Source organism: Streptomyces sp. NPDC004435, from assembly GCF_042873895.1.
Taxonomy (GTDB): domain Bacteria; phylum Actinomycetota; class Actinomycetes; order Streptomycetales; family Streptomycetaceae; genus Streptomyces.
The window spans coordinates 115,344-173,014 of the sequence record NZ_JBIAMB010000018.1 but is presented as its reverse complement, the minus strand read 5'-3'; the positions used below and the strand labels follow the sequence as shown (position 1 = coordinate 173,014).

The following is a 57,671-nucleotide window of genomic DNA, read 5'->3' as shown; positions in this document are numbered from 1 at the left end:
AGAGCGTGAGCGCCATCGGCAGCCCGTACCCGCTCAGGGACTTCGACAGGCAGACGATGTCGGGGGTGATCCCCGCGGCCTCGAAGCTGAAGAACGGGCCGGTGCGCCCGCAGCCCATCTGGATGTCGTCCACGATCAGCAGGATCCCCCGCCGGTCGCACAGCTCCGCCAGGTCCGCGAGCCACGCGTGACCGGCCGGCTTCACACCCCCCTCGCCCTGCACCGTCTCCACGATCACGGCCGCGGGGAGGTCGAGACCGCTGCTGCTGTCGTCCAGCATGGCGTCCAGCAGCCGCAGGCCCGAGACCTCGCCGTCGGCGAAGCCGTCGTACGGGAGCCGCCAGGTGTGCCCGAGGGGCACGCCCGCCCCGCCCCGCTTGGCGGCGTTCCCGGTCACCGCGAGGGAGCCGAGGGACATGCCGTGGAAACCGCCGGTGAAGGCGACGACCGTCTGGCGGCCGGTCACCTTCCGGGCCAGTTTCAGCGCGGCCTCCACGCTGTTGGTGCCCGTGGGGCCCGGGAACTGCACCTTGTAGTCCAGCCGCCGGGGGGCGAGGACCCGCGCCCCGAACTCGACGAGGAACTCCTCCTTCGCCGCCGTCAGCATGTCCAGGCTGTGCGTCACCCCGTCCCGCTCCAGGTAGTCGAGCAGCGCCCGCTTCAGCACCGGGTGGTTGTGGCCGTAGTTGAGGGCGCTCGCGCCCGCGAAGAAGTCCAGGTACGCGCGCCCGTCGCGGGCGGTCATCCGGCTGCCCCGGGCCCGGTCGAACACGACGGGCCAGTTGCGGCTGTAGCTGCGGACCTCGGATTCGAGGGAGAAGGCGTTCATGAGGGGTCTCCTCGGAGAGGGGGGTGGAAGGTGAGCCGTAGGAACGATGAGGAGGAGTCCGGCGGCGTCAGACGCCGGACAGGACCGGGACTGCCGGCACCGCCAGGCCCACGAGCACGGCCAGCAGCAGCGCCCCGGCACACCGCAGGAGCGGCCCGCCGTGCCGTACCGCCGCCGCGGCGGCCAGCGCGTACCCGACCAGCGCCGCCGCGGCGGGACCGAGCAGCAGCAGGGGTACGCCGCCGTCCCGCGCCCCCGCCCAGGCGAAGGCGCAGCAGGCCGCGCCGACCGCCGCGACGAGCGCCGGGGCCGGGCCCCGGGCGGTGGACCGCCGGCCGGCCGGGTGCAGCCGCGCGGCGATCCGGGCGGCGGTGCGTACGTTGGTGAGGACGTAGGACGTCAGGACGGCGGCCGTCGCCACCGCGAGCACCCAGCGCAGCGGTGCCCCGGCCGGGGCGCGGGCGCCCTGCCCCTGGACCGCCGCGAGACCCAGGTAGACGACGCCCACGAGGACCGCGCCCAGGACCACGCCGACGGCGGTGCGCCGGGGGCCGGCCCCGGCCGCCGGAGCGGCCCCGGAGACCACCTCCCAGCCGACCCCGGCGAAGAACAGCGCCGTGAGCGCCAGCCACAGCGCCCCCGCGCCCGGGAGCCCCGACGGGGCCAGCGCCGTGCCCGCGCCCGGATCGGCGGGCCAGAGCCACACGGCGCAGGCGAGCGCCAGCACGCCGGCGACCCACGGACGCCACCGGAGCACCGCCGGCGACAGCTTCAGCGGGGCGAGCGCGCCCACCACGCCTGCGGCCAGCACGCCCAGGGCGAGCGGCAGTCCGCCGGAACCCGCCCGGGGCGGCGTCCCGTCGGCGGCCGTCAGCAGCGCCGTCGCGGCGAACCAGGCGATCGCCGCCTGACCGGCCGTGAAGGCGACCGCGAAGACACCGTCCACCGTCCGCTCCGCCCGGTCGCCGAGCAGCGCCCCGACCGCCCCGGCCAGCGAGGACGGACCGATCCGGGCGCGGACCAGCAGGGCGAGCACCAGCGAGACCGAGCCGCCCAGGACCACGTGGGCCGCCCAGACGAGGAGCGCGTCCCCGCCCGCGAGGGCCGCGACGACGGGCGGCATGACCAGCAGCCCGGCGCCGAGCACCCCGCCCGCGATCCGCCCGGCGATCGCCCGCTCGGGCCGGAGCGCGACCGGGCCACCGGAACCCGAACCCGAATCTGGAACCGGACCTGGACCTGGAACCGGACCTGGACCCGGACCCGAGGTCGGACCCGGACCCGGACCCGACTCCGAGGTCGGGGTCGGGGTCGGGGTAGAGGTCGGGAGCGAACCCGACGCAGACGAGGGCGCCGCACCCGGGCGCGTGCCCGGCGTCGCGTCCTGGCCGTCCGGAGGCTCCGTCACGGGAGGCGCTTCCGGAGGCTCTCCGCGATCACCTTGGCGCGGAGGGACAGCAGGCTGAACGAACCGGCGTCGCCGATGCCGTGGCTGGACTCGCACAGCCCGTTGAGGAACAGCGCCGGTGTCTCGGGTGCCACCGGCCGCACCTCGTAGTCCGGTCCGACCGACAGATAGCCGTGCGCGTCGAACGCGAACTCCTCCGCCACCCCGCGCATCAGCGCCGGGACCCGCTCCTGGTGAGCGGCGGGGCCGAGGTCGCGGAAGCCGGTGGCCAGGACCACGAAGTCGGCCTCGTGCACCTCCGACTGCCCCGTGTTCAGCTCGTCCACGCTCATCCGGACGCCGTCCTCGACGACCTCCAGCGAGCGCACCTGCCGGCTGCCGCTGACGAAGACCCGCTGCTCGCCGTCGAGGCGCTGCTCGTAGATCACGCGGTACAGCTCGCGCAGCACGTCCCCGTCGGCGGAGGAGTAGTTCGTCAGCCGCATGAACTGGTCGATGGCGTCCTTCCGTTCGCGGGAGGCGCCGTAGTAGTAGTCGGTGAAGCCGGGGAAGTACCCCTCCTCGCTGAAGGGGCTGGTGTCCTTCTCACGGAGCGTCAGCGACCGTACGAGTGTGGTCACTTCGGCCCGAGGGTAGCGGCGGGACAGGTCGAGGGTGAGCTCGACCGCGCTCTGGCTGCCGCCGACCACCGTCACCCGGCGCGGCACCACACCCGACTCCTCCAGCTCCCGCAGGGCCGGCAGGTACCGCGTGAGGTGGAAGACGCGCGGCGAGTCCACCGTGTCGAACGGCTCCGGGACCAAGGGCGCCCGGCCGGTGCCGACGACGAGGGCCCGCGCCAGGAGCGTCTCGCCGGCCGAGGTGGTGACCGTGTAGCGCGGCAGGCCCTCCTCGTCCCGGCCCAGCGTGACGCCGGTGACGCGCACCCCGTAGTCGACCAGCCGCTCGAAGTGGCCGGCGGCCCAGGTGACGTACTGCGCGTACTCCTTGCGCAGCGGGAACTCCATCGGGAGGTTGAGGTGGTCGAGCAGACGCCCGTTCTCGAACAGGTAGTTGATGAAGCTGTAGCGGCTGCGCGGATTGCGCAGCGAGACCAGGTCACGTACCGGGTGGTTCTGGATGTCCGAGCCGTCGAGCATCATCGCGCTCTGCCAGGACGGGCCCGGGCGGGCTTCCAGGAAGCGGATGTCGAGATCGTGCCCCTCTTCTTCCAGGGCGATGGCGAGAGCCAGGTTGGCCGGACCGAAACCTATGCCGAGCACATCATGGCAGCGGGTCACTGTTCCCCCTTGACGAGAGCGAATGGGAGTGGTGCGGGCCGGGGCTGGGGCGCGTCGGGCGCCGCCCACGGAGGGTCGGCCGGGGCGTGCCGTCAGACGGCGCCGGGACAGGAGCCGCCGGCCGGTACGGCGTCGGCGAGGACCGCCTCGGCGATGCGGCGGCCGGCCTCCGGCGCCGTCTTCACGCCGCCGCCGTTCCAGCCGCACACCGCCCAGGAGCGCGGGACGCCGGTCTCCGAGAGCAGGCCGGACGCGGGGCCGTCGCCGGCCGGGGCGCCGTAGGCGTCGGCGGCGCGGATCGTGTCGAGACGCGGTGCCGTGGCGAGCCACGGGAAGTGCGTGGTGAGCGCGGTGACGGTCGCCCGCGCGTGGTCGGGGTCCGGCGGCGCGCCGACCGGCACGTCCCAGACCAGGTGCGGCATGCCGAGCAGCGTCCGGTCGGCGCCGACCGGCTTGGCGTACAGACCGGTCCGCAGGTCGACGAAGGTCGCGTGGGCCGGGGCGGACGGGCCGCGCCCCACGATGCTCACCTGGATCGACCGCGAGCGGACCGGCGCCGCCGGCCGCAGTCCGGGTACCGGCTCGGCCCCCCACGGGCCGACCGCGGCCACGACGGCCCCGGCGAGGACCGTGCCCGCGTCGGTGACGACCGCCGGGCGGCCGCCGCGCGACTCCACCGCCCGCACGCGGACCCCGCAGCGGACGACGGCGCCGTCGGCGCGCGCCTGCTCCAGCCAGTCGGCCGTGACCTCCGCCGGAGCCACCCAGCCGGCCTCCGGCTCGACCAGGGCGATCCCGCCGGCCAGCCGGACACCGGCCGCCTCCGGGGGCCCCGCCACCACGTGCGCCGAGGTGCCGAGGGCGTCGTTGACGCGCCGCGCCGCCGCCCGTAAGGCCGCCTCCTCGGCCGGGTCGGCGACGGTCACCGCGCCGACCGTACGCAGCGGGGCCCGGCCCGACGCCCAGCGCCCCGGATCCCGGTAGGCGGCCAGGCCGGCCACCGCCAGCGGGGCGACGGCCGGATCGGGGTCGTAGGCGCGGACCATCCCGCCGGAGAAGCCGGTCGCCCCGGCGGCTCCGGGACGGTCCGCCTGCTCCAGGACGACGACGGACGCGCCCCGGCGGGCCAGGTGGTGCGCGACGGCGGCGCCGGTGATCCCGGCGCCCACCACCACGACGTCCGCGACGGCGGGCAGTTCGCCGCCGGGGACGGGACCGGCAGGCCCGGGGTCGCTCACGAGCGCCCGCTCGCGGCGGGCAGGTCCGCCGCCGCGCGGGCGGGCGCGGGCGCCGCGCACCGGGTGCCGGAGGGCAGGAAGGACCAGTCGGCCTCGCGGACCGGCTCTCCCGGCAGGCCCAGCCAGGCCCAGACCCGCTCGGCGACACCGGGGGTGACCGGCCAGGCCAGTGCGGCGAACACCTTGGCCGCCAGGAATTCGAGCGCCAGGCTGGTACGGGCCTCCTCCGCCAGCGACCGCACCCGGCGGGCCACCTCCTCCGTCGCCCGGAACTCGGCGCAGCGCTTCACGAAGGAGTCGAGCAGATCGACGTAGCCGCGGGCGCTGAACGCCTCCGGCAGGATCAGACCGTCGAGTTGACGTGTCGTCAGGTTGAGGTAGCGGTAGAACTCGCGGTGCGCGTCCGTCCAGGCGCCGGTGCCCGGCACCACGCCGCCGTCCACGCCTTCCAGCGTCGCGAAGCCGTCGAGCCACGCGTGTGCGGCGAGGTACAGCGGGTCCTCGGTCAGCCGGCCGGCCCGCTCCTCGGTGATCCGGGTGACCCGGCCCTCCGGGGCGTCGCGCAGCAGCGCCAGGCGGACGGCGTCCGGTCCCGCCTCGGCGAGCGCGTCGTCGGCCCAGACGGCGTGGCCCCGGCTGGTGGAGAACTTCTCGTCGCCCAGGTGCAGGAACTGGTTGGTGACGAACGCGGAGGGCAGGTACGCGTGCAGACCGGCCGCGAAGGCCAGCACCGGCAGCAGCACCGCGTAGTAGAAGCTGTTGTCGTAGCCGAGGAAGAGCACGATCCGCGCCGGGCCGCCCTCCTCCGCCTCGGACCTGGCCGCGTCGAGGAAGGCCAGCGCGAGGTCGGCCCACGGGTCGAGGGCCCGGCCGTCGCCCAGGTCGACGCCCCAGTCGGTGGCCCGGTCGAGCCGGTACGGCGGCAGCCCCTCGTCCAGCAGGCGCTCCACCAGGATCTGCAGGTCGGGCGCGGTGGACGACACCCGCAGGTACTCGCGCAGCTCGTCCGCGTAGGCGTTCATGTCCAGCCAGAGCCCGCGCTCCGGGCGGGTGACGGCCGCCGTGCCGCAGATCCGGCACTTCAGACCGGTCAGCTCCCTGGCCTCGTTGGGCCGTCCGCACGCCTCGCAGATCTCACCGACGCTGGACGCGTCGCAGTGCGCGCAGTTCCCGCTGGCGAACGCCTGGTGCAGCGACAGGTCGCAGCTCGGGCAGTACGCCGTCTCCCGCTCCTCCTCACGCACCGCGGGCGACGCCTTCACCAGGTCGAGCAGGGCCCGCATCCGGTCGCCGTGGCCCGGGTCGGTCAGGGGGCGGGTGAGCCGGTCGACGCCGACGCCGACCGTACGCAGGGTCGCCACGATGCCGTCGCCCTCGGCCGCGGCCACCGCCGTCGGGGTGGTCCCGCGGAGCAGCGCGGCGGTGGCGAGGTACGACTGGTTGTCGTCGGTGCCGGTGGTGTGCCGGGCGTCGCGGCCGGAGCTGCGCAGGGCGCGCACCATCATGTCGGCGCGGACGTAGGGGCCGGCGAGGTGGCCCAGGTGGAGCCCGCCGTTGGGTGTGACCGGCGGGCAGCACACCAGGGTGCGGTCCGCGAGCCGGTCGCGCGGGGGCGACTTCTCCAGGACGGCGACGGCGCTCGGGATGTGTTCCCAGTACACCGAGACGATGTCGAAGGGCTCGTCGTGGTCGTTGCGGATCTCGTGGAAGCCGAACGGTGACAGGTAGCAGACGTGCCCCGGTCCGAGCTCGCGCTCCTCGTCGCCGAGGAGGACGACCGCCTTTCCGGCCAGGACGATGAACATCTCGCCGTCCTGGTGGGCGTGGCGCTTCGAGGTGGTGTGCGCGGGGACGCTGCCGAAGACGGAGCCGAACGGCAGCCCCTCGATGTCGGTCGCGGACAGCATGGGTTGCAGGTGCATCTCGTACGACCAGCTCATCGCGGAACGGTCGAAGGCGCGCGTGATCACGGTTTCCCCCTGGTGGAGTGGTCGGTAGGGCCGGGCGGTGTCAGGAGTCCGAGGCGGGGCGGGCCGCCGAGGCGCTCACCTTGGTCGGCGCGCCGTCGGCGTCGAAGGGCCGGCGGAAGGAGAAGGAGAACGGCGAGGAGCCGTGGTCGTGCAGGTGCTCCAGCCGGACGCAGGCGTCCGCCCAGGTGGGGACCTCGTCGTCGGCCACCCACCAGGCGGCGTACGTCGGCCATTCCGGCTTCAGGAACCACTCGTGGCGCCGGCTGAGCGTCGTGCGGTGCAGTCCGCCGTAGGCGAAGGCGAAGACGGACTCCAGGTCGGCCCAGAGCGACAGGGTGCAGGCCCGGCTGTCGGTCTCGTCGGTCCGGCCACCGGTGTAGAAGCGGGGCACCTCGAACTTCCCCCAGTCGCCCCAGTCCCGGTGGAAATTGCTGAGGTGGCTCTGATCGGGTTCCTCTTTCGCCCGTGCGACGAATCCCCGGCTCCGCTCCGCCTCCTCGAAGGTCGGCGGCGTCAGGTCGTCGAATTCCTGCACCTCGGGATGCCCGTACGGTTCCTTCAGGATCGCGAACGTCGTGAACGCGACACGCGCCATCGGTCTCGGTCCTTCCCTAGTGAAATGTCCGGTCGTGGAAGACGGTGTTCTGCGGGGCGCGGAGACTATTTCCGCGCCGCACCCGAACCGCGGGCCATCAATCCGCGCATGAATGCGCGCTGGAATTCGGCCGGCATGATCATGCGGCCGGTCAGGGCGAGGTATTTCCCGCTCAGTTCCTGATTTCCGCAGATGGTCTCGAACATGCGCTTGCGGGTCGTCTCGTCCTTCTCGACGAGGGAGTCCCCGCAGATTCCCTCCGCGTGCGGCAGCAGGGTCTTCTCGAACCGTTCCCGGTAGGCGTCGAGCCCTTCGCGGACGCCGTCGGCGTCCAGCGTCCGGCCGGCGAACGAGTGGGCCAGCAGCTGGGCGGTGAGGAGCGCGAACCCGCACCCGACGCCGCTCATGGCGTCCAGGGACAGGGCCGCGTCGCCGACGAACGGGACGGAGCCGGCCACCGGCCGCCGGATCAGGCTCGGGTAGTCGGCGTAACCGAGCAGCGGCCCCTCCGGGACCGCGTTCGTCACCGACGGCGCGTCCGCGAGCCCGTCGAAGTACTTCAGGAACTCCTGCATCCGGCCGTCCGCGCCCCGCCATCCCTCGACCCGGGACTTCTCCGCGAAGAGCACCAGTTCGGTCCTGCCGTCGACGAGCGGGTAACTGCACGCCAGATCCCGCTCGTTCATCACGAAGACCGAGCGGTTGTCGGCCGGTGCCTCGATGCCCGTGAAATAGCCGAAGACCGCGGCCCGTTCGTTCGGGCGGCTCTCGGCCTCGTTGCCGAGCAGCCCGGCGAGGCGCGAGCGCCGTCCGTCCGCCGCCACCACCAGCCGCGCCCGGTACCGCCGGGTCCCGGTCTCGGCCGAGGTGTGCACGGTCCAGCCGTCGGCGTCCCGCTCGATCCCCTCGACCCCGGTGGCCTCGACGAAGCGGACGCCGTGCCGCCGCGCGGACTCCCGGATCGCAGGGTCGAGCACCCGCCGCTCCAGGTTGAGCGCGTACGACTCCGGCACCTCGGGGTCGTATCCGGGGCCCGGCGTCTCGACCACGCCGCCGGGCGTCACGAAGACGGCCTTGGTCGCCACCGACCAGGCGGGCTCGCGGAGATGGGCGAGTCCGAGGGCGTTGAGCAGGGGAACGGTGTGCGGCTGCACGAAGTGGGTGCAGAGCTGCTTGTGGTACGCGTCGGGCGTCGCCTTCTTCTCGAAGACCGCCACCCGGTACCCCATCGTGGCGAAGTGGACGGCGGTGGCGCAGCCGGCCAGGCTGCCGCCCACCACCGCCACGTCCAGCGGTGCTTCGTCGTGCTCCTCGGTGCTGCTCACGGATCGGCTCTCCACATCTCCGGTTCGGGCGGGGTGTTCGCGTGCGGTGGCGGGTGCTAGCACCCGCAGGTGGCGTGGTGGGTGTGGTCGGCGGCGGCGTGGCCCTCGATCGGGTGGCCGTCCCGCTTCCACCAGTCGAGGCCGCCGATCAGCTCCTTGACCCGGAAGCCCGCCGTCGCCAGCTTGATCGCGGTCTTGGTGGAGGCGTTGCACCCGATGCCGTCGCAATAGGTCACGTACAGCGGCGCCCTGGACAGGCCGGCCAGCGAGTCCTGGGAGATCGAGCGGTGCGGGATGCTGACCGCGCCGGGGATGTGGCCGGCCGCGTACGACTCGCTGCTGCGGCCGTCGACCACGACGAGGTCCTGGCCGGCGTCGAGCGCGTCCTGGAGGTCCGCCGAGTCGATCTCGTACGCGAGCTTCGCCTGGTAGTAGGCGAGCTGGTCGTTGTGCTCGCGGGGCTCGGCGGCGCTCGGGGCGGCGGCCGGCGCCTGCTCCTCCGGCTCGGCCAGGAAGCGGCCGGCGAGGGCGTAGAGGTCGCCCAGCGTGCTGGGCGTGACGAGGGAGTCGGCGTGCTCGCCGAGGTCCACTCCGGCGTCCTCCAGGAGGGTCACCAGGACGCTGATGGTCAGGAGCGAGTCCAGGCCGAGCGTGTTGAGCGGGGTGGAGTCGGGGAGCGGGGCGAGGTCCACCGGCTTGCCCAGCGCCGTCTCCAGGTACTCCCCGACCTTCTCCTTGACCGTGTCGTTCACCACTGTGCTCATATCCCCACCTCGTCATCAAAGGGTTCGACGGTGCCGTCGGCCGACAGTTCGAAGTACGTCGCGTGCGAGGGCCCGGCGGCCGCCGCGCCGAGCCGTTCGGCCAGGAAGGACCCGCTGCGGTCGCCGGCCCAGGGGGCGGGTGCCGGGGGGTTCCAGGCGATCAGGGCCGGGCGCAGGGGCTCGGGCAGGTGCTCGCGCAGATGCGCGGTCAGGTCGGGCAGGCTCCGCCGCTCCTTCGCGGCGACCAGGAGCGCGACGGCGTCCCGCCCCGCCCGCGTGACCACCGCGGCGGCCGCCCGCTCGACGCCGGGGAGGCCGAGGGCGGCCCGCTCGATCTCGTGCAGATGGGTGCGGCGGCCCGCCAGCCACACGATCCGTTCGTCGGCGTGGCGGCGCAGGACGAGGGCGCCGTCGGCGTCGTACGCGCAGACGTCCCCGGTACGCAGCCAGCGGGTCCCGTCGGCGTCGACGAGCAGCCGTTCCGTCTCCTCGGGCTGGTCGAAGTAGCCGCGCATGACCTGCGGGCCGCCGATCCAGAGCTCGCCCTCCGCGCCGGGCCCGTGGACCTCGGCCCCGTCCCGGACGAGCCGGGCGAGGGTGCCCCGCAGAGGCCGGCCGACGGGGCAGGGGTCGGCGCTCGCGGTCTGGGCGGGGCCGACGGTCTGGGTGAACCCGAAGATCGTGGCCTCGGGCGGTCCGAAGGCCTGCACCAGCCGGATCCCGGGGAGCCGTTCCGCCCAGACGCGCAGGACGGCGGACGGGCAGACCTGGGCGCCCGTCATGACCACTTCCAGGGTGGGCATCTTCTCCCGGTCGATCTGCCGGGCGTCGCGGGTGAGCAGGTCGAGCAGCACGGTGACGGCGAGGAGGTGGGTGATCCGCTGCCGGGCGATCGCGGAGCGCAGCAGGGCGCCCACGGGGAGGCTGCGGTACTGGTGGACGAAGGCCCCGACGGAGAGGGGCAGCAGCGTGTCCAGGAGGGACACGTCGAAGTGGAACGGGGAGAGGCTCAGCACCCGGGAGTCGGGGGTGAGGCGCAGCACCTCGTTGTGGCCGGTGAAGTGGGCGAGCAGGCCGGCTGCGGTGATCTCGGCGCCCTGCGGCACCCCGGTGGCGCCGGAGGCGAAGACGATGTAGGCGGTGTCCCGCGGGCCGTGGGCCAGGGTGGGCTGCGGGGCGTCGGGTCCGGAGAGGACCGCGCCGAGCTCCTCCCCGTGGAGCAACGGGGTGCCGGGGAGCGCGTTCGGGCGGGTCGCCGGTGTGATCACGGCGGCCGGCCGGACCCGTCGGAGCAGGGAGACGGTCCGGTGCTCGGGCTCGTCGGAGTCGACGGGCACGTGGACGGCGCCGCGCTTCCAGATGCCCAGGATAATCATGGGCATGACAGGCCGGGTCTCGGTGAGGACCGCGACCCGGTCGCCCGGGCCCACCCCCTGTCCGGCCAGCCAGGCCGCGATCCCGAGGGCGCCCTGTTCGAGCTCGGCGAAGGTGTACCGGGTGGTGCCGTCGTCGATCGCGACGCGCTCCGGCCACTTGCGGGCCGGGGCCGCCAGGAGGTCGCCGAGGGCGGGCGGCGTGCCGTCCGCGGCGGCGGGATCGGTCGACCACGGCGGCAGCGTCACCGCACCGGTCCTGGCAGTCATGAGAGGCCCTGTTCTGTGAGGGGGAAGGCGGTCCCGGCGATCTCGGCGACGGCGCTCCCGGCCGAGGCGAGCCGTCCGGCGTACAGGCAGAAGTCGTGCGGGAGGTCCGGGAAGTGCCGGTGCCGCAGGCCGGGGGAGCGGGCGGCCATGAGCTCCGCCCAGGCGAGCCCCTCGTCCCGCAGGACGTCGTGTCCCGCGGTCACGATCGAGCAGTCCGGCAGCCGCGCCAGGTCCCGGTCCCCCAGCCGCATCGGGTCGAAGTCCCGCTCGGAGAAGAAGGGTTCGAGGAAGGAGGTGAAGAGCCGCATCGCGTCCCGGTCGAGGAAGTGCCCCTCGCCGAAGGCCCCGTAGGAGGCGCGCTCCGTCCGCAGGTCGAGGACGGGATAGAGGAGCACCACCCGGGCGAACGCCCCTGGCAGCACCCGCAGGCTCAGGTAGAGCGCGAGGAGTCCGCCGACGCTGTCGCCCGCCAGCACGATCGGACGGTCCGTCAGGGTCCGGCAGCGGGCGGCGATCCGGTCCGCGAGGAGCCCCACCGACTCCTCCACGGTGTGCTCCGGCGCCTTCGGGTAGTCGTAGGCGTCCACGGGCGCCCGGAGGGTGCCCGCGAGCGTGCGTAAGAAGGGCTGGAAGACGGCGGTCGAGTAGTAGACCATCCCGCCGCCGTGGATGTACACGACCCACGGGCTGTCCGGGTCCTCCCCGGCCGGCCGGACGGTCACCCCGTGGGGGCCGGCCTCGACCGCGGCACCGTCCGCCGGGTCGACGGCGCCGCCGAAGCGGGCGATCCACCGTTCGGCGTTGGCCCGGTCCTCGGTGAGGGAGCCGGTGGAGCCCCGTACCGCCATGATCCGGCGGGCGGCGGCCAGCCGGGCGAACTCGGGGTGGAGCGGGGCGGTGTCCGTGTGCGCGGGGCGGAGCGCCTTCGTTCCCGTGGGTTCCGGGTGCGGCGGCTTCGTGCCTGTGGGTCCGGGGTGGAGCGCCTCCGTGCCCGTGGGTTCGGAGCACGGCGCCTTCGTATCCATGGGCTCGGAGCGGAGCGCCTCCGTGTCGGCGCTCCCCGGCTGTGGCCGGATGGCCGCCGCTTCCGTGTTCGTCTCCGTGCCGGCGTCAGGCATGGGTGTCCTCGTCGACCGGCTCGACGTCTCCCGCGGGGGTGAACGCGAAGCGGGTCGCGCCCGAGTCCCGGGCCGCCTCGGCGAGCCGCCGCATCAGCAGCTTCTCGTCCGTCTTGCCGGTCGAGGAGACGGTGAGCTCCGGGGACCAGGCGACGACGGTCGGCAGCATGTACGCGGGCAGCAGCTCGGCGAGCCGCTTCTCCACGTCCGCGACCACCGCCCGGTCCGGCGCCATCACCACCAGGGCGATCACGTCGTGCCCCAGGCGCGGGACCAGTGCGACGGCCGCCCGCTCGACGCCGTGGAGGCTCAGCGCGGTCTGCCGGATCTCGCCCAGATGGATCCGCCGGCCGGCCAGCTTGACCTCGTCGTCGTTCCGGCCGCGGAAGACGATGTCGCCGTTCTCGTCGTAGCTGCACAGGTCGCCGGTGCGGTAGTAGCGGACGCCGTCCACCTCGACCACCCGCCGGGCGGTCTCCTCGGGCTGCCCGTAGTAGCCGCGCATCACCTGCTCGCCGCCGATCCACAACTCGCCGACGCGGTCCGTCTCGTGGACCTCGGAGCCCTCGTCCACGATCCGCGCCGCCACCCCGCGCAGGGGCCTGCCGATCGGGTACGAGCCGACGCGCTCCCGGTCGACCCGCTCGATCTCGTGGGCGACGCAGACGATCGTCGCCTCGGTCGGCCCGTACACGTTGATGACCCGGACCTCGGGGAGCCCGTCCTTCCAGACGTTGATGACGCCGGGGTCGCAGACCTCCGCGCCCGTCATCACCATCTCCAGGCCCGGGAAGTTCTCCCGGGTCACGTGCCGCCCGCCCTCGGTGATCATCGTCAGCAGGGTGGAGACCGCGATCAGGTGGGTGATCCGCTCACGGGCGATGACCGCCCGCATCACGGCGCCGGCGTGCATACCGCGGAACTGGTGGACGTACGCGCCCAGCGACAGCGGCAGCAGCGTGTCCTCGATCGACACGTCGAAGTGGAAGGGGGAGAGGCTGAAGACCCGGGACTCCGGCGTGAACCGCAGCACCTCGTTGTGGTTGCCGAAGTACGCCACCAGATTGGCGACAGTGATCTCGACCCCCTTGGGCTCACCCGTGGAGCCCGAGGTGAAGATGATGTACGCCGTGGACTCCGGCCCGTGCGGCACGGTCGGCCACTCCCGCGCCGGGCCCGCCAGGATCTCGTCCAGCTCCGTCCGGCCGGCCCAGCGGACCCCGTCGGCCACCGGCTCCCGGTCGTCGAGGGCGAGCACCACCCGGGGATCGAGCCGGCCGAGCAGTCCGCGCAGCCGCGGTTCCGGGGCCGTACCGTCGAGGGGGACGTAGACGGCGCCGCACTTCCAGATCGCCAGGGCCAGCACCGGCATGAGCGCGCTCTTCTCGGCGAGGATCGCCACCCGGTCGTCCGGGCGCACCCCCCGGTCGGCCAGCCAGGCCGCGAGCGTCGTGGCCCGCCGCTCCAGCTCCCCGAAGGTGAGGCCGAGCCGTCCGTCGTGGAGGGCCGGACGGTCCGGCCGGTGGAGCGCCGCCGCGCGGACCAGATCGCCGAGCGCGGGCGCCGGCCGGGCGTGGGCGGCAGGGTCGATCGACCAGGGGGGTAACGGGGCGGACGGCTCGGCGGTCCGCTCCTGCTCGGGGTTCGTCGTCACGAGGCGTCACGCACCCCGACGTCGTAGTGGAAGCGGACCTTGTCCCTGGTGCGGGCGCCCATCCGCTCGTAGAAGCCGATGCCCGTCTCGTTGTCCGGCGGCGTCTGCCACTCGGCCCAGCCGCAGCCCTCGGCGAGCGCGAACTCCCGCAGGCGTTCCAGGAAGACCCGGCCGAGACCCAGGCCCCGGTACGCCTCCTGGAGGTAGAGGCAGTCCATGTACGCGAACCGCTCCGCGCTCCAGGTGGCGAAGTCGGTCGTCACGGTCATGAAGCCGCAGGGCTCCGCGCCGTCCAGCGCGACCCAGCCGTGCAGTGCGGGCCGCTCCCCGAAGAAGGCCGAACGCCAGCGCTCCACCTGGCCGTTCTCGTGGAACTCCGCCTTCTCGTACTCCGCGTGCTCGACGCAGAGCCCGAGCAGCGCGTCCAAGTGGTCCGGCTCGATCGGCCGGACCGCGATGTCCTGCTTCACACCCACCCCGAGAAGGTCGTTTCCAGATACGCGTCGACCGCCGCCCGGTCGTCGCTGCCGCGCGCCAGCACGGTGTTGACCCAGGCGTCCCGCTCGAACTTCACCACTTCGAGCTCCCAGACGCAGGCGATGAGGTCCCGCTCGGCGAGGGGGGTGAAGGACGTGTTCCCCTCGGCGTCGACCACCGCGCCGCGCACCCAGTGCTTCAGCATGTCGGCGTCGTACCACTGGCTCACCAGAAGATACGTTCCTTCTGCACCGCGGTGCAGGATCAGGAAGCCGGCCGGGTGGTCACCCCGGGCCGGGGACTCGCTCAGCACCGTGGCCGCGTGCCGCTCCAGGAACTCCGGCTTCGGCAGGTCGCCGGCGAGCTCCGGGTCCGCGAACATCGCGTACGCCTTCAGCGCCCGGCCGTTCACGTGCACCGGGGGGAGCGCCTTCACGAGGCGCGGTGTGTAGGTCAGAGGGTTCATGCGGAGCTGTTCCCCGCCCTCGGTTCGCGTTCCATGTCTGACACGTGCTCTTCGCCTCCGGGCTGTCGTGGATCAGCGGTGCGGAAGTGCTCTGAAGAACGAGAGGAACTCTGGTGACGGATCCTCATATATAGCGGTACATCACTGCATGGGGTCGGTGCGCGAGTAAGATCATAGAGATCGGAAGGCCTGTGCGAAAGACCACGCTGACCTCGCCGTTTGTGTGAAACCTGTTCAACCTCGGCGCATCGGGGCCGGCATGGGCGCTCTGTCTCGTCCACCGTAGCCCTCGGGTGAAGAACACCGTCACTCTTCGGTCGAAAGCTTCCCCAACACCTCGGTGAACGACATTCAGGGGCGGTTCACGCATCTGCCCGAACTCGCTTTCGCAGTAGTCCCGTTCAGGAAGCGGAGTCCGGAAGTCGACGGCCGGGAAGCAATGTCCGGGAAACAACGTCCGGTCCTTCATGGCGCGTTACCGCCTTTCGCGGAACCGATCCGACCGGTATTCATTCGGTGTTCGGGCGGCCGGAACTCGGGTCTCGTACCATCCGTCACGTCCGGCGGTGTCACGACGAAGGGGAACGTATGGGAATCCGGCCACTGGCGAAGGCGCGCACGTCCTTCGCCGCGACCTTCGGCGGGCTTCCGTCCGGCTTCTGGTGGCTCTGGACCGCCCAACTCATCAACCGCGCGTGCGGGTTCGTGATGCCACTGCTGGCCTTCTACATCACCGAGGAGCTGGACCGCAGCGCCGCCTTCGCCGGCACCGTCGTCGCCGGCATCGGCGTCGGCTCGCTCGTGGCGGGACCGTTCGGCGGCGCGCTCGGCGACCGGTTCGGCCACAAACCGACGCTCGTCGCCGCCCTGGGCGCCACCGCGGCCAGCATGATCGCCCTCGCCTACGCCCGCTCCCCGTGGGCCCTGATCGTCGGCGCCTTCGTCGTCGGCGTGACGAACAACGCGACCCGGCCCGCGCACAACGCGCTCATCGCCGACGTGATCCCGGGCAAGGACCAGGTCCGCGCGTACTCGCTGAACTTCTGGGCCATCAACGTGGGTTACTCCATCGCGATGCTCTCCGTCGGTCTCGTCTCCTTCACCGGCTACACCGCCCTCTTCTGGCTCAACGGCGCCACCACCCTGATCGGCGCGGTGATGATCGCGACCCGCGTGCCCGGCCGGGCACGTCCCGCCGAGCCCACGGAGGCGGAGGAGGCCGCGGGGGGATTCGGTGCCGTGCTGCGCGACCGGAGCTTCGTCGCCTTCGTCGGCGCCCAGTTCCTCGTGCTCACCATCCTGCTCCAGTCCGAGAGCGGACTGCCCATCGCGATGAGCCTGGACGGCTTCTCACCGAGCACCTTCGGACAGGTGGCCGCGCTCAACGGCATCGTGATCGTCGCCGTCCAGCTGCCGCTCACCCGGCTCTACAAGCGCTTCCCCGAATCGTGGGTCCTCGCCGGCTCCTCGGCCACGGTCGGCATCGGCTACTCCGTCCTCCTCCTCGGGGACTCGGCCTGGATCTACGGCGTGTCGATCGTCGTGTGGACCCTGGGCGAGATCGGCAACACCCCCACCAGCTTCGCGCTCGTCGCCCGCATCTCCCCGGACCACCTGCGCGGCCGCTACCAGGGGCTCTACCAGGTCGCCTGGACCGGCTCCGCCGTCGTCGCGCCGCTCGTCGGCGGCTGGGTGATCCACACCTGGGGCGCCGGCCCGCTCTGGATCGGCTGCCTCGCCGTCGCCCTCGCCGCGGCCGTCGCCCAGCTCGGCATCGGCACCCGGCTCACCCGCCGAGTCGCCACCAAGGACCCGGAGGAGCAGCCGGAACCCGCCAAGTCGGCCCCGGCTTCCGACGCGGGCTGAACCGGTTGGCGGGGAGGACGCTCTCGGCCAGGCCGGGTGGCCGTGCCGGGGTGGGCCGTGCCGGTCCGTGGAGGGGCGGCGCGGGGCGGGCTCGGGCGGCCCGGAGCAAGGCGAGGCCGGGCAAGCCGGCCGGGGCAGCGTGAGCCGGTCCGCGCCGGGGCGGGCAGCGGCGCCCGCCTGCCCCTGCGCGCGGAGGGAACCCCTCCGCCGGCCCGTCCGTCGTACCCTCCGCAAGCCGTGATCTGATCCACCGTGCGCGAACCGAGCGAGGTGCCATGCCGACGAACGACCCGGACACGCTGGAGACGACCCTGCCCGACGGCCGGAGGATGACGCTCTCCCTCCCCGCCGACGGCGCGGGCTGGGCCGCCGACGGCATCGCCGCGCTGCGCCCCGTGCGCCCCACCCACACCGGCCGGGGCCAGGAGCCGCCCGCCCTCCCCGAGCGCCCCGCCCTCCCCCTGGAGGTGGCCCTCCTCGGGTTCGCCCTCTAGGACCTGTCTGAGTGGTACGGCCCCGGGCGCGCCCGGAGCCGGAGCCCGCGACCGGAGCCCGCGACCGGCGCCCGCCGGTTCCGCCTCGCGTGCGCCCAGCGGTGTGGCCGGTCCGCCGTGCTGCCGGGGAGTGGGGCGGCGGACGGGTTACGGTCGCCGGTATGGCCGGTGATCGACGCGGGTGGCTGCCCTGTCTGCTCGGCGGAGCGGTGTTCGTGGTGTGCATGGCAGGCACCACGCTCCCGACCCCGCTCTACCCCCTCTACCAGGAGAAGTTCGGCTTCTCCGAACTCACCGTCACGGTGGTGTACGCCGTGTACGCGTTCGGGGTCATCGGTGTGCTGCTGCTCGCCGGCAACGCCTCCGACACCATCGGCCGGCGCCCCACCCTGCGATGGGGACTCGCGTTCGCGGCCGCGAGCGCCGTCTGCTTCCTCTGCGCGGACGCGCTGGGCTGGCTGTACGCGGGACGGCTGCTGTCCGGGCTCTCGGCGGGCCTCTTCACCGGCGCCGCCACCGCGTACGTGATGGAGCTCGCCCCACCCGGCGGCACCGCCCGCGCCACCCTCGTGGCGACCGCCGCCAACATGGGCGGCCTCGGCTGCGGTCCCCTCCTGGCCGGCCTCCTCGCCGAGTACGCCCCCGATCCGCTGCTGCTGCCGTTCGCCGTCCACCTCGTCCTCGTCGCCGTCTCGGCCCTCGTCCTCCAGTGGCTGCCCGAGACGGTGGCCGACCGCAAACCCCTCAGCGCCGTACGACCCCGGAAACCCGCCCTCCCCGCGCGCGTGCGGGCGGTCTTCGTACCGGCGGCCGTCGCCTCCTTCGTGGGCTTCGCCCTGTTCGGCGTCTTCACCTCCGTCAGCCCCGCCTTCCTCGTCCGCTACCTGGACGTCGACAACCACGCCGTCAGCGGCCTCGTCGTCGCCCTCGCCTTCTTCGCCTCCACCGCGGGGCAGGTCGCCGCCGGACACGTCGGCCCCACCCGCTCGCTGCCGCTGGGCTGCGCCGTCCTCTTCGCCGGCCTCGTCCTGCTCGCCTGCGCCCTCTACACCGACCAGCTCGTCTTCGTGATCCTCGCCGCCCTCGTCGGCGGCACCGGCCAGGGCCTCGCCTTCCGGGCGGCGCTCGCCGCCGTCGCCGCCGCCTCGCCCCCGGACCGGCGGGCCGCCGTCATCTCGTCGCTGTTCGTTGTCGCGTACACCGGCATCTCCCTCCCGGTGATCGGGGTCGGTCTGCTGGCCGACCCGCTCGGCCTGGAGGGTGCCGGCCTGGTCTTCATCGCCTGCATGCTGGTCCTGGTCGCGTCCGCCGCCGCCTACCTCCTGCGGCGGATCAGGACGGGGGCCGACGCCCCCACACCGTGAGCATCCCGGCCGACAGCGCCGCGCACTCCTCCGAGTCCAGCCAGCGCACCGCGGCGTCGAGGGCGGCGTCGTCGACCAGACCCGTGCCGACCATCGCCGCCCGGCTGCGCTCCCAGGTGTCCGCCCAGAACCGGCTGATCGGGCTGCCCGGCACCAGCGGCGGCACGTGGATCTCGGCGGCCACCCCGGCCAGACCGGCCGCGCGCAGCAGCGCCGGATACGACGGGACCCAGGAGACGTCCGTGCCGATGGTCTCCCGCAGCCCCCGCCACATCGCCCGCATCGCGCGCGTGTACGGCGTCCCGGGCGCCACCTCGCTCGTCAGGTCCACCGCGTCGCTCAGCACCAGCACCCCGCCCGGCTCCAGCAGCTCCGCCAGCCGGCCCACCATCCGCTCCCGCTCCGGGACGTGCATCAGCACGAACCGCGCGTGGACGAGCCGGAACCGGCCAGGGGAGAAGTCCGGGGCGGTGACGTCGGCCTCCAGGAGGTCGAGCCCCGGCACGGGCCGCTCGGCCAGGAACCGTACGTCCCGGTCGACGGCGAGCACCCGCTCCACCCCTAGCTCCCGCAGGAGCCCGCGGGACACCGTGCCCGTCCCCGCGCCCACGTCGAGGCACCTCCACCCGGGACCGGCGCCGAGCGCGCTCAGCCGGGCCAGGGTGACGTCGTCGTAGGCGAGCGCCCCGAAGTCGATCCGCTCACCCTCGCCCGCCTGCTCCGGCCGGAACACGGCCTCGCCGTACCGCCCGCCGGCGTCGTCACCCGCGCCGGGGGTCACGGGGACGTCCGGTGGTGGCCGAGGCCGATCTCGTACGGGCACATGGGCGAACGGACCCCTTCACATGGGCGGGCGGGGACGGGAGAGGCGCGCGGGCGGGGCTCTCACCCCTCCGATCGTCCACCCCGGCCTCGCCGCCCGCATCCGCGGCGGCCGTTCGGCCCAGGGTTCCGGCTCCCGCCCGGACCCGGGGCCGTGGGCACCCGGGTCAGGTCCGGCGGGCCCGCGGGGCCGTACCCTGGCTTCCGTACGTGTGAGGGAGCGGAGGACCGGAATGGCCGGGACGGCGGTGGCGGACGAGGTGCCGGGCGAGGTCCCGGACGAGGTTCTGGCCGGGGTGAGGGCCGAGCTGGCCGCGCTGGAGGACCCCCGGATGCGCGAGGTCAACGAACGGCACGGCGACGACCACGGCGTCAACCTCTCCCGGCTCCGCGCGATCGCGAAGCGGCTCAAGACGCAGCAGGAGCTGGCCCGGCGCCTCTGGGCGACCGGTGACACCGCCGCCCGGCTGCTCGCCACCCTCGTCTGCCGCCCCAAGGAATTCGAGCGCGCCGAGCTCGACGCCATGCTCCGCGAGGCCCGCGCCCCCAAGGTCCACGACTGGCTCGTCAACTACGTGGTCAAGAAGAGCCCGCACGCCGAGGAGCTGCGCGGCGCGTGGCTCGGGGACCCGGACCCCGTCGTGGCGAGCGCCGGCTGGGCCCTCACCACGGAGCGGGTCGCGAAGCGTCCGGGAGGACTCGACCTCGACGCCCTCCTCGACACCGTCGAGGCGGAGATGAAGGACGCCCCGGACCGGCTCCAGTGGGCCATGAACCACTGCCTGGCCCAGATCGGCATCGAGCACCCCGCGCAGCGCGCCCGGGCCCTCGCCATCGGCGAGCGCCTGGAAGTCCTCAAGGACTACCCCACCTCGCCGGGCTGCACCTCCCCCTACGCCCCCACCTGGATCACCGAGATGGTCCGGCGCCGCGAGGCATAGCCGCGCGGCGCCGCCGCTGGGGAGGGGGAGGGGCCGTCCGGGATCGGTCCTGCACCGAGCGCCTGCTGAGGTGCCCCGGACCGGCCCGCACCTCGGTGCCGCCCCCCACCGGCACACCGCGGCGCGGTGACACCGGCCGCCCGCCACGCACGCCGAACCGGCGCCACCCCCCCTCGGGCGGTGACGCCGGCTCGACAGTCGCCGGCCCTCAGCGGGCCGTCGTCACTTGCCGGTCCACGCGTTGCGGATCGACAGTGTCGAGGTGTTGCCCTGCTTGTCCGTGACCTCGGCGGCGAGCGAGACGCCCGCGCCCTTCGCCGGGTTCTTGACGGCGATCCGTCCGCCGACGACCGGCACGGCCTGCCAGGTCGCGCCCCCGTCGTAACTGACCTTCACCGTGAGCGACTTGAGGTTGCCCCCGGCCGCCGAGCCCTGCACCGTGACCGGGACCGAGGCCCACGTGCGCTCCGGGGCCCGCGTCTGGAGGTCCACCGGGGCCGCGAAGCGGACCGTGGACACCGGCAGCGCCGTGGTCGCCGTGACCTGCTTCGACCGGAACGCGAACGAGGTCTCGATCCGGGTGGACACCCTGGCGACCTCCGCCGGCCGCTCCGCCGAGGTGACGAGGCGGTACGCGGCGTCGGCGCCGTCGACCGCGAAGGGCTCCGTACCGCTCAGCGGGTCCTCGTTCGACGCGACCTTCACGCCGTCGCGGTACAGCGTCGTCGTGGCCGAGGAGTACCGGGCGAAGCCCGTGTGGCCCCGGCCGTCGGCCAGCAGCGGCACCGCGCCGACGAGCTGCTGCTCGCCCGTCGCCGGATCGGGCGCCGTACGGAAGACGCCCATGCCCTCGCCCAGGAGCGGGCCGAAGACGCCGGCGTTGAACCGCTCGCCGTACGTCCGGCCGGCCTCGTACCGCTTCGGCGCGGCCATCTCGTAGCTGCCCTCGAAGGCCGGGTAGCCCCACTCGTCGGGTGCGCCCAGCTGGTTGAAGCGGGTCAGCCAGCGGACGCCGTCCCCGGTCGAGACGTGGAAGGTGCGGGTGCCCGGCGCCGGCTGCGGGGCGGAGAAGCCGTTGCCCTCCGGCGCCCCGGGCAGGTGCGCGTACGGGGAGGCGAGCGCGGACTTGCCGGGGGCGGAGGCGCCGAGGTCCACCTTCAGGGTGGCGAACTCCGCCGCCTTCACGTGCCGGGCGTAACCGGTCGCGACGGTCTGCGCCTTCCCGCCGAAGGCCACCGCGTACTGACTGGTGGCGTCCTTGACGAAGTGCGCGTCCCAGGTCTGGAGCAGCGAGCCGTCGGTGACGGCCGGGCCCTGGTGGGCGGTGCGGAAGCCGGTGAAGCCGCGCAGCACCCAGCCGTTGCCGACCCGGCCGATCTCCGTGTCACGCTCGTAGTACGTGCCCGCGTAGTCCGCGCGGTCGATCCCCGGCACGGTCAGGTCCACCGGCTTCGTCGTGCGCGCGTCGACCGTCACCGTGGTGTCCCCGGAGACGTCGAGCTTCGGCTGCGCGATCCAGTCGGTGCCCTTGGCGTAGTCCGAAGGGTCCTCGTAGACAGCGGTGTTGAGGGTGTACGACCCCTTGGGCACGCGGATCGTGTGGCTGCCCGGCTCGCTGTCGATCCGGGTCTGGAAGCCTGCCGCGGGACCGGCGATGCCGGTCAGGGTGTTGGCGAAGTCCTCGGCGTCCGTGCCGTCGCGGCCCAGGGTGCGGACGGTGAGGTCGTACGACTCCGCCTCCCGCACGGCCACCGCGGCCGTACGGACCGACAGGCCCGCGCCCTTGGCGGTGACGTACCCGGTGAAGGAGCCGTCGGTCCCGCCGGCGCGGGTGTCGGCGGTGAGCTCGACCTCCGCCGTCCCGCCGGCCGGCACGGTGACCCGGGAGGCGCCGAGCGTGAAGAAGCCCTCCGGGGCGGGCTCGCCCGCGGGGCCCAGGCCGGAGACCGACAGATCGAGGGTGACGTCGGCCGTCCCGAGGTTGCGGTAGCCGACCTTACGGGTGACCGGCTCGTCGTCGGCGTGCGGCCATCGGGCCGTGCCGAAGTCCAGCGACACCGGCGCGGGGATCACGGTCCCGGCCAGTGCCCGGTCGACCTGGATCCGGCCGGTGCCCTGCTGGAAGGCGCCGAGGCCGGCGCCGCCCTCGGCGGACCCGGTCAGCGCGCCCTTGAGCTCGGCGGCGGTCCAGCCGGGGTGCCGCTGCTTCAGGAGCGCGGCCGCCCCCGCCACGTGCGGGGTCGCCATCGAGGTGCCGTCGAGCTGGAGGTAGCCGGGCGCCGGGTGCGGGGTGCCGGGGCGGGTGTCGAAGGTGCTGCCGGAGGCGGCGGCCGCCGTGATGGCGACACCGGGCGCGGTCACGTCGGGCTTGACGGCGCCGTCGCCGACGCGCGGTCCGGTGCCGGAGAAGGGGGCGAGCCGGTCCTCGTGGTCGACGGCGCCGACGGTCAGCGCGGCGTCCGCGCTGCCGGGGGAGCCGACCGTCGAGGCGCCTGCCTCGCCGTCGTTGCCGGCGGCGACGGCGAAGAGGATGCCCTTCTCGGCGGAGAGCCGGTCGATCGCCGCCTCCAGCGGGTCGACACCGGGGCTGTCCGGGCCGCCGAGGCTGAGGTTCACCACGTCGGCGCCCTCGGCGGCGGCCCACTCCATGCCCGCGAGGACGGCCGAGTCGTCGCCGTACCCCTCGTCGTCGAGGACCTTCCCGCTGATCACCTCGGCGCCGGGCGCCACACCCTTGAAGCGGCCGCCCGACCGCGCGCCGGTGCCGGCGGCGATCGAGGCGACGTGGGTGCCGTGGCCGACGCGGTCCACCGCGTCGGGGGAGGCGGAGAAGTTCTTCTCGCCGACGACCCGGGTGCGCAGGTCCTCGTGGGTCCTGTCGACGCCGGTGTCGAGGACGGCGATCCGTACGCCGGTGCCGTCGAAGCCGGACTCCCAGGCCCGGTCGGCGCCGATCTGCCGGACGCTGCGGTCGAGGCTCGCGCCCCGCACCCCGTCCAGCCACACCGTGCCGATGCCGGCGGCGGTGGCCCGGGCGCCGCTCGCCCGCCGGTCGGTCAGCGCCTCCCAGACCCGGGCCAGGTCGTCCTGGGAGGCGAGCAGGGCGTCGGCGCCGAGCGTCGGGAAGGTGCGGCGCACCTCGGTGTCGCCGGCCGCGCGGAGCGACGCCCGCGCGGAGCCGGCGTTCCCGTCGTACCGGACGATCAGTTTCAGTCCGGAGCCGTGGCTCGCCCGCAGCCGGGGGTCGGTGAGCACGGAGAGGTCGAAGAGCCGCTGGTCGAGCCGGCCGTCCGCGATCAGGGGCCGCGCGTCGGCGGGCACCACGAGCGTGCGGTCGCCCGTGCGCCGCACCTCGACGGGTATGCGCTCGCGGCCGGGGGCGGCCTCGAACCGCACCATCCGGCCCTCGGCGTCCACCACCACCCGGTCACCGGTGACGAGCGTGATCCGCTGGTCAGCGCCGATCCGGGCGGGGTGCGGGGCGGAGGCGTCCGAGGTGTGCGGGACGGAAGGGGTGGTCGGGGCGGTCGCCATGGCCGGCCCGGTCATGCCGGCCACGAGGGCCACCGAGGTGGCCGCGGCGATCGTGAAGGCGCGTGCTTTCTGCACGGGTGCGCGCAAGTCTCCCCCAGGAGCTTGGGATGAGGTGGGGTGGTCGAATCCGGCCAGCGGCGCGAACGGCGCCCGCGGTCGGTCAGCGCAGTATCCGAGGTCACCGGGGAGTCGATCAACGGCGCTGGGGGAGCGGGGCTTTGGAGCATGTGGTTTCCGGCCACGCCGGAGGGCGCGAGTTCGATGGGGTGACGACGGGCGTGTGACGAGCCCGTGACAGCCCTGCGATACCTGTGCGACGGCGGTGCCGGACAGGACGTCCGCGCCCCAGGTACGGAGCCTTTCCGGCCCGTGCCGCCGCCCCGGGCGGAGTCTCGCTCTCCGATTGGCCGTAACCGGGCCGCGGGAGCCCGGTCCATCCGCGCCGTTCACGCCCCCACGGTCCGGCCACCGCCGACGGGGAGGCCCCCCTCCTGCGGCGCCTCCGCCGGACCCGAACCTCCCCCACCCGCCCGCCGGTTCACTCCCGGACGGCCCCGACTCCAGCGTCCACGACCCCCGCGCCCCGACTCCCGCCGGCCCGCCCCTCCGTCCCGCCCCCCGAGCGCTCCGCCCGGAAGGCGCGCCGGTAGGCGGCGGGGGTCGTGCGCAGGGCCTCGTGGAAGCGGCGGCGGAGATTGACGGCCGAGGAGAGCCCGACCCGCCGGGCGATCGTCTCCACCGGCAGGTCCGTCTCCTCCAGGAGCGCCCGGGTCGCCGCGATCCGCCGGTCGAGGAGTCATCGCCCCGGGCTGATGCCCAGCTGCTCCGTGAAGCGCCGGGTCAGCGTCCGGGACGAGACCCGCGCGCGGGCCGCCATGTCGGCGACCGACACCGGCTCCTCCAGCCGCTCGCCCAGCCAGTCCAGGAGCGGCGCCAGCGAGTCCGCGGCCGGTCCGGCGGCCGGCCGCTCCGCGTACTGCAGCTGACAGCCCTCGCGGTGCGGCGGCATCACCATCCGCCGGGCGATCCGCGTCGCGTACCCGGCGCCCTGGTCGGCGCTCACCAGATGCAGGCACAGGTCCACGCCCGCCGCCGCCCCGGCGCTCGTGGCGACGTCGCCGTGGTCCACGTACAGCACCGCGGGGTCGACCCGCACCCGGGGGAAGAGGGAGGCGAGTTCGGCGGCGCGCGCCCAGTGCGTGGCCGCCCGCCGCCCGTCGAGCAGCCCGGCCGCGGCCAGGACGAAGGCGCCCGTGCAGAGCCCCACGATCCTGGCACCGCGCCGGTGCGCCCGCCGCACCGCGTCGACCACCTCGGGGGGCACCCCGCTCGCGGCCGGCGCCCCCCAGCCCGGCACCAGCACCGTGTCCGCGCGCTCCAGCGCCTCCAGACCCGTCGTGACCAGCATGTCGTAGCCGGCGTCGGTCGCGACCACCCCCGGCCGCCCCGTACAGACCTCGAACGCGTACCGCGCCGGGATCGCCGGCCCGTGGTCGCCGAACACCTCGGACGCGCAGGCCAGGGAGAAGACCGGCTGCGGGGGCCTGAGCAGCGCCACGACCCGGTGCGGAGGAGGGGAGTCGGGGTGAGGACGGAGGGGCATGGCGCGAAAGTACTCCATCGTGTCGTTCGGGACACTGGGGACGGCGAAAGGTCCGGACCACCATCGGTGCGGTGACCACCGAACGGCCCGATCTCCGCGCCCCCTCCGCCCCCGCCCGGCCGCCGCGTCCCCGACACGCCTTGTGGGACCGGCGGTTCGCCCTCTACTTCACCGCCCGCGCGGTCTCCCTCCTCGGCGACGCGATGATGCCCGTCGCCGCGGGGCTGGCCGTCGGCGCGCTGTACGGAGTGACCGGCGCCGGCCTCGTTCTCGGCGTCTGGACCGGCACGTTCGTCCTGCTCGTCCTCTTCGGCGGCGTCCTCGCCGACCGGTTCGGCGCCCGCCGGATGATGGTCGGCGCGGACCTCGTCCGGGTCGCCACCCAGGGCGTGCTGGCCGTCGCGTTCTTCACCGGGCGGCCGCCGTTCTGGCTGCTCCTCGCCATGGCGGCGCTGGCCGGCGCGGCCGTCGCCATGTTCCTGCCCGGGGTGAACGGGATGGTCCCGCTCGTCGCCCGTGACCCGCAACGGGCCAACGCCACCCTCAAGGTGGCCGACGCCCTCGCCCACCTCCTCGGCCCGGCGCTCGCGGGCCTGCTGATCGCCGTGACCGACGCCGGCACCGTGTACGCCGTCGACGCCGCCACCTTCCTCGTCAGCGCGCTCTGCCTCGCCCTCCTCCGACTGCCCCGGAAGGCCCCCGAATCCGAGCGGCGGAACGGGAGTTCGCTCCGCCGCGATCTGCGCCAGGGCTGGCGGGAGTTCCGCGCCCGGTCGTGGATGTGGGCGGTGATCCTGGTCTGGGTCGTCCACGGTGTGCTCGTCTTCGGCCCGCTGGTGCCGCTGAGTTCGGCCCTGATCGGCGACCGCCTCGGCCCGCACGCGTACGGCCTGACGGTCTCGTTCCTCGGGGCGGGGACGGTCCTCGGCGGGCTCGTCGCGCTCCGGCTGCGCCCCGCCCGGCCGCTCGCCGCCGGTGCGACGGCGATGCTTCTTTACACCGCGCTGCCGCTCTCCGTCGCCCTGGACGCCGGACTGCCCGCGCTCTTCGCGGCGCACGCCACCGCCGGTGCCGCCCTCGCCTTCTGGTCGGTGATGTGGGCGACCAGCGTGCAGACCCACACCCCGCCCGAGGTCCTCAACCGCGTCACCGCCTACGAGCTCGCCGGTTCGGTCTCCGGCATCTCCGCCGGCCAGCTCCTCGCCGGCCCCGCCACCGCCCTGACCACCCCGCACCACTTCCTCCTGGTCTCGGCGGGCACCTGCGTGGCGGCGAGCGCGGCCCTCCTCGCCGTCCCGGCGATCCGCGGACTCCGCCGGGCCCCGCGCACCTGAGCGCACCACGAGGGGAGATTCAGGGAGCGGCATCCCCCGCCGGCCCCTGAGCGGGGGACTCGTCCCAGTCCCAGGTGCCGACGTACGCCGCCCGGCCCGTGCGCCGGGCCTCGGCGAAGGCGGAGAGACGGACGAAGTCCCGGGGCGGCATCAGGGCCTGCCACTGCGGGAGCGGGAGGACGCGTACCTCGTCGTGCTCCGCCGGGTCGAGGACGAGCTCCGCGATCTGCCGGTCGCTGAGCCGCCCGCCGTCGAAGACGTACCCGGCGGTCGCCAGCGGCCACGCCGCGCCCGGCAGGCCGAAGACGGCAGCCAGCAGACGCGGGGGCCCGGCCACCACGAGTCCGGTCTCCTCCTCGGTCTCCCGTACGGCGGTCTGCCACGGCCGCTCGCCCGCCTCGGCCGTACCGCCCGGCAGCTGCCAGGGGTGTTCGTCGCTGTAGACGGCGTGGAGCTGCACCGGCCGGTCGGCCCCGTCGGTGAAGTACACCGCCCCGAACAGGGTGGCCTTCGGCAGCGTCGCGACGAACTCCTCCACGGGAAGGAGGGCGGGCGCCACGGGGGCGGGAGCGGGAGCGGTGGGCGGGGAGAGGGGCTGCATGACGGCCTCCGTAGGGAGTGGGGGACGGGGGTCGGGCTCGTCCGGGTTCAACGAGCCCGACCCGCCCGGCGTGCACAGGTGTTTCGGACGCGCCCCGTCCCGTCTCCCTGTCCGGTCCGGTCTCCCGACCCGTCCCACCTGCGGATACCGCGGAGTAGGGTGAACGGGACCGACAGCGTCCGACCGTCACGACCCGAAGGGCCGCCGCATGACCGAGCAGGTCGAGCAGACCGTCACCCCCACCAGCCCCGTCGTCCGCCGCGTGGGCGAACGCCACCGGTACGAGATCCTCGTCGACGGAGAGCGGGCCGGACTGACCGCGTACCGCGACCGCGACGACCGCCGGGTGTTCTTCCACACCGAGATCGACGACGCCTACGCGGGCCGGGGTCTCGCCGGGATCCTCGTCGAGCAGGCGCTGACCGACGTGCGCGCCGCCGGGATGCGGATCGTGCCGGTCTGCCCGTACGTCGCCAAGTTCCTGAAGAAGCACGAGGAGTTCGCCGACATCACCGACCCGGTCGCCCCCGAGGTCCTGAGCTGGCTGGACGCGCGGCTCGGCCGCTGACCCCGGCTGCGCTCCGGCGTCGGAGCCCCGGCGTCGGAGCCCCCGGTGTCAGACCCCCGGCGGGCAGGCGACCAGCAGGGGGAGGAGCGGTGCGGTGAGGACGGCCGAGGCCAGCGAGGAGCGCAGCGCCGGGTGCGCGGCGGGCCGCGGCCCCAGGATCCGCTTCATCCGCACCACCGCGGGGGAGGGGCCGTCCGGACCGGCGACGCCGAAGGCCCCCTTCGGCGTCCGGCTCGCCGCCAGTTCGTACATGGCGGTGGCGAGGACCGCGTCCGGGTGGCGGCGCAGCGCCCGGTCGTCGGCGCTCATCTCCAGCAGGAGGGCGACCTGGGCGCGGACGTGCCGGGCCAGGGGCAGCCGGGGGAAGAGGCCGGCGAAGCCCTCGGCCGCCGCGAGCGGCAGATGGTGCCGGCCGGCGACGTGCGCCCGCTCGTGCTCGACGACCGCGTCCAGCTGCCGGGGGCTCAGGAGCCGGACGGCGGAGTCGCTCACGACGACCCGGGCGCGGAGCCCGGGCAGGCAGTACGCGCCGGGTGTGGCGTGCGGGAGGACGGTGACCCGCAGGCGGGGGCAGCGCACGCCCACCTTGTCGAGCCGGTCGCGGTGGCGGGCCCGGTGCACGCCGGCCCGTACGCAGCGGTGGAGCACCGCCCCGGCCCAGGTGCCGAGGACGGCGACCGGCAGGGCGACGGCGAGCCGTTCGGCCGTGCCGGGGTCGGGGTCGGCGGGACCGGAGCCGACCCCGCAGGCGTGCAGCAGCCCCGCGAGCCCCGCGTGCAGATGCTCGGTGGGGGTGGCGAGCTGCGCGGCGGCGAGCGCCAGCGCCAGGACGAAGGTGACGGTGAGGGCGAGCCAGACGGTCACGCCGAGGGCGGGCGCCCGGTGCGGCCAGGCGCTGCGCAGCAGCACGCGCGGGGCGGTGACGCCGACGAGTGCGGCGTAGCCGAGCAGGGCGGGGGCGGCGTTCACCCCTCGGACCGCCGCTCGGCTTCGCGGAGCGCGGCGCGCAGCGCGTCGAGTTCGTCGGCGTCGAGGTTCTCCACGAAGCGGGCGAGGGCGGCCGTGCGGTCCTCGCTGGCGCCGAGGCCGTCTTCCATGAGGGCGGCGGCGTACGCCTCGCGGGTCGCCGAGGCCCGGTAGAGCCAGACCCGGCCCTCGCGGGTCCGGGTGAGGTGGCCCTTGTGGAAGAGGATGCTGGTCACCGTGGTGACGGTGGTGTAGGCGATGTCGCGGTGGCGGTTGATGTCGTCGACGATCTCGCGCACCGTGGCGGGGCGCTGCCACCGCCAGAAGCGGTCCATGATCTCCGCTTCCAGCTCCCCGAGCCGACGCATGCGTGTCCGTCCTCTCCGCCGATCCCGGTCCTGGGCGCGGTCCGGGGGATCCCGGCGCCGCGACCGGCCTCATGGTAGTCGGGCCGGTCGCGGCGGCCGGGGTGGCGGTCCGTCCGGGCGGGCGGTGGGTGCGGGGGCGGCCGGGGTGGTCGTGGCCGGAGTCCTCGACGGTCCCGGCGACCACGGGACTCCCGCCCGGGCTCGACACCTCGGAGCGGCGTCGGGACCGGTGCGGCGGCTCAGACGCCGCCGGGTCCCGGGATCTGCGTCGCCCGCGCGTTGCGCTCCCACCCGGACCACAGGCCGCCGTCCCCGCAGGCGCCGCAGCCGGGGCCGGCCGAAGAAGACCCCGCGCGCGTTCTCGTCGCCCATCAGCCAGAACCGCAGCCACGCGGTCGTGGGGGCGCGGAAGTCCCCGCCGTCCCCGATGGACGACAGGTGACCGGCGCCGCGCACCTCCCCGTACACGGCCGGCAGGTGCCCCGAGTCGCGGTACAGCGCCTTCACCAGCGCCGGCCACACCGTCAGATCACGCTGCCCGGCCAGGTAGAAGACCGGTACGCCGGTGAGGTCCGGGTCGGTCAGCGGCCCCGGCTGGATCGGCACCGCCGTGTCCACCCGCGCGTCGACCGCCGCGTTCACCGCCGCCGCCCCGCCCTGCGAGTGCCCCGCCGAGCCGATCCGCTCCAGGTCCACCTTGCCGTGGTACTCGCTGCCGGGGTCGGCGTTCCGCCGCTCCAGCACGTCGATCCCGGCCCGCATGCTGATCGCGAAGTTGGAGGCGGGCGTGTTGGCGGCGGCGACGATGAAGCCGTGGCTCGCCCAGTGCCGCAGCAGCGAGCTGTAGATCCCGGGCACGGCCCCTGTGCCGTTGCCCCAGATCACCACCGGGTGCCGCTCGCCGGACGGGCCCATCGTCCTCGGGTGGTAGAAGGTGTGCACCGCTTCGATGTCCACGTCCACCTCGTACGGGCCCGGCTCGCCCCAGGCGGTGCCCACCGACAGGATCCCGCCGGTCGCCGCCGCCCCGGGTTCAGCCGTGGCGGCGGGTGTCATGCCGAGCACCGGCAGCACGGCGAGCAGCAGACCGCCGAACAGGCGGCGCCACGTTCTCCCTGGCATGGGAACTCCTCTGTGGTTCCTGACGGTCGCGCGTCCTCGCAACCGTGGCCAGGGACATCGTGGAGCGGCCGGGCTCCCGTGTCTGTGCGCGCGGGCCCAGTCCTGCGAGGCCCGGCCTGTGCAACTGCCCAGTCCGGTGGCGGTCAGCTGCCGGACGTCAGTCCTCGGCCCGTGCGGCGCTCCGCGCCCGCAGCGTCAGCGCCGCGTACAGTCCGCCGGCGACGACCAGCCCCACCAGCCAGCCGAAGTCGTCGAGCGGGGCGAGGAAGGGCAGCAGCGGCTCCTCCCGGCCCGAGCCTCCCGTCGACCCGCCCACCGCGAGCACCCCGCCCGCCAGGAACGCCACGACGGCCCGCCAGTTCCAGCCGCCCGTGTACCAGTACGGGCCTCCTCGCCGGTACAGCTGATCCGGCCGCAGCCGCGTCCTGCGGATGATCCAGTACTCCGCGACGAGGATGCCGGCGACGGTGCCGAAGAAGCCCTCGGCCGTGTCCGCCCACTCCAGCACCGGATAGTCGGCCGTGTCCCGCGTCTGCCACACCACCGCCGAACCCACCAGGGCCGCGATCACCGCCGCGCCCCGGAAGCGCAGCAGGGACGGCACGGTGCTCGACAGGTCGTACGCGGCCGAGACCAGGTTCAGCCCGAGGTTGGTGCACAGCGTGGCGACGATCAGCATGACCGCGGCGAGCAGGGGGCCGCCGGGCATGCCGGCCACCGCGTGTTCGAGCAGCGGAACCGAGCCCTCGTACCCGGATCCGGACATCAGCGCCATCGTGTAGAGGAGCATCCCCGTCATCACGAGCGGCAGCAGCATCCCGACGCCCGGCCGGTGACCGGAGCCGGGGCCCTCCGCGCCTCGGCGTGCCCCGCCCAGGTGCACCAGATCCGGAACGGTCAGACCGACCGCGGCGAACACCGCCGTCGCGGAGGCGAGCGCCGGGGCGGCCGCCGACCAGAAGTCCGCCCCCCAGCCGATCGGCCGCTCGGGCCGGGGCAGCATCGGCCCCTCCGCGTGCGTGGAGACCCAGAGCAGAGTCCCGAGGAGGCCCAGGAGCAGCACCGGCGCGGCGACGTTCGCGAACGCGCGCAGCCCGTTCGGCCCCTTGGTGACGATCCACAACTGGACCGCGAGGAAGGCCAGATAGGCGGGACCGAGGAAGCCCTCGAAGTCGTCGAAGTCGTCCCCCGCGGCCAGCAGTGTCAGTCCCCGCAGGGCCAGGTCCGTCTGGAACCCGAACCACACGCACGCCGCGGCGAACCGGAGCAGCGCCGGCAGCGCGGCCCCCCGCACGCCGAACGCGCTGCGCGCGAAGACCGCGAACGGCAGACCGTACCGATCCCCGGCGTGTTCCACCAGGAACGACGGCAGCAGGACCACCAGCAGGGCGATGCCGCAGATCAGCAGGGTCTGCGGCCAGCTGAACCGGTCCTGGCCCGGCAGCCCGGAGAGCACCAGATGGGCGAGACTCCAGGAGACGCAGACCCAGACGGCCGCGAAGTCCCACCAGTGCCAGCGGAACTCGCCGGTCTCGGCCGGGAGCAGATCCGCGTTGGCGTACCGCCGGTCCGGTTCCCCCGCCCCTTCCGCCTCCGCGTACGCGTGTTCGGGCCCGCTCATCGCGCGCCCCGCACCGAGCCGCCCCGGCCTCGCCCTCGGGCATGGCGCTTCACCATCCGTACCCCCCGGTCCCCCGTGACCACCCTGGTCGCGACCTCAGGATGCTCGCACGAACTCGCCTTCGTGGTAAGCGAGTTGTGGCGGAGCGGAGGATCGGAGGGTCGGCTTCCGGGGCGCTCCGGAAGCCCGGGTGAGTCGCGTTGACGCGGCCGGTTGACTTGTGTGACAGGTGGGACGGATTGTCAAGCGGGGGTCCCCGTGACGCACCTGGCCGGAATCCATGCCGTCCGATCGGGGGGCCGCCCCTCCCGGAGACCCCCGACCGGCCCCGCTGTCACCGGGCCCCGCGACACGTGGCGCAAAGCCGCCGGAGCAGTCGGTAAACCAGGGCCGGAACAAGATCACCGCATCGAGGTAATGCCCCTCGGCTCTCCGGGCGGGGCGTGCTGACGGGCCGTTACTGTTCCCCGGGTTCGGACGGATGGCCGGACGCCCTCCCTCCCTACCCCTCCTCGACGGGTCCGGCGTGTCGCCGTGCCCGGTCACCACCCTCGCTAAGGAGACCCCGGTCCGATGACCGTCGACACCAGCCCGGAAGCCCAGGCGGCCCCCCCGCAGCAGTCGCTCAGCACCCACGCCGCGCGGAACCTCGCCTCGACCACCAAGTCCGCCCCGCAGATGCAGGAGATCACCTCCCGCTGGCTGCTGCGGATGCTCCCCTGGGTGGAGACCAAGGGCGGCGCCTACCGGGTCAACCGCCGGCTCAGCTACACCGTCGGCGACGGCCGGGTGGAGTTCGTCCAGGACGGCGCCACCGTCCGCGTGATCCCCCGAGAGCTCGGTGAACTCGCCCTACTGCGCGGCTTCGACGACGTCGACGTGCTCACCGCGCTCGCCGACCGCTGCGTCCAGCGCGACTTCTCCGCTGGCGACATCATCGTCACCCGCGGCAACGCGGCCGGCGAGATCCACCTCCTCGCCCACGGCCGCATCAGCCAGACCTCCGAGGGACCCTACGGCGACGACGTCGCGGTAGCCGTCCTCGGCGACGGCGACCGCTTCGGGGAGAACGCGCTCCTCGACGCCGACGCCACCTGGGACTACACGGCCACCGCCGAGACCAGCGGCACCCTCCTCACCCTCTCCCGCGCCGACTTCGCCGCGGTGAAGGCCAACTCCCCGGCCCTCCAGGCCCACATCGAGGAGTTCAGCACCCTCCCCGACCAGCGCCAGAACAAGCACGGCGAGGCCGAGATCGCGATGTCCTCCGGGCACGTCGGCGAGGCCGTCCTCCCCGGCGCGTTCGTGGACTACGAGCTCAAGCCGCGCGAGTACGAGCTCTCCGTCGCGCAGACCGTCCTCAAGGTCCACACCCGCGTCGCCGACCTCTACAACGGCCCGCACAACCAGACGGAGGAGCAGCTCCGCCTGACCATCGAGGCCCTGCGCGAGCGGCAGGAGCACGAGCTCGTCAACAACCGCGAGTTCGGCCTGCTCCACAACGCCGACTTCAAGCAGCGCATCCAGACCCACTCCGGCCCGCCCACCCCGGACGACATGGACGAGCTGCTCAGCCGCCGCCGGGGCACCAAGCTCTTCCTCGCCCACCCGCGCACCATCGCCGCCATCGGACGCGAGTTCAACGCCCGCGGCCTCTACCCGGACCACGTCGACCTCGGCGGCCAGTCCGTCCCGGCCTGGCGCGGCGTGCCGATCCTCCCCTGCAACAAGATCCCGATCACCAAGGAGCAGACCAGCTCCATCATCGCCATGCGTACCGGCGAGGACAACCAGGGCGTCATCGGCCTCCGCCAGACCGGCCTCCCGGAGGAGTACGAGCCCGGCCTGTCGGTCCGCTTCATGGGCATCAGCGAGCAGGCGATCATGTCCTACCTCGTCACCACCTACTACTCCGCCGCCGTCCTCGTCCCCGACGCCCTCGGCGTGATGGAGAACGTGCAGATCGCCCGCCGCCGCGACTGACGGCCCCGGCCGTCCCGCATCCGGGACGGACCACCCCACCCAGCAAGGAGCTACGGATGCCCGACCCCGGGCTCTCCCCCCTGCCGGCACACCTGCCCGCGGCCGCGGCCCGCCTCGGGGCCGACGTCCTCGACCGGGCCCTCGGCGGCCCGGCCGCCGAGACGCCCGCGCCGGAGGCCGCGCCCCGCTGGATCCCCGGCGGACCCAGCGGACTCGGCACGGCCACCGTCTCGTTCACCCGTCCGGCACCGCCCCCGGTGCCGGACGGGCTGCCGGACCCGGCCGGCGGACCGGCCGGCGCCGTCCCCGCGGTCGAGGGCCGGCCCATCCCCGGCCTCTACTTCCATCCGGTCCCCGACCCCGACCCCGCCCGGGTGGACGAGGTCAGCCGCCGGATCAAGGACTGGGCCGTGGACGAGGTCCAGCTCTACCCGGAGGAGTGGGAGGGCCAGTTCGACGGCTTCTCCGTCGGGCGCTACATGGTGGCCTGCCACCCCGACGCCCCGACCGTCGACCACGTCATGCTCGCCACCCGGCTCATGGTCGCGGAGAACGCCGTCGACGACTGCTACTGCGAGGACCACGGCGGCTCCCCGATCGGACTCGGCGGCCGCCTCCTCATGGCGCACACCGCGCTCGACCCCCTCCACACCACGGCGGAGTACGCGCCGGCGTGGGCGGAATCGCTCGGCTCGGACGCCCCGCGCCGCGCCTACCGCTCCGCCATGGAGTACTTCGTCCACGCGGCCACGCCCTCCCAGTCCGACCGCTTCCGGCACGACATGGCCCGGCTCCACATGGGCTACCTCGCCGAGGCGGCCTGGGCCGAGACCGGCCACATGCCCGAGGTGTGGGAGTACCTGGCCATGCGCCAGTACAACAACTTCCGCCCCTGCCCCACCATCACCGACACCGTCGGCGGCTACGAACTGCCGGCGGACCTGCACGCCCGGCCGGAGATGCAGCGGGTCATCGCCCTCGCGGGCAACGCGACGACCATCGTCAACGACCTGTACTCCTACACCAAGGAACTCGCCAGTCCCGGCGTCCACCTCAACCTGCCGGTGGTGCTCGCGGAGCGCGAGAAGCTCTCCGAACGCGACGCCTACCTCAAGGCGGTCGAGGTGCACAACGACCTCATGCACGCCTTCGAGGCCGCCGCCGCCGAAGTGGCCGCCACCTTCGCCGTCCCCACCGTGCTGCGCTTCCTCAAGGGCGTCGCCACCTGGGTCGACGGCAACCACTACTGGCACCAGACCAACACGTTCCGCTACAGCCTGCCCGACTTCTGGTAGACGACCTCCACCGAGAAATGGACTCCCCTGTGACCACCGAGCTGACCTCCACCGAAGCCTCCGCGCTCATCCCCGGCCCGGCGACCCCGTACCAGGGCGACATCGCCCGCTACTGGAACTCCGAGGCCCGGCCCGTGAACCTGCGCCTCGGTGACGTGGACGGCCTCTACCACCACCACTACGGCATCGGCGCCGTCGACCACGCCTCCCTCGGCACCCCCGAGGACAGCGAGTACGAGAAGAAGCTCATCTCCGAGCTGCACCGGCTGGAGTCCGCCCAGGCCGAGGTCCTCCTCGACCACCTCGGCCCGATCACCGCCGCCGACACCCTCGTCGACGCCGGCTGCGGCCGCGGCGGCTCCAGCGTCATGGCCCACCAGCGCTTCGGCTGCAAGGTCGAGGGCGTCACCCTCTCCTCCACCCAGGCCGAGTTCGGCAACAAGCGCGCCCGCGAGCTGGGCATCGACGGCCACGTCCGCGCCCAGGTCTGCAACATGCTCGACACCCCGTTCGAGAAGGGCTCCGTCACCGCCTCCTGGAACAACGAGTCCAGCATGTACGTCGACCTCGACGACCTGATGGCCGAGCACTCCCGATTCCTCAAGGTCGGCGGCCGCTACGTCACCATCACGGGCTGCTGGAACCCCAAGTACGGCCAGCCGTCCAAGTGGGTCTCCCAGATCAACGCCCACTTCGAGTGCAACATCCACTCGCGCCGCGAGTACCTCAAGGCCATGGCCGACAACCGCCTGGTGCCCCAGGCCGTCATCGACCTGACCCCCGACACGCTGCCCTACTGGGAGCTGCGCGCCACCTCGTCGCTGGTCACCGGCATCGAGGAGGCGTTCATCGAGTCGTACAAGGACGGCTCCTTCCAGTACGTGCTGATCGCCGCCGACCGCGTCTGATCCCCGCGCGGCCGGCCACCGGGCCGGGCCCGTCCTCCGGGACGGGCCCGGCCCTCACCCGTCCCCCGACCGCGCCGCGTTCCAGCCCACCAGCTCCGCCGGGCGGTCGGTGATCACGCCGTCCACACCGAGCCCGGCGAGCACCCGCCAGCGCGCCGGGTCGTTCACCGTCCACACGTTCACCGCCACCCCGGCCGCGTGGAGCTCCGCCACGGCACCCGGCCGGGCCGACAAGCCCTGGTCCGACACGTGGTACCCGGTCAGGCCCAGCTCCCGGGAGACCGCGACCGGATCCGCGTCGAGCAGGTCGCGCAACAGCGCCCGCGGCAGTTCGGGCGCCAGCTTCCGCGCGTGCTCCAGCGACACCACGTCGAAGCTCTGCACCACCACCCGGTCCGCCATTCCCCGCTCCCGCACGTCCCGGACGATCCGCGCCACCTCCGCCTCCGTGTGCGGCCCCTTGACCTCCAGGAGCAGCCGGCCGCCCCGCTCCCGCAGGTCCGTCAGCTGCGCGGCGAGCGTCGGCACCCGCGCCCCCGCGAACGCCGGGGCGAACCAGGAGCCCGCGTCCAGCGCGTCGAGCCGCGCCGACGTCAGCGAACGCACCGGACCCGTGCCGTCGGTCGTCCGGTCCACCGTCGCGTCGTGCAGCACGTACGGCACCCCGTCCCGGCTCGGCCGGACGTCGTTCTCGATCCACTCCACCCCCGCCCGGCGCGCCACCTCGCCCGCCACCAGCGTGTTCTCGGGCGCCGTCGAGGACGCGCCCCGGTGGGCGATCACCGTCAGGACGGGCGAGGGGGCCGCGGCCGGCGTCGGCGCGGGAGCGGTCACGAGCGGGACGCACAGGGCGGCGCCGGCCACGGCGGCCCGGCGGCGGAGTCGTACGGGAGTCACGGCCGGTGAGCCTACCGCCGCCCCCGGCGACCGGGCCGCGACGCACCGGCACCGAACCCCTAGGTGATTCGTCCGGGTCTGCGGCATCGTGGGGACGCGCCCGCAGCCGTGCCATCGGGGGACAGCGGCCGGGCGGAGAGACAGGGGGAAACGACCCATGGACGAGGGGACACGACCCAGAACCGGCACCCCGGGGCGGACGGACACGGCGGACCGGACCGGACGCGGCCGGGGCGTCCTCGAAGGGGCCTTCGCCCTCCTCGACGCGCTCCGGCGGTGCGGCGAGGAAGCCGGCGTCACCGAACTCGCCCTCGCCTGCGGGGTGCCCAAGGGCAGCGCCCACCGTCTGCTCGACCAGCTCGTCACCGTCGGCGCCGTGGAGCGCCGGGGCTCCCGCTACCGCGTCGGACCGGAGCTCTACCGGCTCGGCCAGGCGTGGGAGCCGCACCCGGGACTCCGGCTCGCCGCCCGACTGCCCGTGCAGCGGCTGCGCGCCACGACCGGCGCCAGCGTCGTCCTCGCCGTGCTCCGCGAGGACCAGGCCATCGTCGTCGCCTCCGCCCCGGGCGAGCTGGAACCGCTGGTGCCGGTCCGCGACGGCACCGCCTTCCGGCTCGACACCGCCGCCGGCCACGCCCTGCGCGGCCCCCTGCGGGGCGGTCCCGTCCTCGACCGCGAGGACGTGATGGACGGCGTGTGCTGCGCCGCCTTCCCCGTCCGGGGCCGGGACGGGCGGACCGTCGCCGCGCTCGCCGCGATGGTGCCCGCCGGACGGCGGCTCGACGCCCTCGCCGCGTCCGTCGCCGACGCCGGGGCCGCGCTCGGCCGCGCCCTGACCCGCGGCGTACCGCACCGCGCGATCCCGGCCGCCGCGCTCGCCCCCTGAACCGCCCGCCGACTCCGCCGGCCCGCGGTTCCGTTGAGCGGAACGCGCGTAGAACCGAGCGGGGGAGGGACGGCACAGTGAGGGACGTGCCGGGGGAACGGCACACAGGCACCGAGAAGCACGCACACCTTCGGGGGAGACCACACCATGCGCAAGAACCGAGCCGCACGCGCTGCCGCCACCGCCCTCCTCGGGCTCGGCAGCATCGCCGCCTTCGCCGGCACCGCCCACGCCGAGCCGATCGACTACGTCCGGATCGAACTCGTCGAACTCCACTGCCAGAAGAACAGCGAGGGCGACCACGACGAGGCCTACCTCAAGATCACCGACGCCAACGGCAACGCCGTCAAGGTCTGGCCGGGCAACGGCATCAGCTACCAGACCATGGGCACCGGCTACGTCCGCTCCATGGCCGACGGCAACTCCAACGCCGCGCTCATCCTCGGCAAGCAGCAGGCCCGCACCCTGACCCTCTGGGACAAGGACACCTTCGGCGGCGACGACAAGCTCGGCGCCACCCTCGTCACCGGCACCGAGGCCGGTGCCGAGACCCAGTGGCGCAGCGTCGAGGGCTCCGGCGGCGTCTACGTCATCGGCTACCGGGTCATCGACATCTGAGCAGCCGTCAAGAATGCGTGAGGGCCGTGCCGGTGACCCCGGCACGGCCCTCCGTCACGTCCCGCCTCAGACCGCGCCGGGCGCGTGCAGCTCGCCCGAGCGCGCCACCCGCGCGTACCAGCGGGCGCTGGTCTTCGGGGTGCGCACCAGGGTGTCGTAGTCGACGTGGACCATGCCGAACCGCTTCGCGTAGCCGTACGCCCACTCGAAGTTGTCCAGGAGCGACCACAGGAAGTAGCCGCGGACGTCGACGCCGTCGGCCATCGCCCGGTGCACCGCCTCCAGGTGCGCGTGCACATATGCGGTGCGCTCGGGGTCGTGGACCCCACCGTCCTCGCCGACCACGTCCTCGTACGCGGCGCCGTTCTCGCTGATCACCAGCGGCAGGTCCGGGTACGCCGCGGAGGTCCGGCGCAGCAGGTCGTACATGCCGCTCGGGTCGACCGGCCACCCCATCGCCGTCCGCTCGCCCGGCGCCCGGTGGAAGGCCACCCGGTCGGCGCCCGGCCAGGGCGAGTGCGCGCTGTCGCCGTGCCCGTCGTCCTGCGGCTTCTCCTCGCCGTCGGCGACGTGCGCCACCAGGGTGGGCGCGTAGTAGTTGATGGCGAGGAAGTCGAGCGGCTGGTGCGCCGCCGCCGTGTCGCCGTCCCGGACGAAGGACCAGTCGGTCAGGTGCCGGGTGTCGGCGAGCAGGTCCTCGGGGTAGGCGCCCTCCAGCATCGGGCCCAGCCACACGCGGTTGCCGACGGCGTCGATCCGCCGTGCCGCCTCCAGGTCCTCGGCCGAACCGCTGCGCGGCCGCACCTCGTGCAGGTTGAGCGAGACCGCGATCTGACGGTCCGCCGGCAGCGCGGCGCGCAGCGCCTGGACGGCGAGCCCGTGGCCGAGGTTGAGGTGGTGGGCGGCGCGCAGCGAGGCGACCGGGTCGGTCCGCCCGGGGGCGTGCACCCCGGAGCCGTAACCGAGGAAGGCGGTGCACCAGGGCTCGTTGAGGGTCGTCCACCGCTTGACGCGGTCGCCGACCGCGTCGGCGACGATCCCCGCGTACTCGGCGAACCGCTCGGCCGTGGCGCGCTCCGGCCAGCCGCCCGCGTCCTCCAGCTCCTGGGGCAGGTCCCAGTGGTAGAGCGTGAGCGCCGGCTCGATGCCGGCCGCGAGCAGCTCGTCCACCAGCGCCCGGTAGAAGTCCAGGCCCTTCTGGACGGCGGGACCCCGGCCGGTGGGCTGGACCCGGGACCAGGAGACGGAGAACCGGTAGGCGTTCAGGCCGAGTTCGGCCATGAGTGCGACGTCCTCGCGGAACCGGTGGTAGTGGTCGACGGCCACGTCGCCGGTGTGGCCCTCGAAGACCTTGCCGGGGGTGTGCGAGAAGGTGTCCCAGATGGACGGGGTGCGGCCGTCCTCGCGGGCCGCGCCCTCGATCTGGTAGGCGGCGGTGGCCGCGCCCCAGAGGAAGCCGGAGGGGAACTGGCGGACGGCGGTGAGCGGCCGGGTTTCGGACGCGGTCATAGGAGAGCGCTCCCAACGCAGGGGTACGGGTGGGCCCGGCCGGGTCCGGCGACTGCGACGGACCCGGCGGAGCCGGGGGATGCGGTACGGAAGAGGGGGGCGGCCGTCAGCTCTTGACGGCGCCGGCGGTGATGCCGCCCACGATGTGCTTGCCCAGGAAGGCGAAGACCAGCAGCAGCGGCACGGTCGATATCAGCGCACCGGTCAGCACGATCGCGTGGTCCACGGTGTGGTTGCCCGCGCCGAGCCCGGCGAGCGCGACCTGGAGGGTCGGGTTGCCGTCAGGGGTGAGCGCGATGAAGGGCCAGAAGAAGTCGTTCCACGCCTGCACGAAGACGAGCATGCCGAGCACGGCCATCGCCGGGCGGGCGACCGGGAAGACCACGTGCCAGATGATCCGCAGGCTGTGCGCCCCGTCCATGCGGGCCGCCTCGACCAGTTCCACGGGCAGCGCCTCGACGAGGAACTGGCGCATGAAGAAGACGCCGAAGGCCGCCACGAGCGAGGGCAGGACCACCGACTGGAGCTGGTCGAACCAGTCGAGGTCGGTGATGATCTGGTAGAGCGGGATGACGCTGAGCTGCGGCGGGATCGTCATCGTGGCGACCACCAGCGACAGCAGCATGCCGCGCCCCTTGAAGGGCAGCTTGGCGAAGGCGAAGCCGGCGAGGGTGGAGAAGAGGACGGTGGAGCCGGCCACCAGGCTCGCCACGACCGTGGTGTTGATCAGCGCTTCGCCCATGTCGACCTGGTCCCAGGCGAAGCTGAGGTTGTCGAGGAGCCGGGAGCCGGGCAGCAGCGGGGCCGGGGCCTGCACCACGCGCTCGCCGGTGTGCGAGGCGGCGACCACGTTCCAGTACAGCGGGAAGAGCGAGACGACCGTGGCGATGACCAGGAGCACGTAGGTGAGCGGCCCCGCGTGGTGCTGCCGGCCCGCCGTCTGGCGGAAGCGGCGGTGCCCCGGGCGCCCCCCGGGCGTCTTCGGCTCGACGGTCGCGGTGGTGTCGAGGGTGCGGGCCATGGTCAGTCCCCCAGCTTCTTGCGGTTGCGGCGGGAGACGAGCGCCTGGATGCCGCCGACGAGCAGCAGGAGCGCCAGCATGACCCAGGCGATCGCCGAGGCGGAGCCCAGCGCGCCGGTGATCCAGCCCTTCTCGTACATCAGGAGGCTCAGCGTCTGGAACTGGTGGCCGCTGCCGCCGCTGATGCCGACGCTGCCGCCGAAGAGCATCGGCTCACCGAAGAGCTGGGTGGCGCCGATGGTGGAGACGATGATGGTGAAGAAGATCGTCGGCCGGATGGAGGGGATGGTGACGCTGATGAACTGGCGCCAGCGGGACGCGCCGTCCAGCGAGGCGGCCTCGTAGAGGTCCTGCGGCACGGCCTGCATGGCGGCTAGGTAGATCAGCGCGTTGTAGCCGGTCCAGCGCCAGGTGACGATGACGGAGATGGCGATCTGCGCCGGCCACTTGGCGTTCTTCCAGTCGATCGGGCCGATCCCCACCCAGTCGAGGACGCCGTTGATCATCCCGTAGTCGGTGTTGAAGAGCTGGGCGAAGACCAGGGTCGCCGCCGCGATCGAGGTGGCGTACGGGGCGAGGATCGCGACCCGGAAGAAGCCGCGGCCGCGGAGCTTGTAGTTCAGCAGGTGGGCGAGGCCGAGCGCCATCAGGAGCTGCGGGACGGTGGAGATCACACCGATGGTGAAGGTGTTGAGGAGCGCGTTCCAGAAGAACTCGCTGGTCGCGAGGTCGGTGTAGTTCTCCAGGCCCTTCCACTCCGGGGTGCCGCCGAGCTCGACCCGGTTCAGCGACAGATAGCCGGTGTAGATCAGCGGGAAGAGGCCGAAGGCCGCGAAGGTGAGGAAGAAGGGGGTGATGAAGACGTACGGGATCGCCTTGACGTCCCAGCGGTACAGGGTGCTGCGCCAGCCGCCCGGGCCGGAGCGGCGGCGCCGGGCGCGGGGGCCGGGCGGGGAGGGCGGTGCGGCGGGCGGCGGGGTGCCGCCGCGCTCCGCCCGTACGGAGGTGGCCACGGGTGGCGTCCTTCCAGGTCGATGCGTGCGGTGGTGCGGACGGCCCCGGCCCGCCGCCGGCAGGTGGCGGCGGGCCGGGGCGCGGTCCCCGCTACTGCTGGATCTTGTCGTCGACCAGCTTCTTGACGTTCTCCCAGGCCTTGCCCGGGTCGGTGCCGCGCTGCTCGATGTCGAGGATGCCGTTGTCGGTGAGGAAGGTCTTCACCTGGCCGTCGTAGCGGCTGATGACGGCGGGGGTGATGCCGGCCGCCGCCGAGGAGAAGATCTTGCCGACCGGGGTGTCGCCGAAGTACGGCAGCTTGGCGTCCTGCACCGCCGGGGAGAGCAGGGTGTCCTTGGAGGACGGGATGTTGCCGTTCACGGCGAAGACCTTGGCGTGCTGCTCGGGGGCGGTCAGCCAGGCCGCGAGCTCGGCGGCCTCCTTGGTGTGCTTGCCCGCCTTGGGCACGGCGAGGAAGGCGCCGCCCCAGTTGCCGGCGACCGGCGGTGCGGCGATGTCCCACTTGCCCTGGTTGGCGGGACCGGCCTGGTCCTTGATGATGCCGGTCATCCAGCTCGGGCAGGCGACGGTGGCGAACTTGGAGTTCTTGAAGGCGGCGTTCCAGGTGCCCGCCTCGTCGAACTGGCGCAGCTTGGCGGTGAGTCCGCTCTCGGCGGCCTTGACGCCGAGCTCCCACGCCTTCTTCACGCCCGGGCTGTTCTCCCAGTCGAGCTTGCCGGTGGCGTCGGCGTACTGGACGGGGTCGCTGGAGAGGACGGCGTTGAACAGGCCGCTGGCGGAGTCGTGGAAGGCGGTGCCGGCGGGGGCGCTCTGCTTGTACGTCTCGCCGACGGTGAGGAACTTCGCCCAGTCGCCGTTCCACAGCTTGCCGACCTCGTCGCGGTCGGTCGGCAGCTTGGCCTTGGCGAAGAGGTCCTTGTTGTAGCAGACCGCCATCGGGCCGATGTCGGTGCCGAGGCCGATGACCTTGCCGTCGGCGGTGGTGGCCTGCTTCACCTTCCAGTCGAGGAACTTGGAGGTGTCGGCGCCGCCGTCCTTGACGACGTCCAGCCACTTGGCGGCCATGGTGGGGCCGGTGGCCTCGGCGATGTAGCCGACCTCGATCGCCTGGATGTCGGCGGTGCCGCTGTTCTGGGAGAGGCGCAGCTTGAGCGTGTCCCAGTACTTCTGACCGTCGGAGACGTTCGACTCCTCGATCTTGATGTTCGGGTGGAGCCGCTCGTACTCGGCGTAGAGCTTCGCGCCGGTCTTGTTGTCGTAGCCGAACGAGCCGAAGGTGCCGACGCGCAGGGTGATCTTGCCGCCGTCCTTCCCGCCCTCGTCGTCCTTGTCGCTTCCGCAACCGGTGAGCAGGACCGTGCCGGTGACCACTGCGGCGACCGCCGCGGCGGCCGTGCGGCGTCCGCGTCTGCTGCTGGAAGTGCGCATTCCACTCTCCTCGTCCAAGGTGGTGCTCGTTGTGCGCCAAGAGGTCCGGCCGGCTGCTCGCGGCTCGGCGGGTCCTGCCGGGACCTGATGCAGGCTGTTCGGCGTCCCGTGTGATGGGAGCGCTCCCACGTCGTTGCCGGAAGGTTGCCGCCGAGGGGTGGGGGGTGTCAAGACATGAACGCGGATTCGTTACCGGAAGGTGTTCGGCGGGTTTCCGGGCGCCCGGGCGCGGGTCTTCACGTCATCTCCTGAACGCACGCGTGGCGCCGCGGGAGCGGGGTGCTCTAGGGTGGGAGCGCTCCCATCCCGGTGTGGCCCCTCGCGGGCCCCTTCCTCCGGCACGGCCCTCCCGGCCGCCCGCCCGAGGCTCCGCCCACCGCGGCCCTGGTGAGCGGCACGAGGTCCGACGAGGGGAGCACGGCGAGCGTGAACGGACGGCAACACAGCAGACCCACCCTGGAACAGGTCGCGGCCCGTGCCGGAGTGGGCCGGGGCACCGTCTCCAGGGTCATCAACGGCTCCCCGCGCGTGAGCGAGAGCACCCGCGCCGCCGTGGCCCGGGCCGTCGCCGAGCTGGGCTACGTGCCGAACCAGGCCGCCCGCGCGCTCGCCGGCAGCCGCACGGACGCGGTCGCCCTCGTCATTCCCGAGGCCGAGGCGAGGCTCTTCGCGGAGCCCTACTTCCTCGACCTGATCCGCGGCGTCAGCGCCGAACTGGCCGAGGCGGACAAGCAGCTGCTGCTGACCCTGGTCCGCAGCGAGCAGGAACGGCAGCGCTTCGAGCAGTACCTCGCCGCCCAGCGCGTCGACGGCGTCCTGCTGGCCTCCGTTCACGGCGACGACCCGCTCCCCGACCGCATCCGCGAACTCGGCATCCCGGTCGTCATGAACGGCCGCCGCTCCGAGGCCGAACCGGTCCCGTACGTCGACTCCGACAACATCGGCGCCGGCCGCGCCGCCGTCGCCCACCTGGTCGGCCGCGGCCGGCAGCGCATCGCCACCGTCACCGGCCCCCTCGACATGTACGTGGCCAGGGCCCGCCTCGGCGGCTACCGGGCCGGTCTGGCGGAGGCGGGACACGCCCCGGACGAGGGCCTGGTCGCGACCGGCGACTTCACCGAGGACGGCGGCCGGCGCGCCATGCGCGGCCTGCTGGAGCGGCGCCCGGAGCTGGACGCGGTCTTCGCCGCCTCCGACGTCATGGCCGCAGGCGCCCGCGCGGCCCTCCGCGAGGCGGGCAGGCGGGTCCCGGAGGACGTCGCCCTGGTCGGCGTCGACGACTCCCCGGTGGCCCGTCTGATGGACCCCCCGCTCACCAGCGTCCGCCAGCCCATCGAGGAGATGGGCCGCACCATGGCCCGGATGCTCCTCGACGACGTGGCGGACGCCCTGGACCCCGCCCCGAGGCGCGTCCTGCCGACGGAACTGGTGGTCCGGGGGTCCTGCTGACGGGCCGGTGATGGGGTCGGTCGGTCGGACGACGGGGCCGGTGGCGGGTGGGGCGATCGGGCGGGCGACGGGAGGAGAGGCCCGCCGTCCGTCCGGTCGTGTGTCCGGCGGGGCGGCCGGAATCGCGACCCGCCGTCCGTCCGGTCCGGCGGGAAACGCGACCGGGCCGGACGGGGTCTCCGGGCCCGTCCGGCCTTCGTCACGTGTGCTGGGGTGCCGTCCCCGGACCCGCCGGGCCGGGGACGGCACCCCCTCGGCGCGCTACAGCGCCGGGTGCGCGTTCTTCAGGAGCTCCTGGAACTGGGCCGAGAACCACTGGCCCGAGATGGGGGCGTCGGGGAGCGCGCCGGACATGCTGTTGCCGTTGCGGGCGTTACCCGTGTACGTCGGGTCGCACATGCGGTCGAAGCCCTTGCCCTCGTCGTTCGGGATCTCCTTCGAGGCGCCGTCGGACTCGCCCGGGGGCTTCATCCAGACGTACGCGTCGATGCCGGCGGCCGGGGCGGCCTGGGGACGCTCGCCGAGGCCCGCGCCGGACTGGTTGCACCAGTTGCCGAGGTGGATCCGCCGGTCGTAGCGGCCGCCGTTGACGTAGGTGTCGACGCTGGTCAGCGCCCCGGGGCCGGTGGGCCGCTGGGTGCCGCCCCAGCCGTTGCGGGAGGTGTCGATCAGCATGCCGAGCTTGCTGTCGAAGCCGAGCGAGACCAGCTTGTCGCGCATGGCCTGGGCGTAGGACAGCTCGTCGGTGTACTGGTTCCAGTCCACCCACTTCGAGGTGCGGACGGAGGCGCCGTTGACGCTGTCGCCGATCTTGAAGTGGTCCTCCTTCAGGGCGCTGTAGTTGGCCGTGTTCACGATGAAGCCGTGGACGTTGGCGACGGTCGAGCCCTCGGCGGTCGCGGCCTGCTTGAACAGCTCGGCGGAGGGGGCGAAGTTGGAGTCCCAGCCCAGCCAGCCGTGGTGGCCCGCGTCGACGTAGTTGTAGACGTTGGCGATCGAGCCGAGCTTGTTGAGCGCGTAGCCGACGCCCTTGATGTAGTTGCCGTTCGCCTTCATCACGTTGCAGTTGGCGGTCTCGGTCGGCCGCCCGGCCACGTTGGTGACGAGGTTGGGCAGGGAGTCGATCTCCACCGTCGTGACGATCCGCAGGCCCGCGTACTTGGGGTCGGCCAGGATCGCCGCGATCGGGTCGATGTACTGCGTCTTGTACTTGTCGATCTCCGTCGGGCCCAGCTCGCCGTTGGAGGCGAGCGCGGCGCAGTCGCGGCCGGGCAGGTTGTAGATGACCAGCTGGACGACCAGCTCGCCGCTGCCCTTCTGGACCAGGGCCTCGTCGAGGTGGGCGCGCAGCCCCATGCCGCCGTTCGCTCCGGCGATGGCCGCGGTGCGGTCCAGCCAGACGCCCGTGGGCTGGTCGGAGATCTTGGTGCCGCCGGGCTCCGCGGCGGCCTTGGCGCGCCACTCCGGGTTCACGTACACCTTGGCGCCGGCGTAGGGGTTGTCGGCCTTCTGGCCCGGCGGGGTGGTCGGCGGCGTCGTGGGCGGGGTGGTGGGGGGCGTGGTCGGGGGTGTGGTCGGCGGGTCCGTGGGCTGCGTGGCGGTGTTGCAGGTGACGCCGTTCAGCTTGAAGGTGGCCGGCACGGCGTTGGTGCCGCTGTAGGAGCCGTTGAAGCCGAAGGAGGTCGAACCGCCGGTGCCGAGCATGCCGTTGTAGGACAGGCTCTTGGCGGTGACGGCGGCGCCGGACTGGGTGAGGGTGGCGTTCCAGCCCTGGGTGACCTGCTGGTTGCCGCCGTAGCTCCACTCCAGCGTCCAGGAGGCCACCGGGTCTCCGGTGTTGGTGACGACGACGTTGGCGCCGAAGCCGGTGTTCCACTGGTTGGTGATGCTGTAGTCGACCTTGCAGCCGGGGGTGGCTGCGCCGGCGGTGGCGGTGCCGAAGACCGTGGCGGTGGCTCCGGTCGCGGTCACGAGGCCGAGCGCCGCCAGGAGGGCGGTACGGCTGGTGCGGCTCATGGGGGTGGGGATTCCTTTCGGGTAGTTCGCCCGGCGAGGGGTTCGCCGGACCTGACGGGCGGACGTCACGGCTTGAGGGCGCGCAGGTGGTCGCGCAGTCCGATGCCGAACGCGGTGGGTGTGCCGTCGTACGAACTGATCAGCGCGGGACCGGAGTTGCAGTTCCAGGTGTTCCAGGTCCAGCCCAGGTACGAGAGCCCGCGGTCGTCGAACCACTTCATGACGCGGTCGATGAACGCGTGTCCGCAGGTGTTCTCGCCGATCTCGCCGGCCAGCAGGGGGACCTGCGCGGCGACGGGGGCGAGGGTGTCGTTCCAGCACGTCTCGGTGGAGCAGGTGTTGAAGTTGTAGACGTGCCAGGCGGCGCCGAGATTCTGCGCCGGGTCGGTGGGGCGGTGGGTCAGCCACTGGCTGAGGTCGTTGGAGTACGCGATCCCGGGCACGAGGACGAGGTTCTTCGCTCCCGTGGCGCGGACCGCGTCCAGCAGGTCCTGCATGCCGGCGACCTCGTACCCGATGCCGGGGCAGGTGCCGCCGTCGCGCCAGCAGGTCCATGCCTGCGCCGCGGTGGAGGTCGCCCGGTCCGGATAGGGCTCGTTGAAGAGGTCGAAGACGACGCGCTTGTCGTGCTTGAAGGTGTCCGCGACCGAGGTCCAGAACGCCGGCGTGTAACGGGCGTTGGGCATCGGCTTCTGGCAGGAGGCGTGCACGTCGCCGCAGCCCGAGGAGTTGCCGGTGTACTGGCCGTACGTCCAGTGCAGTTCGAGCACGGGTGTCATGCCGTGGGCCAGGACCTTGGTCACCAGGTCCTTGACGGCGCCGATGTAGTGGGCGCCCCGGTACTCGGGCTTGATGTTGTCCAGGCCGAGCCAGCACTCCTCGTTGAGGGGGATGCGGACCGTGTCGGCCTTCCAGTCGGCGATCGCCTTCACGGAGGCGTCGTCGGCCGGACCGTCCCAGATGCCGTGGCCCTGGACGCACATGAACTCGCCGCCGGAGCGGTTGACGCCGAGGAGCCGGCGGACCGCGCCGTTCTGGTCGGTGAACTTGTTGCCGGTGACGGTGAGTTCGGGCGCGCCGGTGACCGGGGTCGGCGGCGGAGAGGTGGGCGGGGTGGTCGGAGGGGTGGTCGGGGGAGTGGTGGGTGGCGTGGTCGGGGGATCGGTCGGGGGAGTCGTGGGCGGGGTGGTCGGAGGAGTGGTGGGCGGGACGGTCGGCCCGTCCACGGCGCAGGGCACGCCGCCGAGGGTGAACGCGGTCGGGGCCGTGTTGGCCCCCGTCCACGAGGCGATGAAGCCCGTCGTCGCCGTGGCGCCCACCCCGAGCTGGGCGTTCCAGCTCTCGTTGACGACGGTCACGGCGGCGCCGGACTGGGTCCACCTGCCGCCCCAGCCCTGGCTGACCTGCTGGCCGGCGGGGAAGGAGAAGCCGAGGCTCCAGCCGTTCAGCGCGGTGCCGTTGTTGGTGACGCTGACGGCACCCTGGAAGCCTCCGGTCCACTGGTTGGTGACCGAGTACTCCACGGTGCAGACGGGTGCGGCCGCGGCTCCTGAGGCCGTACCCACGACGGTGAGCGCGGTGCTCGCCATCGTGACCGCTGCTCCTGCGAGCAGCGCGGTGAGACGTGGGGGATGTCGCATGAGCGAGTCCTCACAGCGAGGGCACGCCCCCTACGGCGTGCCGCCTGGATGGAATCGCTCCCACTGGTCGGGGCAGACCGTAGCGTCAACCGAAGCCAAGCAAAAGAGGAGTTGAGGAAATTCCTCGCCGTTTGCCTTCGACTCTTCACGCATCTTGACGTGGTTGCGTCACGCTTGCACAGTGGGAGCGCTCCCACTGGTTCACGGCTTGTTCACGTACCCCCCGAGCACCCCCTGAACGGTCCGCTCTTCGCACACCCCGACCTCCCGAGCCGCGAGGAGATCCACCCGTATGCCACGCCTGAGACCACGCCGCCCACGCAGGCACCTCACCGCCCTCACCGCGGCGCTCGCCCTCCCTCTCGGCCTGCTGGCCGCCGGCGCCGGAGCCGGCACCGCGCAGGCCGCGGCCGTGCGGTGCGGCGTCGACTACAAGACGAACGACTGGGGTTCGGGCTTCACCGCCGAACTCACCCTGACCAACCGGGGCTCCGCCGCCCTGAACGGCTGGACCCTCACCTACTCCTACGCCGGTGACCAGAAGCTCACCAATGGCTGGAGCGGCGTCTGGTCCCAGTCGGGCGGGAACGTGACGGTGACCGACGCCGGCTGGAACGGCACCGTCGCCCCCGGCGCGGCCGTCACCACCGGCGGCCAGTTCACCTACAGCGGCACCAACGCCGCCCCGACGAACTTCGCCGTCAACGGCACCCCTTGCACCGGCGCCCACCAGCCGCCGGTCGCCGTGCTCACCAGCCCCGCCGCCGGCGCGGTCTACGGCCAGGGCGACGCCGTCCCGCTCGCCGCCACCGCCGCCGCGGCCGACGGCGCCACCGTCGACAAGGTCGAGTTCTACAGCGACACGACCCTGCTCGGCACCGACACCACCGCCCCCTTCACGTACAGCGCCACCGCTCTCGCCACCGGCGCCCACTCGCTCTACGCCAGGGCGTACGACAGCCAGGGCGCCTCCGCCGAGTCCGCCCCGGTCGGCATCACGGTCGCCGCAGGGCCGGCGCTCGTCGTCACCCCGGGCGCCCTGAGCGTCCGCCAGGGCTCCACCGGCACCTTCGACCTCAAGCTCTCCAAGGCCCCCGCCTCCGACGTCACGGTGACCGTCGCCCGTACCTCGGGCAACACGAACCTGACCGCGAGCCCGGCCACGCTCACCTTCACCCCGTCGAACTGGAACACCGCACGGAAGGTGACCGTCACCGCGGCCGCCACCGGCACCGGCGTGGCGGTCTTCGGCGCGACCGCCCCCGGCCACGCCAAGGCCGAGGTCTCCGTCACCCAGCTGGCCGCGGACTCGACCTACGACGCCCGCTTCCTCGACATGTACGGGAAGATCACCGACCCGGCCAACGGCTACTTCTCGCCCGAGGGCATCCCGTACCACTCCGTCGAGACCCTGATCGTCGAGGCCCCCGATCACGGGCACCAGACGACCTCGGAGGCGTACAGCTACCTCATCTGGCTGGAAGCCATGTACGGCAAGATCACCGGCGACTGGAGCAAGTTCAACGGCGCGTGGACGATCATGGAGAAGTACATGATCCCCACCCACGCCGACACGCCCACGACCGGCACCTACAACGCCTCCAAGCCGGCCACCTACGCCCCCGAGTGGGACCTCCCCTCCCAGTACCCGGCCAGGCTGGACGGCGGCGTCGCCTCGGGCTCCGACCCGATCGCCGGCGAGCTGAGGAGCGCCTACGGCACCGACGACATCTACGGCATGCACTGGATCCAGGACGTCGACAACGTCTACGGCTTCGGCAACGAGCCCGGCAAGTGCTCCGCCGGACCGACGGCGACCGGCCCCTCCTACGTCAACACCTTCCAGCGCGGCCCGCAGGAGTCCGTCTGGGAGACCGTGACCCACCCGACCTGCGACAACTTCTCCTACGGCGGCAGGAACGGCTACCTCGACCTGTTCACCGGGGACGCCTCCTACGCCAAGCAGTGGAAGTTCACCAACGCCCCCGACGCCGACGCCCGCGCCGTCCAGGCCGCCTACTGGGCCGACCTGTGGGCCAAGCAGCAGGGCAAGGGCGACCAGGTCGCCGGCACCATCGGCAAGGCCGCCAAGATGGGCGACTACCTGCGGTACGCCATGTTCGACAAGTACTTCAAGAAGGTCGGCAACTGCGTCGGCCCGACGGCCTGCCCCGCCGGCACCGGCAAGGACAGCGCCCACTACCTGATGTCCTGGTACTACGCCTGGGGCGGCGCCACCGACACCTCGGCGGGCTGGTCCTGGCGGATCGGCTCCAGCCACGCCCACGGCGGCTACCAGAACCCCCTCGCCGCTTACGCGCTGAGCTCGTACGCCCCGCTCAAGCCCAAGTCGGCCACCGGACGGACGGACTGGGCCACCAGCCTCGACCGGCAGCTGGAGTTCTACCGCTGGCTCCAGTCGAGCGAGGGCGCCATCGCGGGCGGCGCCACCAACAGCTGGCAGGGCCGGTACGCCACCCCGCCGGCCGGCACCCCCACCTTCCACGGCATGTACTACGACGAGAAGCCCGTCTACCACGACCCCGCGTCGAACCAGTGGTTCGGCTTCCAGGCATGGTCGATGGAGCGGGTCGCGGAGTACTACCAGCAGACCGGCGACGCCGAGGCCAAGACCGTCCTCGACAAGTGGGTCTCCTGGGCGCTGTCGAAGACCACCGTCAACCCCGACGGCACCTACCGCATCCCGTCCACCCTCCAGTGGTCCGGCGCACCCGACACCTGGAACGCGGCGAACCCCGGCGACAACGCCGGCCTGCACGTCACCGTCGCCGACTACACCGACGACGTCGGGGTCGCCGCCGCCTACGCCAAGACCCTCACCTACTACGCGGCCAAGTCCGGCCACACGGAGGCCAAGCGCGTGGCCAAAGCGCTCCTCGACGGCATGTGGGACCACCACCGTGACCCGCTGGGCATCGCCGTGCAGGAGACCCGCGCCGACTACCACCGCTTCGACGACCCGGTGTACGTGCCGAACGGCTGGACCGGCGTGATGCCCAACGGCGACAAGGTCGACGGCACCTCCACCTTCGCCTCGATCCGCTCCTTCTACCAGGACGACCCGGCCTGGCCGAAGATCGAGGCCTACCTGGCGGGCGGCGCCGCCCCCGTCTTCACCTACCACCGGTTCTGGGCCCAGGCGGACATCGCCCTGGCCATGGGCTCGTACGCGGAGCTGCTCGAATAACAGCCCGCCCCGCGCGAGGGGCTCCGCGTACGACGAGGCCGGGCGGCCCCCGCGAGGGGCCCGCCCGGCCTTCGGGCGTTCCCTTCGTTCCCTTGCGCGCATGCGGCTCTCCGTCACCGGCGGGCGTGGCTCAGACGTCGCGGTGGCGGACCGCCGCCACCGCGACCACGATCCCCGCCAACGCCCAGGACCCGAGGACGGTCCACGCCTCCGCCACGGTCGCCGGGTACTTCTCCACCACCGGCAGCTCCGGATTGCGTATGAGCGTCCCCCAGGCGTCCAGGGGCAGCAGATGGCCTGCCTCCCGGACCCAGCGGTAGGTGTCCCCCTGGAACAGCGCGGGCAGCAGCAGGAGCAGGCCGATCACGGTGACGGCGGCCCCGGCCGCGTGGCGGACCACGGCCCCCGCCGCCATGCCCGCGAGCCCGCACACCGGTGCGAGCAGCGCGGACGCGGCGACGGCCCGCAACGCGCCCGGATCCGACAGAGACAGGCCGCCGTGCTCCCGCAGCAGCGCCTGAGTCACCGAGAACGACACCAGAGCGACACACGCACCGAAGATGAGCAGCACCCCCGTCACCACCACCGCCTTCGCGGCGACGACCGCCCGCCGGTCCGGTACGGCGGCGAAGGTGGTCCGTGCCAGCCCCGTCGCGTACTCGCCGGAGAGCGCGATCGCGCCGAGGCAGGCGGCGAGGACCATCAGCAACTGCCAGGCGGGATCGACGAACGCGGTCCCGAGGGCGTCGAACGCGAACGGCGCGGGCTCGGATGCGACATCCGTACCGGGGCGCGGCCCCCGGTCCAGCCGATCCGCGTTCGACCGGGCCGCGTTGACACAGATCCCCGTCACCACGAGCCCGCCCACTCCGAGCACGCCGGGGGTCGAGCGCAGCGACCACAACTTGATCCACTCCGAGTGGAGCAGGTGCCGGAAGCGTGCCGGCTCCGCCGGCGGGGTCAGGTGACGGGTGGGTGCGGCGGCGCCGGTCATCGGACGGACTCCTCACGGGCGGGTTCGGGCAGGGGAGAGGGCGGGGGTGCGGCGCGGTCTTCGGGGCCGGGGTTCCGTGGCCCGTCGGGCACCGAGGCGCTGAACTCGACGCGGTCGGCGGTCAGGTCCAGGAACACCTCTTCCAAGGAGGCCGTCCGCGACGTCAGTCCGTGGAGCCGTATGCCGTGGCGGTGCGCCAGGTCGCCGACCCGCTCCGCCGTCGCACCGGTCACCGTCCAGCCGCCGTCGTCCTCGCCCCGGAGCGCGGCGCCGGGCTCACCGCGCAGCGCGTCGGCGAGGGCCGAAGGGTCCGGGGTGCGGACCGCGACACTCGTGCCGCCACCCCGCCCCGCGAAGACGGCGAGAGGCTCCGCGGCGACCAGCCGGCCCCGGCCCACCACGATCAGGTCGTCGGCGGTGTGCTCCATCTCGCCCATGAGGTGACTGGAGACCAGGACCACCCGGCCCTCGCCCGCCAGCGTCCGGAACAGGCCCCGCACCCACCGCACTCCCTCGGGATCGAGGCCGTTGAGCGGCTCGTCGAAGAGGAGTACGGGAGGGTCGCCGAGGAGCGCGGTGGCGATCCCCAGGCGCTGCTTCATGCCCAGGGAGAAGCCGCCGATCCGCCGGCCGGCCGCAGACGAGAGGCCGACGGCTCCGAGCACCTCGTCGACCCTGCGGGCCGAGAGGCCGTTGCCCCGGGCCAGCGCGGAGAGATGGGCACGGGCGGTACGGCCCCCGTGCACCTCGTGCGCGTCGAGGAGGGCGCCGACGTGCCGCAGCCCGCGAGGCAGGTGGCGGAACGGGGTTCCGTCGACCACGACCCCGCCGGAGCTCGGCGTCGCCAGTCCCAGAACCATGCGCAGAGTGGTGGACTTGCCCGCTCCGTTGGGCCCGAGGAAACCGGTGACACGGCCCGGCCGGACGGTGAAGGACAGGCGGTCGACCGCGGTGACGCGCCCATATCGTTTCGTGAGTTCGTTCGCTTCGATCACGCTGTCCACCGTGCCGCCCCGGCCTCCGCCGTGACATCGGCCCACGGGCGAGTCCGCCTCCCCGCCCTATCGCCCGCGGGCGTAAGCCCGCGAGCCGATGCGCGGCCGGCCCGAGCGTTCCTAAGATCGCCGCATGACCGTCCACCCGGCCGTGACCAGCGCCCTGACCTGGTCCGCGGCGCTCGCCTACCCCGTCGTCCTGAACGTCGTCATGCTCCACACCGCCGAACCCACCGGGGTCCGGCTCGTGGTCCCGACGCTGCTCGCCGCGCTCGTGGGGCCGCTGTTCCTGCGCAGACCGGCGATCGGGTTCGCGGTGCTGCTGGTGGCGTCGTACACGGGGACGGTGTCGGCGGCCTCCCGGATCGCCGCGTTGTACGCGCCGGGCACGGAGGCAGGCTGGGAGTTCGGCCAGATCCAGGCCGTCCTCACCGACCTCGCGGTGGTCCATGTGGCCGCCACCCGCCGACCCCGCGTCGCGTTCGTCTGTGTCCTCGCGGCGCTGGCCACCCAGGCGGCGGCGCTCGCCCACTGCCGGACCGGTGCCGCGAGCTTCCTGTCCACGCTCGTCCTTCTCGTGCTGACGCTCGCCCTGGCCTGGACCTACGGTCACCTGCGGCGCGTACGGAACCAGCACCGTGCCGAGCTGCGGGACCGGGTGACCGCCGAGGCGGTCACCGCCGAACGGCTGCGCATCGCCCGGGAACTGCACGACATGGTCGCCCACAACATCGGCGCCATCACCATCCAGGCGGGAGTGGGCCGCAGAGTCGCCGGCACGCGCCCCGAGGAGGCCGTCCGCACCCTCACGGCCATAGAGAGCACCGGGAAGGACACGCTCGCCGGCCTGCGCCGGATGCTCGTGGCGCTGCGGGCGGACGACCCCGAGAACGCCCCGCGTGAACCCGCGCCCGGCCTCGCCGACCTCGACAGGCTGGTGACGGCCACCGCCGACGCGGGCGTCCGGATCGACCTGGAGCGGCTCGGGACACCCCGGACGCTCCCGCCGGACGTGGAACTCGCCGCGTACCGGATCGTGCAGGAAGGAGTCACCAACGTGGTGCGGCACGCGGGCGCCGATGCCTGCCGGGTCGTCGTCGACCTGGGCGACGACGCCGTCAGCGTCGAGATCACCGACGAAGGACCCCGCATCCCCGCCCGGAGCGGTGGAGGAGGCGACAGGGACGCCGCCACCCTCGGGGACAGTGCCCGGGGAGACGGCGCAGGAGGACAAGGTGCCGGAGGACGCGACGCCGGACGCCGCGGTGCTGACGGATCCGGGTACGGCATCACCGGGATGCGCGAGCGGACCGCGCTGCTGCGCGGCCAGTTCACGGCAGGGCCCCGCCCGGGCGGCGGCTTCCGGGTGGCGGCGCGCCTGCCGCTCCCGCAGGAGGCGCTCCTGCCACGGCCGAAGGAGGACCGATGAGCACCGAACCCGTCCGGCTCCTGCTCGTCGACGACCAGCCCCTCATCCGGGCGGGCCTGCGGCTCCTCGCCGCCGAGACCTCCGGACTCGACGTGGTCGGTGAGGCGGCCGACGGAGCCACGGCCGTCGAGCTGGCCGAACGAACCCTGCCGGACGTGGTGCTGATGGACGTTCGGATGCCGGGCATGGACGGCATCGAGGCCACCCGGCGCATCACCGAAGGCCCCAGCGGAGCCAGGGTGCTGGTCCTCACCACCTTCGACGACGACGAGAACGTCTACGGAGCGCTGCGCGCCGGCGCCAGCGGCTTCCTCGTCAAGGACATGGACCTCGATGACATCCTTGGCGCCGTGCGGGTGGTCGCGGGCGGGGACGCGCTGATCGCCCCGGCGGTGACGAGCCGCCTGATCGCGGCCTTCGCCCGGCAGCCCGACCCCGCGCCGTCCACGGGAGCCACCGCCGGTCCCTCGGGGAGCCCGCCCGCGTCCCGCCCGCTCCCGGAGGCCGTCACCGACCGGGAGCGGGAGGTCCTCACCCTGGTGGGGCGCGGGCTCTCCAACGGGGAGATCGCGCGCGAGCTCTTCATCAGCCCGGCCACGGCCAAGGCGCACGTGGCCAGGCTGTTCACCCGGCTCGATGCCCGGGACCGGATCCATCTGGTGATCCTGGCCTACGAGTTCGGGCTGGTGAGCCCCTATGCGTGACGGACGTCAGCGGCCCGTCGGGGTGAGGACCAGGGCGAAGGACGCCGGGGACGCCTCCAGGCGGTGCTCCGGGAGGACGCCGGGGCCGCAGGAGTGGGAGCCGATGCCGTGCAGGGCGTGATCCAGGTTCAGCCACAAGGTGTCGCCGGGCTTCAGATCCGGCCGGTGGCCGGCGGCGTCCAGCTCCGCGTGGGTCCAGCGGCGGGCGGTGAACCAGAAGGCGGACTCACCCTCGATGCGCAGGTCCGTGTCCCCGCCGGTGAGTTCCAGTCGCCGGGTGTCGACACGCGCGCCGTTCTCCTGCGGGCGGACGTAGGGGGTCTGGAGGGCGGCCACCGTGGACTCCCAGAGCCCCAGGCGCGCGGCGGCGCGGGTGTCCGGGTACGCCTCGCCGGGGCCGCCGCCGTACCACTCGACCCGGTCGAGCGCCGCCGGAAGGCCGAGTCGTACCCCGAGGCGGGGGAGCGGCGCCGGCCACAGGCCCTCCGGGACGACGCTCACGGCGAGCCGGGCCGCGGTGCCGTCGGAGGTCCAGCGGTAGGTGACGGCGAGACCGAAGTCGCGGGCCGCGGGCGCCACCCGGGTCCGCACGGTCAGCCCCTCGGTGTCCGGCTCCACCGCGACCGTGCGGTGACGCATCCGGTGCAGACCCAGCGTCCGCCAGAGCGGGCCGTGGCGAGTGTCCGGCTGCCAGGAAGCCCCCTCGTCGTTGTCCGTGGGAGCCCGCCACACATCCAGGCCGAAGCCCGCCACCGCGAGCCCGCCCACGCAGAGCGGAGTGCCTGTGCGGGCGTCCAGCACCACCGGGCCCAGGACGATCCGGTCGCCCTCCACCACCGCCCGGACACCGGCGCCCAGGGACGCCGGGGGACGGGCCGGGGAAACCGGCAGCTGACCCCAGGCGACCTCGTGACCCGCGGGCGCCCACACCGTGGAGGCCGCGAGCACCGCCCGTACGGTCCACACCGTCTCCGCGCCCGCCGGATGCGGGGGAGGCTCCGGCAGGGCGACCTCCACCCGCTCCCCGGCCGGCACCGGCGGCACGTCCAGCTGCCCCTCGCCCACCATCCGGCCGTCCGCCAGGAACTCCCACCGGAAGGCGAGCCCCGACAGGTCCGCCACATCGTGCAGGTTGGCGACCAGGGCGCTGCCCGGACGCGCGCCCGGTGCGATCCGCACCGGCTCGATCACCTTCTTGTACTCGACCAGGCCCGGCGACGGCGTGCGGTCCGGGAACAGCAGACCGTCACAGACGAAGTTCCCGTCGTGCAGCTCCTCGCCGAAGTCGCCGCCGTAGCCGTACCCGTGCACCGGATGGACCAGACCGTGGTCGATCCACTCCCACACGAAGCCGCCCTGGCAGCGTTCGTACGTCTCGAAGAGGCGCTGGTACTCGCTCAGTCCGCCGGGGCCGTTGCCCATCGCGTGCGCGTACTCGCAGAGGAGGAAGGGGAGTTCACCGCGGTGCTCCGGGCCGCCGTCCTCCCGTCGGCCGATCTCCGCCACCTCCGCGTGCGGCGGGTACATGCGGGAGTACACGTCCACGTCCGGGCAGGAGCGGTCCCCCTCGTAGTGCACGGGCCGCGAAGGGTCCCGGTCACGGATCCAGCGGGCCATCGCGCCGAGACCGGCGCCCGTGCCGCACTCGTTCCCCAGCGACCAGAGCACCACCGACGGGTGGTTCTTGTCCCGCTCGACCAGCCGGG

General features: G+C 73.5%; 45 protein-coding genes and 1 pseudogene (2 of these 46 cut by a window edge). 15 read left to right on the top strand and 31 right to left on the bottom strand.

Annotation, left to right across the window (positions count from 1 at the left end; translation table 11 throughout):
* From ectB to ACFYT9_RS29145, 13 genes are all read right to left on the bottom strand, one after another.
* Positions 1-829: the 5' portion of a diaminobutyrate--2-oxoglutarate transaminase gene (gene ectB, locus ACFYT9_RS29205; protein WP_389168712.1), read on the bottom strand. 422 nt of this gene lie to the left of the window's left edge; the window shows 829 of its 1,251 coding nt (coding positions 1-829); it begins with the start codon at positions 827-829; the stop codon falls past the left edge of the window.
* A gap of 67 nt (positions 830-896) precedes the next feature.
* Entirely contained in the window at positions 897-1,976 is a 1,080-nt protein-coding gene (locus ACFYT9_RS29200; RefSeq protein WP_389168710.1) for an amino acid:polyamine antiporter, read from the bottom strand.
* Between the two features lie 257 nt (positions 1,977-2,233).
* A complete protein-coding gene (locus ACFYT9_RS29195) occupies positions 2,234-3,517 on the bottom strand; it encodes a lysine N(6)-hydroxylase/L-ornithine N(5)-oxygenase family protein (protein ID WP_389168709.1) in 1,284 nt (427 codons plus the stop codon).
* A gap of 92 nt (positions 3,518-3,609) precedes the next feature.
* Entirely contained in the window at positions 3,610-4,755 is a 1,146-nt protein-coding gene (locus ACFYT9_RS29190; protein WP_389168707.1) for an NAD(P)/FAD-dependent oxidoreductase, read from the bottom strand.
* The gene (locus tag ACFYT9_RS29185) at positions 4,752-6,725 is read right to left on the bottom strand and encodes a class I tRNA ligase family protein (protein ID WP_389168706.1); all 1,974 of its coding nucleotides are present in this window, start codon (positions 6,723-6,725) and stop codon (positions 4,752-4,754) included. The genes ACFYT9_RS29190 and ACFYT9_RS29185 overlap by 4 nt, the downstream gene beginning before the upstream one ends.
* A 40-nt stretch (positions 6,726-6,765) precedes the next feature.
* A complete protein-coding gene (locus ACFYT9_RS29180; protein ID WP_376599392.1) occupies positions 6,766-7,320 on the bottom strand; it encodes a DUF3291 domain-containing protein in 555 nt (184 codons plus the stop codon).
* A gap of 65 nt (positions 7,321-7,385) precedes the next feature.
* Entirely contained in the window at positions 7,386-8,645 is a 1,260-nt protein-coding gene (locus ACFYT9_RS29175) for an NAD(P)/FAD-dependent oxidoreductase (RefSeq protein WP_389168704.1), read from the bottom strand.
* Between the two features lie 56 nt (positions 8,646-8,701).
* Positions 8,702-9,409 carry a rhodanese-like domain-containing protein gene (locus ACFYT9_RS29170; RefSeq protein WP_389168702.1) on the bottom strand — a complete coding sequence of 236 codons (708 nt, stop codon included), beginning with the start codon at positions 9,407-9,409 and terminating at the stop codon, positions 8,702-8,704.
* Positions 9,406-11,052: an AMP-binding protein gene (locus ACFYT9_RS29165; RefSeq protein WP_389168700.1), complete on the bottom strand. Its 1,647-nt coding sequence runs from the start codon at positions 11,050-11,052 to the stop codon at positions 9,406-9,408. The genes ACFYT9_RS29170 and ACFYT9_RS29165 overlap by 4 nt, the downstream gene beginning before the upstream one ends.
* A complete protein-coding gene (locus tag ACFYT9_RS29160) occupies positions 11,049-12,170 on the bottom strand; it encodes an alpha/beta hydrolase fold domain-containing protein (protein ID WP_389168698.1) in 1,122 nt (373 codons plus the stop codon). The genes ACFYT9_RS29165 and ACFYT9_RS29160 overlap by 4 nt, the downstream gene beginning before the upstream one ends.
* Positions 12,163-13,824: an amino acid adenylation domain-containing protein gene (locus tag ACFYT9_RS29155; RefSeq protein ID WP_389168696.1), complete on the bottom strand. Its 1,662-nt coding sequence runs from the start codon at positions 13,822-13,824 to the stop codon at positions 12,163-12,165. Before ACFYT9_RS29155 ends, ACFYT9_RS29160 begins: the two co-directional genes overlap by 8 nt.
* On the bottom strand, positions 13,821-14,300 hold the full coding sequence (locus tag ACFYT9_RS29150; RefSeq protein WP_389168694.1) for a GNAT family N-acetyltransferase: 480 nt from the start codon (positions 14,298-14,300) through the stop codon (positions 13,821-13,823). Before ACFYT9_RS29150 ends, ACFYT9_RS29155 begins: the two co-directional genes overlap by 4 nt.
* Positions 14,291-14,767, bottom strand: a complete 477-nt coding sequence (locus tag ACFYT9_RS29145; RefSeq protein WP_376599383.1) for a hypothetical protein — start codon at positions 14,765-14,767, stop codon at positions 14,291-14,293. The genes ACFYT9_RS29150 and ACFYT9_RS29145 overlap by 10 nt, the downstream gene beginning before the upstream one ends.
* Positions 14,768-15,355: 588 nt before the next feature.
* Here ACFYT9_RS29145 and ACFYT9_RS29140 point away from each other — a divergent pair.
* The 3 genes from ACFYT9_RS29140 to ACFYT9_RS29130 all read left to right on the top strand — a co-directional run bounded on the left by ACFYT9_RS29140 (position 15,356) and on the right by ACFYT9_RS29130 (position 18,491).
* Positions 15,356-16,633 carry an MDR family MFS transporter gene (locus ACFYT9_RS29140; RefSeq protein WP_387270510.1) on the top strand — a complete coding sequence of 426 codons (1,278 nt, stop codon included), beginning with the start codon at positions 15,356-15,358 and terminating at the stop codon, positions 16,631-16,633.
* A gap of 275 nt (positions 16,634-16,908) precedes the next feature.
* A complete protein-coding gene (locus ACFYT9_RS29135) occupies positions 16,909-17,127 on the top strand; it encodes a hypothetical protein (protein WP_376599380.1) in 219 nt (72 codons plus the stop codon).
* Between the two features lie 161 nt (positions 17,128-17,288).
* The gene (locus ACFYT9_RS29130; protein ID WP_376599378.1) at positions 17,289-18,491 is read left to right on the top strand and encodes an MFS transporter; all 1,203 of its coding nucleotides are present in this window, start codon (positions 17,289-17,291) and stop codon (positions 18,489-18,491) included.
* Here ACFYT9_RS29130 and ACFYT9_RS29125 read toward each other — a convergent pair.
* A complete protein-coding gene (locus ACFYT9_RS29125; RefSeq protein ID WP_389168691.1) occupies positions 18,460-19,272 on the bottom strand; it encodes a class I SAM-dependent methyltransferase in 813 nt (270 codons plus the stop codon). The two genes, ACFYT9_RS29130 and ACFYT9_RS29125, sit on opposite strands and share 32 nt — an antisense overlap.
* A 274-nt stretch (positions 19,273-19,546) precedes the next feature.
* On the opposite strand from ACFYT9_RS29125, the gene ACFYT9_RS29120 reads away from it, so the two are divergent.
* On the top strand, positions 19,547-20,254 hold the full coding sequence (locus ACFYT9_RS29120) for a DNA alkylation repair protein (RefSeq protein ID WP_389168689.1): 708 nt from the start codon (positions 19,547-19,549) through the stop codon (positions 20,252-20,254).
* Positions 20,255-20,476: 222 nt separating this feature from the next.
* On the opposite strand, the gene ACFYT9_RS29115 is transcribed toward ACFYT9_RS29120, so the two are convergent.
* Positions 20,477-23,863 carry a S8 family serine peptidase gene (locus tag ACFYT9_RS29115; protein WP_389168687.1) on the bottom strand — a complete coding sequence of 1,129 codons (3,387 nt, stop codon included), beginning with the start codon at positions 23,861-23,863 and terminating at the stop codon, positions 20,477-20,479.
* Between the two features lie 463 nt (positions 23,864-24,326).
* Positions 24,327-25,391, bottom strand: a pseudogene (locus tag ACFYT9_RS29110) (GlxA family transcriptional regulator).
* A 71-nt stretch (positions 25,392-25,462) separates the two neighbouring features.
* Between ACFYT9_RS29110 and ACFYT9_RS29105 the strand changes: the two are divergent.
* The gene (locus ACFYT9_RS29105; protein WP_389168685.1) at positions 25,463-26,725 is read left to right on the top strand and encodes an MFS transporter; all 1,263 of its coding nucleotides are present in this window, start codon (positions 25,463-25,465) and stop codon (positions 26,723-26,725) included.
* Between the two features lie 19 nt (positions 26,726-26,744).
* On the opposite strand, the gene ACFYT9_RS29100 is transcribed toward ACFYT9_RS29105, so the two are convergent.
* Positions 26,745-27,326 carry an NUDIX domain-containing protein gene (locus ACFYT9_RS29100; RefSeq protein ID WP_389168683.1) on the bottom strand — a complete coding sequence of 194 codons (582 nt, stop codon included), beginning with the start codon at positions 27,324-27,326 and terminating at the stop codon, positions 26,745-26,747.
* 208 nt (positions 27,327-27,534) lie between these two features.
* On the opposite strand from ACFYT9_RS29100, the gene ACFYT9_RS29095 reads away from it, so the two are divergent.
* A complete protein-coding gene (locus ACFYT9_RS29095; protein WP_389168681.1) occupies positions 27,535-27,894 on the top strand; it encodes a GNAT family N-acetyltransferase in 360 nt (119 codons plus the stop codon).
* A gap of 48 nt (positions 27,895-27,942) precedes the next feature.
* Here ACFYT9_RS29095 and ACFYT9_RS29090 read toward each other — a convergent pair whose 3' ends face one another.
* From ACFYT9_RS29090 to ACFYT9_RS29075, 4 genes are all read right to left on the bottom strand, one after another.
* Positions 27,943-28,863, bottom strand: coding sequence for a M56 family metallopeptidase (locus ACFYT9_RS29090; RefSeq protein ID WP_389168679.1), 921 nt, complete (start codon positions 28,861-28,863; stop codon positions 27,943-27,945).
* Positions 28,860-29,228, bottom strand: coding sequence for a BlaI/MecI/CopY family transcriptional regulator (locus ACFYT9_RS29085; protein ID WP_389168677.1), 369 nt, complete (start codon positions 29,226-29,228; stop codon positions 28,860-28,862). The genes ACFYT9_RS29090 and ACFYT9_RS29085 overlap by 4 nt, the downstream gene beginning before the upstream one ends.
* A gap of 69 nt (positions 29,229-29,297) precedes the next feature.
* Positions 29,298-30,350 carry an acetylxylan esterase gene (locus ACFYT9_RS29080; protein ID WP_389168675.1) on the bottom strand — a complete coding sequence of 351 codons (1,053 nt, stop codon included), beginning with the start codon at positions 30,348-30,350 and terminating at the stop codon, positions 29,298-29,300.
* 157 nt (positions 30,351-30,507) lie between these two features.
* Positions 30,508-31,971, bottom strand: coding sequence for a cytosine permease (locus ACFYT9_RS29075; RefSeq protein WP_389168673.1), 1,464 nt, complete (start codon positions 31,969-31,971; stop codon positions 30,508-30,510).
* A gap of 573 nt (positions 31,972-32,544) precedes the next feature.
* On the opposite strand from ACFYT9_RS29075, the gene ACFYT9_RS29070 reads away from it, so the two are divergent.
* From ACFYT9_RS29070 to ACFYT9_RS29060, 3 genes are read left to right on the top strand one after another with little or no spacing between them, the layout of a single operon-like run.
* Positions 32,545-33,954: a family 2B encapsulin nanocompartment shell protein gene (locus ACFYT9_RS29070; protein WP_387280579.1), complete on the top strand. Its 1,410-nt coding sequence runs from the start codon at positions 32,545-32,547 to the stop codon at positions 33,952-33,954.
* Positions 33,955-34,010: 56 nt separating this feature from the next.
* The gene (locus ACFYT9_RS29065) at positions 34,011-35,249 is read left to right on the top strand and encodes a family 2 encapsulin nanocompartment cargo protein terpene cyclase (RefSeq protein ID WP_389168672.1); all 1,239 of its coding nucleotides are present in this window, start codon (positions 34,011-34,013) and stop codon (positions 35,247-35,249) included.
* 29 nt (positions 35,250-35,278) lie between these two features.
* Positions 35,279-36,157, top strand: coding sequence for a geranyl diphosphate 2-C-methyltransferase (locus ACFYT9_RS29060; protein WP_387280682.1), 879 nt, complete (start codon positions 35,279-35,281; stop codon positions 36,155-36,157).
* A gap of 54 nt (positions 36,158-36,211) precedes the next feature.
* On the opposite strand, the gene ACFYT9_RS29055 is transcribed toward ACFYT9_RS29060, so the two are convergent.
* Positions 36,212-37,054 (bottom strand): glycerophosphodiester phosphodiesterase, encoded by an 843-nt coding sequence (locus ACFYT9_RS29055; protein WP_389168670.1) that lies wholly within the window; start codon positions 37,052-37,054, stop codon positions 36,212-36,214.
* 157 nt (positions 37,055-37,211) lie between these two features.
* On the opposite strand from ACFYT9_RS29055, the gene ACFYT9_RS29050 reads away from it, so the two are divergent.
* Complete coding sequence (locus ACFYT9_RS29050) at positions 37,212-37,940, top strand: IclR family transcriptional regulator (protein WP_389168668.1); 729 nt, start codon at positions 37,212-37,214, stop codon at positions 37,938-37,940.
* Between the two features lie 147 nt (positions 37,941-38,087).
* Entirely contained in the window at positions 38,088-38,558 is a 471-nt protein-coding gene (locus ACFYT9_RS29045; RefSeq protein ID WP_387280526.1) for a hypothetical protein, read from the top strand.
* A 66-nt stretch (positions 38,559-38,624) separates the two neighbouring features.
* Here ACFYT9_RS29045 and ACFYT9_RS29040 read toward each other — a convergent pair whose 3' ends face one another.
* From ACFYT9_RS29040 to ACFYT9_RS29025, 4 genes are all read right to left on the bottom strand, one after another.
* A complete protein-coding gene (locus ACFYT9_RS29040; RefSeq protein ID WP_387280524.1) occupies positions 38,625-40,067 on the bottom strand; it encodes a GH1 family beta-glucosidase in 1,443 nt (480 codons plus the stop codon).
* A gap of 106 nt (positions 40,068-40,173) precedes the next feature.
* Positions 40,174-41,088, bottom strand: coding sequence for a carbohydrate ABC transporter permease (locus ACFYT9_RS29035; RefSeq protein WP_389168666.1), 915 nt, complete (start codon positions 41,086-41,088; stop codon positions 40,174-40,176).
* A 2-nt stretch (positions 41,089-41,090) separates the two neighbouring features.
* Entirely contained in the window at positions 41,091-42,101 is a 1,011-nt protein-coding gene (locus ACFYT9_RS29030) for a carbohydrate ABC transporter permease (protein WP_387280520.1), read from the bottom strand.
* Positions 42,102-42,192: 91 nt separating this feature from the next.
* Entirely contained in the window at positions 42,193-43,530 is a 1,338-nt protein-coding gene (locus ACFYT9_RS29025) for an ABC transporter substrate-binding protein (protein WP_389168664.1), read from the bottom strand.
* 426 nt (positions 43,531-43,956) lie between these two features.
* Between ACFYT9_RS29025 and ACFYT9_RS29020 the strand changes: the two genes are divergently transcribed.
* Positions 43,957-44,979: a LacI family DNA-binding transcriptional regulator gene (locus ACFYT9_RS29020; protein WP_389168662.1), complete on the top strand. Its 1,023-nt coding sequence runs from the start codon at positions 43,957-43,959 to the stop codon at positions 44,977-44,979.
* A 261-nt stretch (positions 44,980-45,240) separates the two neighbouring features.
* On the opposite strand, the gene ACFYT9_RS29015 is transcribed toward ACFYT9_RS29020, so the two are convergent.
* The gene (locus ACFYT9_RS29015) at positions 45,241-46,995 is read right to left on the bottom strand and encodes a glycoside hydrolase family 6 protein (RefSeq protein ID WP_389168660.1); all 1,755 of its coding nucleotides are present in this window, start codon (positions 46,993-46,995) and stop codon (positions 45,241-45,243) included.
* A gap of 65 nt (positions 46,996-47,060) precedes the next feature.
* Positions 47,061-48,635 (bottom strand): cellulase family glycosylhydrolase, encoded by a 1,575-nt coding sequence (locus ACFYT9_RS29010; RefSeq protein ID WP_389168658.1) that lies wholly within the window; start codon positions 48,633-48,635, stop codon positions 47,061-47,063.
* A gap of 292 nt (positions 48,636-48,927) precedes the next feature.
* Between ACFYT9_RS29010 and ACFYT9_RS29005 the strand changes: the two genes are divergently transcribed.
* Positions 48,928-51,843: a glycoside hydrolase family 48 protein gene (locus ACFYT9_RS29005; protein ID WP_389168656.1), complete on the top strand. Its 2,916-nt coding sequence runs from the start codon at positions 48,928-48,930 to the stop codon at positions 51,841-51,843.
* A 130-nt stretch (positions 51,844-51,973) separates the two neighbouring features.
* Here ACFYT9_RS29005 and ACFYT9_RS29000 read toward each other — a convergent pair whose 3' ends face one another.
* Positions 51,974-52,837 carry an ABC transporter permease gene (locus ACFYT9_RS29000; protein ID WP_389168655.1) on the bottom strand — a complete coding sequence of 288 codons (864 nt, stop codon included), beginning with the start codon at positions 52,835-52,837 and terminating at the stop codon, positions 51,974-51,976.
* The gene (locus ACFYT9_RS28995) at positions 52,834-53,832 is read right to left on the bottom strand and encodes an ATP-binding cassette domain-containing protein (RefSeq protein ID WP_389168653.1); all 999 of its coding nucleotides are present in this window, start codon (positions 53,830-53,832) and stop codon (positions 52,834-52,836) included. The genes ACFYT9_RS29000 and ACFYT9_RS28995 overlap by 4 nt, the downstream gene beginning before the upstream one ends.
* A 133-nt stretch (positions 53,833-53,965) precedes the next feature.
* Here ACFYT9_RS28995 and ACFYT9_RS28990 point away from each other — a divergent pair, with 133 nt between their 5' ends.
* Positions 53,966-55,261 (top strand): sensor histidine kinase, encoded by a 1,296-nt coding sequence (locus tag ACFYT9_RS28990; RefSeq protein WP_389168651.1) that lies wholly within the window; start codon positions 53,966-53,968, stop codon positions 55,259-55,261.
* Positions 55,258-55,965 (top strand): response regulator, encoded by a 708-nt coding sequence (locus ACFYT9_RS28985; protein ID WP_389168649.1) that lies wholly within the window; start codon positions 55,258-55,260, stop codon positions 55,963-55,965. Before ACFYT9_RS28990 ends, ACFYT9_RS28985 begins: the two co-directional genes overlap by 4 nt.
* A gap of 6 nt (positions 55,966-55,971) precedes the next feature.
* Here the strand turns inward: ACFYT9_RS28985 and ACFYT9_RS28980 are convergent, their stop codons facing one another.
* Positions 55,972-57,671, bottom strand: the 3' portion of a protein-coding gene (locus ACFYT9_RS28980; protein WP_389168648.1) for a glycoside hydrolase family 2 TIM barrel-domain containing protein. Its footprint extends 1,291 nt past the window's final position; the window shows 1,700 of its 2,991 coding nt (coding positions 1,292-2,991); the start codon falls outside the window, past its right edge; it ends in the stop codon at positions 55,972-55,974.

Excerpts from the sequence above, each read along its gene's own strand:
- ACFYT9_RS29180 (WP_376599392.1), bottom strand. The coding sequence starts at position 7,320 with ATGGCGCGTGTCGCGTTCACGACGTTCGCGATCCTGAAGGAACCGTAC.
- ACFYT9_RS29170 (WP_389168702.1), bottom strand. The coding sequence starts at position 9,409 with ATGAGCACAGTGGTGAACGACACGGTCAAGGAGAAGGTCGGGGAGTAC.
- ACFYT9_RS29165 (WP_389168700.1), bottom strand. The coding sequence starts at position 11,052 with ATGACTGCCAGGACCGGTGCGGTGACGCTGCCGCCGTGGTCGACCGAT.
- ACFYT9_RS29160 (WP_389168698.1), bottom strand. The coding sequence starts at position 12,170 with ATGCCTGACGCCGGCACGGAGACGAACACGGAAGCGGCGGCCATCCGG.
- ACFYT9_RS29145 (WP_376599383.1), bottom strand. The coding sequence starts at position 14,767 with ATGAACCCTCTGACCTACACACCGCGCCTCGTGAAGGCGCTCCCCCCG.
- ACFYT9_RS29140 (WP_387270510.1), top strand. The coding sequence starts at position 15,356 with ATGGGAATCCGGCCACTGGCGAAGGCGCGCACGTCCTTCGCCGCGACC.
- ACFYT9_RS29135 (WP_376599380.1), top strand. The coding sequence starts at position 16,909 with ATGCCGACGAACGACCCGGACACGCTGGAGACGACCCTGCCCGACGGC.
- ACFYT9_RS29130 (WP_376599378.1), top strand. The coding sequence starts at position 17,289 with ATGGCCGGTGATCGACGCGGGTGGCTGCCCTGTCTGCTCGGCGGAGCG.
- ACFYT9_RS29120 (WP_389168689.1), top strand. The coding sequence starts at position 19,547 with ATGGCCGGGACGGCGGTGGCGGACGAGGTGCCGGGCGAGGTCCCGGAC.
- ACFYT9_RS29100 (WP_389168683.1), bottom strand. The coding sequence starts at position 27,326 with ATGCAGCCCCTCTCCCCGCCCACCGCTCCCGCTCCCGCCCCCGTGGCG.
- ACFYT9_RS29095 (WP_389168681.1), top strand. The coding sequence starts at position 27,535 with ATGACCGAGCAGGTCGAGCAGACCGTCACCCCCACCAGCCCCGTCGTC.
- ACFYT9_RS29085 (WP_389168677.1), bottom strand. The coding sequence starts at position 29,228 with ATGCGTCGGCTCGGGGAGCTGGAAGCGGAGATCATGGACCGCTTCTGG.
- ACFYT9_RS29080 (WP_389168675.1), bottom strand. The coding sequence starts at position 30,350 with ATGCCAGGGAGAACGTGGCGCCGCCTGTTCGGCGGTCTGCTGCTCGCC.
- ACFYT9_RS29075 (WP_389168673.1), bottom strand. The coding sequence starts at position 31,971 with ATGAGCGGGCCCGAACACGCGTACGCGGAGGCGGAAGGGGCGGGGGAA.
- ACFYT9_RS29070 (WP_387280579.1), top strand. The coding sequence starts at position 32,545 with ATGACCGTCGACACCAGCCCGGAAGCCCAGGCGGCCCCCCCGCAGCAG.
- ACFYT9_RS29065 (WP_389168672.1), top strand. The coding sequence starts at position 34,011 with ATGCCCGACCCCGGGCTCTCCCCCCTGCCGGCACACCTGCCCGCGGCC.
- ACFYT9_RS29050 (WP_389168668.1), top strand. The coding sequence starts at position 37,212 with ATGGACGAGGGGACACGACCCAGAACCGGCACCCCGGGGCGGACGGAC.
- ACFYT9_RS29045 (WP_387280526.1), top strand. The coding sequence starts at position 38,088 with ATGCGCAAGAACCGAGCCGCACGCGCTGCCGCCACCGCCCTCCTCGGG.
- ACFYT9_RS29040 (WP_387280524.1), bottom strand. The coding sequence starts at position 40,067 with ATGACCGCGTCCGAAACCCGGCCGCTCACCGCCGTCCGCCAGTTCCCC.
- ACFYT9_RS29035 (WP_389168666.1), bottom strand. The coding sequence starts at position 41,088 with ATGGCCCGCACCCTCGACACCACCGCGACCGTCGAGCCGAAGACGCCC.
- ACFYT9_RS29025 (WP_389168664.1), bottom strand. The coding sequence starts at position 43,530 with ATGCGCACTTCCAGCAGCAGACGCGGACGCCGCACGGCCGCCGCGGCG.
- ACFYT9_RS29015 (WP_389168660.1), bottom strand. The coding sequence starts at position 46,995 with ATGAGCCGCACCAGCCGTACCGCCCTCCTGGCGGCGCTCGGCCTCGTG.
- ACFYT9_RS29010 (WP_389168658.1), bottom strand. The coding sequence starts at position 48,635 with ATGCGACATCCCCCACGTCTCACCGCGCTGCTCGCAGGAGCAGCGGTC.
- ACFYT9_RS29005 (WP_389168656.1), top strand. The coding sequence starts at position 48,928 with ATGCCACGCCTGAGACCACGCCGCCCACGCAGGCACCTCACCGCCCTC.
- ACFYT9_RS29000 (WP_389168655.1), bottom strand. The coding sequence starts at position 52,837 with ATGACCGGCGCCGCCGCACCCACCCGTCACCTGACCCCGCCGGCGGAG.
- ACFYT9_RS28990 (WP_389168651.1), top strand. The coding sequence starts at position 53,966 with ATGACCGTCCACCCGGCCGTGACCAGCGCCCTGACCTGGTCCGCGGCG.
- ACFYT9_RS28985 (WP_389168649.1), top strand. The coding sequence starts at position 55,258 with ATGAGCACCGAACCCGTCCGGCTCCTGCTCGTCGACGACCAGCCCCTC.